42 protein-coding genes and 1 pseudogene (1 of these 43 only partly in view) are annotated in these 51,077 nt (G+C 71.2%); 32 read left to right on the forward strand and 11 right to left on the reverse strand.

What is annotated here, in order from left to right:
* Positions 1–285: the final stretch of a tripartite tricarboxylate transporter permease gene (locus JIG36_RS24005; RefSeq protein ID WP_203378609.1), read on the forward strand. Its footprint begins 1,266 nt before the window's first position; the window shows 285 of its 1,551 coding nt (coding positions 1,267–1,551); its start codon lies beyond the left edge, outside the window; the stop codon is at positions 283–285.
* Positions 286–386: 101 nt separating this feature from the next.
* Here JIG36_RS24005 and JIG36_RS24010 read toward each other — a convergent pair whose 3' ends face one another.
* Entirely contained in the window at positions 387–1,340 is a 954-nt protein-coding gene (locus JIG36_RS24010) for a Bug family tripartite tricarboxylate transporter substrate binding protein (RefSeq protein ID WP_307872888.1), read from the reverse strand.
* Between the two features lie 74 nt (positions 1,341–1,414).
* Here JIG36_RS24010 and JIG36_RS24015 point away from each other — a divergent pair, with 74 nt between their 5' ends.
* Together JIG36_RS24015 and JIG36_RS24020 are read left to right on the forward strand one after the other, a co-directional pair.
* Positions 1,415–2,959 (forward strand): sensor histidine kinase, encoded by a 1,545-nt coding sequence (locus JIG36_RS24015; protein WP_203378610.1) that lies wholly within the window; start codon positions 1,415–1,417, stop codon positions 2,957–2,959.
* Positions 2,956–3,624, forward strand: coding sequence for a response regulator (locus JIG36_RS24020; protein ID WP_203378611.1), 669 nt, complete (start codon positions 2,956–2,958; stop codon positions 3,622–3,624). The genes JIG36_RS24015 and JIG36_RS24020 overlap by 4 nt, the downstream gene beginning before the upstream one ends.
* Here JIG36_RS24020 and JIG36_RS24025 read toward each other — a convergent pair.
* The 3 genes from JIG36_RS24025 to JIG36_RS24035 all read right to left on the reverse strand — a co-directional run bounded on the left by JIG36_RS24025 (position 3,606) and on the right by JIG36_RS24035 (position 8,049).
* Entirely contained in the window at positions 3,606–5,693 is a 2,088-nt protein-coding gene (locus JIG36_RS24025) for a SpoIIE family protein phosphatase (protein WP_203378612.1), read from the reverse strand. The two genes, JIG36_RS24020 and JIG36_RS24025, sit on opposite strands and share 19 nt — an antisense overlap.
* A gap of 31 nt (positions 5,694–5,724) precedes the next feature.
* A complete protein-coding gene (locus JIG36_RS24030; RefSeq protein WP_203378613.1) occupies positions 5,725–6,096 on the reverse strand; it encodes an STAS domain-containing protein in 372 nt (123 codons plus the stop codon).
* Positions 6,097–6,510: 414 nt separating this feature from the next.
* Complete coding sequence (locus tag JIG36_RS24035) at positions 6,511–8,049, reverse strand: DNA polymerase IV (RefSeq protein WP_203378614.1); 1,539 nt, start codon at positions 8,047–8,049, stop codon at positions 6,511–6,513.
* Between the two features lie 272 nt (positions 8,050–8,321).
* Here JIG36_RS24035 and JIG36_RS24040 point away from each other — a divergent pair, with 272 nt between their 5' ends.
* The 13 genes from JIG36_RS24040 to JIG36_RS24100 all read left to right on the forward strand — a co-directional run bounded on the left by JIG36_RS24040 (position 8,322) and on the right by JIG36_RS24100 (position 24,257).
* Positions 8,322–9,953, forward strand: a complete 1,632-nt coding sequence (locus JIG36_RS24040) for an ABC transporter substrate-binding protein (protein ID WP_203378615.1) — start codon at positions 8,322–8,324, stop codon at positions 9,951–9,953.
* Positions 9,954–9,957: 4 nt separating this feature from the next.
* Positions 9,958–10,968 carry an ABC transporter permease gene (locus JIG36_RS24045; protein ID WP_203378616.1) on the forward strand — a complete coding sequence of 337 codons (1,011 nt, stop codon included), beginning with the start codon at positions 9,958–9,960 and terminating at the stop codon, positions 10,966–10,968.
* Positions 10,968–11,825 carry an ABC transporter permease gene (locus JIG36_RS24050; protein ID WP_203378617.1) on the forward strand — a complete coding sequence of 286 codons (858 nt, stop codon included), beginning with the start codon at positions 10,968–10,970 and terminating at the stop codon, positions 11,823–11,825. The genes JIG36_RS24045 and JIG36_RS24050 overlap by 1 nt, the downstream gene beginning before the upstream one ends.
* On the forward strand, positions 11,822–13,819 hold the full coding sequence (locus JIG36_RS24055) for an ABC transporter ATP-binding protein (protein WP_307872889.1): 1,998 nt from the start codon (positions 11,822–11,824) through the stop codon (positions 13,817–13,819). The genes JIG36_RS24050 and JIG36_RS24055 overlap by 4 nt, the downstream gene beginning before the upstream one ends.
* A 2-nt stretch (positions 13,820–13,821) precedes the next feature.
* Positions 13,822–15,858: a hydantoinase/oxoprolinase family protein gene (locus tag JIG36_RS24060; RefSeq protein WP_203378618.1), complete on the forward strand. Its 2,037-nt coding sequence runs from the start codon at positions 13,822–13,824 to the stop codon at positions 15,856–15,858.
* A complete protein-coding gene (locus tag JIG36_RS24065; RefSeq protein WP_203378619.1) occupies positions 15,855–17,519 on the forward strand; it encodes a hydantoinase B/oxoprolinase family protein in 1,665 nt (554 codons plus the stop codon). The genes JIG36_RS24060 and JIG36_RS24065 overlap by 4 nt, the downstream gene beginning before the upstream one ends.
* On the forward strand, positions 17,512–19,158 hold the full coding sequence (locus tag JIG36_RS24070) for a hydantoinase B/oxoprolinase family protein (RefSeq protein WP_203378620.1): 1,647 nt from the start codon (positions 17,512–17,514) through the stop codon (positions 19,156–19,158). Before JIG36_RS24065 ends, JIG36_RS24070 begins: the two co-directional genes overlap by 8 nt.
* Positions 19,155–20,366 carry an amidohydrolase family protein gene (locus JIG36_RS24075; RefSeq protein ID WP_203378621.1) on the forward strand — a complete coding sequence of 404 codons (1,212 nt, stop codon included), beginning with the start codon at positions 19,155–19,157 and terminating at the stop codon, positions 20,364–20,366. Before JIG36_RS24070 ends, JIG36_RS24075 begins: the two co-directional genes overlap by 4 nt.
* The gene (locus JIG36_RS24080) at positions 20,363–20,761 is read left to right on the forward strand and encodes a nuclear transport factor 2 family protein (RefSeq protein WP_203378622.1); all 399 of its coding nucleotides are present in this window, start codon (positions 20,363–20,365) and stop codon (positions 20,759–20,761) included. Before JIG36_RS24075 ends, JIG36_RS24080 begins: the two co-directional genes overlap by 4 nt.
* A complete protein-coding gene (locus JIG36_RS24085; protein WP_203378623.1) occupies positions 20,758–21,735 on the forward strand; it encodes a quinone oxidoreductase family protein in 978 nt (325 codons plus the stop codon). Before JIG36_RS24080 ends, JIG36_RS24085 begins: the two co-directional genes overlap by 4 nt.
* Positions 21,732–22,046, forward strand: a complete 315-nt coding sequence (locus JIG36_RS24090) for a TIGR04076 family protein (protein ID WP_203378624.1) — start codon at positions 21,732–21,734, stop codon at positions 22,044–22,046. Before JIG36_RS24085 ends, JIG36_RS24090 begins: the two co-directional genes overlap by 4 nt.
* Complete coding sequence (locus tag JIG36_RS24095) at positions 22,046–23,044, forward strand: LLM class flavin-dependent oxidoreductase (RefSeq protein WP_203378625.1); 999 nt, start codon at positions 22,046–22,048, stop codon at positions 23,042–23,044. Before JIG36_RS24090 ends, JIG36_RS24095 begins: the two co-directional genes overlap by 1 nt.
* A 178-nt stretch (positions 23,045–23,222) precedes the next feature.
* Positions 23,223–24,257, forward strand: coding sequence for an alpha/beta hydrolase family protein (locus JIG36_RS24100; RefSeq protein ID WP_203378626.1), 1,035 nt, complete (start codon positions 23,223–23,225; stop codon positions 24,255–24,257).
* 59 nt (positions 24,258–24,316) lie between these two features.
* Here JIG36_RS24100 and JIG36_RS24105 read toward each other — a convergent pair whose 3' ends face one another.
* Positions 24,317–24,925, reverse strand: a complete 609-nt coding sequence (locus JIG36_RS24105) for a helix-turn-helix domain-containing protein (RefSeq protein ID WP_307872890.1) — start codon at positions 24,923–24,925, stop codon at positions 24,317–24,319.
* Between the two features lie 13 nt (positions 24,926–24,938).
* Positions 24,939–25,382 carry an Lrp/AsnC family transcriptional regulator gene (locus tag JIG36_RS24110; protein WP_203378627.1) on the reverse strand — a complete coding sequence of 148 codons (444 nt, stop codon included), beginning with the start codon at positions 25,380–25,382 and terminating at the stop codon, positions 24,939–24,941.
* Positions 25,383–25,494: 112 nt separating this feature from the next.
* Here JIG36_RS24110 and JIG36_RS24115 point away from each other — a divergent pair, with 112 nt between their 5' ends.
* From JIG36_RS24115 to JIG36_RS24165, 11 genes are all read left to right on the forward strand, one after another.
* Positions 25,495–26,400 carry a tryptophan 2,3-dioxygenase gene (locus JIG36_RS24115; RefSeq protein WP_203378628.1) on the forward strand — a complete coding sequence of 302 codons (906 nt, stop codon included), beginning with the start codon at positions 25,495–25,497 and terminating at the stop codon, positions 26,398–26,400.
* Positions 26,400–27,638 (forward strand): kynureninase, encoded by a 1,239-nt coding sequence (gene kynU / locus JIG36_RS24120; RefSeq protein WP_203378629.1) that lies wholly within the window; start codon positions 26,400–26,402, stop codon positions 27,636–27,638. Before JIG36_RS24115 ends, kynU begins: the two co-directional genes overlap by 1 nt.
* A complete protein-coding gene (locus JIG36_RS24125; RefSeq protein ID WP_203378630.1) occupies positions 27,635–28,945 on the forward strand; it encodes an FAD-dependent oxidoreductase in 1,311 nt (436 codons plus the stop codon). Before kynU ends, JIG36_RS24125 begins: the two co-directional genes overlap by 4 nt.
* Positions 28,942–30,411, forward strand: coding sequence for a 2-hydroxymuconic semialdehyde dehydrogenase (locus tag JIG36_RS24130; RefSeq protein ID WP_203378631.1), 1,470 nt, complete (start codon positions 28,942–28,944; stop codon positions 30,409–30,411). The genes JIG36_RS24125 and JIG36_RS24130 overlap by 4 nt, the downstream gene beginning before the upstream one ends.
* Positions 30,393–31,106, forward strand: a complete 714-nt coding sequence (locus JIG36_RS24135) for a 2-keto-4-pentenoate hydratase (RefSeq protein WP_438870753.1) — start codon at positions 30,393–30,395, stop codon at positions 31,104–31,106. Before JIG36_RS24130 ends, JIG36_RS24135 begins: the two co-directional genes overlap by 19 nt.
* Positions 31,103–31,537 (forward strand): RidA family protein, encoded by a 435-nt coding sequence (locus tag JIG36_RS24140; RefSeq protein ID WP_203378633.1) that lies wholly within the window; start codon positions 31,103–31,105, stop codon positions 31,535–31,537. Before JIG36_RS24135 ends, JIG36_RS24140 begins: the two co-directional genes overlap by 4 nt.
* Positions 31,534–32,049 (forward strand): 3-hydroxyanthranilate 3,4-dioxygenase, encoded by a 516-nt coding sequence (locus tag JIG36_RS24145; protein ID WP_203378634.1) that lies wholly within the window; start codon positions 31,534–31,536, stop codon positions 32,047–32,049. The genes JIG36_RS24140 and JIG36_RS24145 overlap by 4 nt, the downstream gene beginning before the upstream one ends.
* A 3-nt stretch (positions 32,050–32,052) precedes the next feature.
* Positions 32,053–33,042 carry an amidohydrolase family protein gene (locus tag JIG36_RS24150; protein ID WP_203378635.1) on the forward strand — a complete coding sequence of 330 codons (990 nt, stop codon included), beginning with the start codon at positions 32,053–32,055 and terminating at the stop codon, positions 33,040–33,042.
* Positions 33,043–33,125: 83 nt separating this feature from the next.
* Complete coding sequence (locus JIG36_RS24155) at positions 33,126–33,635, forward strand: LytR C-terminal domain-containing protein (RefSeq protein ID WP_203378636.1); 510 nt, start codon at positions 33,126–33,128, stop codon at positions 33,633–33,635.
* 60 nt (positions 33,636–33,695) lie between these two features.
* Complete coding sequence (locus JIG36_RS24160; RefSeq protein ID WP_203378637.1) at positions 33,696–36,329, forward strand: putative bifunctional diguanylate cyclase/phosphodiesterase; 2,634 nt, start codon at positions 33,696–33,698, stop codon at positions 36,327–36,329.
* A gap of 29 nt (positions 36,330–36,358) precedes the next feature.
* Positions 36,359–37,582: a YibE/F family protein gene (locus JIG36_RS24165; RefSeq protein WP_203378638.1), complete on the forward strand. Its 1,224-nt coding sequence runs from the start codon at positions 36,359–36,361 to the stop codon at positions 37,580–37,582.
* Positions 37,583–37,613: 31 nt separating this feature from the next.
* Here the strand turns inward: JIG36_RS24165 and JIG36_RS24170 are convergent, their stop codons facing one another.
* A complete protein-coding gene (locus JIG36_RS24170) occupies positions 37,614–40,841 on the reverse strand; it encodes a tetratricopeptide repeat protein (RefSeq protein WP_203378639.1) in 3,228 nt (1,075 codons plus the stop codon).
* A gap of 130 nt (positions 40,842–40,971) precedes the next feature.
* On the opposite strand from JIG36_RS24170, the gene JIG36_RS24175 reads away from it, so the two are divergent.
* Complete coding sequence (locus JIG36_RS24175; RefSeq protein WP_203378640.1) at positions 40,972–42,153, forward strand: MFS transporter; 1,182 nt, start codon at positions 40,972–40,974, stop codon at positions 42,151–42,153.
* A gap of 105 nt (positions 42,154–42,258) precedes the next feature.
* A complete protein-coding gene (locus tag JIG36_RS24180; RefSeq protein ID WP_307872892.1) occupies positions 42,259–42,906 on the forward strand; it encodes a DUF2625 family protein in 648 nt (215 codons plus the stop codon).
* On the opposite strand, the gene JIG36_RS24185 is transcribed toward JIG36_RS24180, so the two are convergent.
* The gene (locus JIG36_RS24185) at positions 42,888–44,033 is read right to left on the reverse strand and encodes a GDSL-type esterase/lipase family protein (protein WP_203378641.1); all 1,146 of its coding nucleotides are present in this window, start codon (positions 44,031–44,033) and stop codon (positions 42,888–42,890) included. The genes JIG36_RS24180 and JIG36_RS24185 overlap by 19 nt on opposite strands.
* Positions 44,030–44,611, reverse strand: coding sequence for a TetR/AcrR family transcriptional regulator (locus JIG36_RS24190; protein WP_203378642.1), 582 nt, complete (start codon positions 44,609–44,611; stop codon positions 44,030–44,032). Before JIG36_RS24190 ends, JIG36_RS24185 begins: the two co-directional genes overlap by 4 nt.
* 84 nt (positions 44,612–44,695) lie before the next feature.
* On the opposite strand from JIG36_RS24190, the gene JIG36_RS24195 reads away from it, so the two are divergent.
* Entirely contained in the window at positions 44,696–45,673 is a 978-nt protein-coding gene (locus JIG36_RS24195; protein WP_203378643.1) for a hypothetical protein, read from the forward strand.
* Positions 45,674–45,893: 220 nt separating this feature from the next.
* Here JIG36_RS24195 and JIG36_RS24200 read toward each other — a convergent pair whose 3' ends face one another.
* Together JIG36_RS24200 and JIG36_RS24205 are read right to left on the reverse strand one after the other, a co-directional pair.
* The gene (locus JIG36_RS24200) at positions 45,894–48,845 is read right to left on the reverse strand and encodes a TIM-barrel domain-containing protein (RefSeq protein WP_203378644.1); all 2,952 of its coding nucleotides are present in this window, start codon (positions 48,843–48,845) and stop codon (positions 45,894–45,896) included.
* 125 nt (positions 48,846–48,970) lie between these two features.
* A complete protein-coding gene (locus JIG36_RS24205) occupies positions 48,971–49,720 on the reverse strand; it encodes an SDR family oxidoreductase (protein ID WP_203378645.1) in 750 nt (249 codons plus the stop codon).
* An 83-nt stretch (positions 49,721–49,803) separates the two neighbouring features.
* Between JIG36_RS24205 and JIG36_RS24210 the strand changes: the two genes are divergently transcribed.
* Both JIG36_RS24210 and JIG36_RS24215 read left to right on the forward strand, forming a co-directional pair.
* Complete coding sequence (locus JIG36_RS24210) at positions 49,804–50,397, forward strand: TetR/AcrR family transcriptional regulator (RefSeq protein ID WP_203378646.1); 594 nt, start codon at positions 49,804–49,806, stop codon at positions 50,395–50,397.
* Between the two features lie 55 nt (positions 50,398–50,452).
* Positions 50,453–50,845 (forward strand): annotated as a pseudogene (locus tag JIG36_RS24215) (cytidine deaminase); the annotation flags it as partial.
* Positions 50,846–51,077 lie beyond the last annotated feature (232 nt).

The following is a 51,077-nucleotide window of genomic DNA, read 5'->3' on the forward strand; positions in this document are numbered from 1 at the left end:
GCGTACGGGATCGGGGTGATCGGCTTCGGCATGCGGCACTTCGACTTCCCGATCGCGCCGGTGATCCTGGGTCTGATCCTCGGGCCGATGATGGAGCTGCAGTTCCGCCGGGCCCTCGTGCTGTCGAACGGTGACCTGACCGTCTTCGTCTCGCGGCCGCTCACCGCGATCCTGCTCGCGCTGGTCGTGGTGGCGTTGCTGGTGCCCTATCTGCCGCGTATCGTGGCGCGGCTCCGGGGCCGGCCCGCCGAGTCGAAGCGCCTGACGTTCGCGGAGGACGATTGAGCGGACGTCGATCGAGCGCCGACGGCAGCGCAAGCTCGCAGAGCGCATGTTCAAAGAGCGCAAGATCAAAGAGCACAGGACGATTGCGCCGTACGGGTGGATCAGGCGCGACCGGCGACGCCCAGCCGGCTGAGGACACGAGCGACCCGACGACTCTCGTCCTCGATGAACCGGCTGAAGTCCCCACCGGTCAGGAACGCCCCGGTCCACCCGAACCGGTCGCGGGCCCCGGCCCACTCGGCGGACGCATCCACCGCCGCGAACATCGACCGGATCCCCTCGGCGTCGGCCGCCGGCAACCCGGGCGGGGCGACCAGCCCGCGCCAGTTGTTGACGACCACGTCGAACCCGGCGGAGCGTACGGTCGGCACCGCCACCCGGCCGACCGTACGCTCGCTGGTCACGGCGAGGGCCCGCAGCTGACCCGACTCGATCTGGTCGGTGTATTCGCTCAGCCCCGACATCGCGAAGTCCACCTCACGGTTCAGGATCGCGGCCAGCAGGTCGCCGCCGCCGTCGTGCCGGGTGTAGGCGACCCGGACCGGTTCGAGGCCGACCGCCTCGGCGATCAGCATCGCGGCCAGATGGTCGGGGCCGCCGACCGCCGAGCCACCGCCGACCCGCAGCGTCTTGTCGGCCCGCCAGGCTTCCACGAGCGCGTGCAGATCCCCGTACGGGGAATCGCGTCTGACCACGACGATCGCCGGCTCCTGCACGAGGCGGCACACGGGTGTGGTTTTCGCCAGCACCGGCGGCTGACCCGTGGCCAGTTCGGCGCCGACCAGTCCCAGGCCCATCAGCATGGCCAGGTGGCTGTTGCCGCGCTCGTAGGTCAGCCGGCGCAGCCCGACCACGCCACTCGCGCCGGGCAGGTTGAACACCTCGACGCCGCGCGCCACCCCCGACGCGTCGAGCGCGCGGGCCAGCACCCGGGCCGTGATGTCATAGCCGCTGCCCGGCGGATTGGGGACCATGATGCGCAGGTCGTCGCCGGGTTGTGCGCACGCGCCGACGGTGGCCGCCAGGGCCAGTCCCAGCACCGTACGCCGTCGCACCCGGCACCCCCTTGCGTTCACCGCCCGGAAACACTTTGCTGTGGACTGTCCCACACCTGGCGAGGAGGAACCACGTGCGGCATCGACTGTCGTTCGCCGGCCAGTTGCTGCTCCTGCAACTGGCGATCGTCCTCCTGGTCGTGCTCGCGGTGGCCGCGGTGTCGATCGCCGAGGCCGACACGTCGTTCCGGCGCGTCGAGGGCGAACGCCTGCGCTCGGTCGGCGAGAACACCGCGATCAACCGGACCGTACGCCTGGGGCTGGACAACCCGCTCGGCCGCGAAGCCCTGGAGACGGTCGCCGAGAGCGCCCGGGCCGTGTCCGGAGCCTCGTACGTGATGGTGACCGACGCCGCCGGAACGATCGTGACCGGTCCCGACGCCGGCCGGGCGGCGCCGATGGGGGCCAGCACCGGCCTCACCGGACGGTCGTGGGTCGGCGTGATCAGCGAGGGCGGCAAGTCGCTGGCCGCGCACGTCCCGGTGCTCGACGAGGACGACGGTCGCTTCATCGGGCTGATCATCGTCGGGCGCACCTACCCGACCCTGGTCGACCAGCTCGGCACCGCGGTGACCGACCTGCTCACCTATCTCGTGCTCGGGATCGGGCTCGGGGTCGGCGGCTCGCTGCTGCTGGCCCGCCGGGTCAAACGGCAGACCCTGGGCCTGGAACCGCGCGAGATCGCCGGCCTGGTCGAGCACCGCGAGGCGATGCTGCACGGCATCAAGGAGGGCGTCATCGGCACCGACTCGGCGCACCGGGTCACGCTCGCCAACGACGAGGCGATCCGGCTGCTCGGCATGCCGCCCGACGTGGTCGGCCGCTCGCTGGAGGAGCAGCGCCTGGAACCGGCCCTGCTCGACGTGCTCACCGGCAGGTCGGTCGGCGTCGACCAGGTTGTGCTCAGCGACGACCGGGTGGTGGTGCTCAACCGGCAGCCGGTGGTGATGCGCGACCAGGCCGTCGGTTCGGTGACGACCCTGCGCGACCGCACCGAGCTGACCGCGCTGCGCCGCGAGCTCGACGTCAGCCGGCACACCACCGACACGCTGCGGGCGCAGGCCCACGAGTTCGTCAACCGGCTGCACACCATCGCCGGGCTGGTCGAGCTGGGCGAGCACGACGAGGTGGTCCGCTACATCACCCGCACCAGCGAGCTCCACGAGAGCCTGGACCGGCAGGTGACCGAGGTGGTCCGCGACACTGCGCTGGCCGCCCTGCTGATCGCCAAGGCCAGCCTGGCGAGCGAGCAGGGGGTCACGTTGTCGATCGGCGAGGGCACCGACCTGCCCCCGGTCGGCGACCGGCTCTCGGCCGACCTGGTCACGGTGGTCGGCAATCTCGTGGACAACGCCTTCGACGCGCTCCAGCCCGGGGGCGCGATCACGGTCACCGTACGGGCGGAGGAGGGCGACGTGGTCGTCACGGTCACCGACAGCGGCCCGGGCGTCGCCCCCGACCTGGCCGAGCGGGTCTTCCAGCAGGGTTACACCACCAAGAACGAGGCCCAGGGGCATCACGGCCTGGGCCTGGCGATGATCCGGCTGATCTGCGCCCACCGGGGCGGCCGGGTCGAGGTGTCCGGCTCGACGTTCACCGCCCGGCTGGGGCTGTCATGATCCGGGTGCTGGTGGTCGACGACGACTTCATGGTGGCCCGGATCCACCGCGGCTACGTCGACCGGGTTCCCGGCTATCGCACGGTCGGCACCGTCCACACCGGCGCCGACGCGCTGGCCCAGGTCGCCGAGCTGCGGCCCGACCTGGTCCTGCTCGACATCTATCTGCCCGACCTCAGCGGCCTGGAGGTGCTGAAACGCCTGCGCTCGGGCGGCGACGGCCCCGACGTGCTGGCCGTGACCGCGGCCCGCGACGTGCAGACGGTCCGCTCGGCCCTGCACGGGGGCGTCGTGCACTACCTCCTCAAGCCGTTCACGTTCGACGTGCTGCGCGACCGCCTCGAGCGTTACGCCGCCGCCTACGAGCGTCTGGCCGAGACGACCGACGTGGACCAGGCCGATGTCGACGACCTGTTCGTGGCCTTGCGCACCGCCGCCGCGCCGCTGCCCAAGGGTCTCACCGCCGACACGTCGTTGCTGATCGCGGAGGCCATGCGAGCCAGCGACGGCGACCTGTCGGCGGCCGAGTGCGCCGAGCGGATCGGCCTGTCGCGGGTCAGCACCCGCCGCTACCTGGAGCATTTCGTCACGGCCGGAAAGGCCGAGGTGCGGCTCCGGTACGGGTCGGCCGGTCGCCCCCAGCGCCGCTACCGCTGGATGGGGTAGTCCGGGTCTTCGGTGCGGTGAGCCAGGGCGACGAGCGTCAGCACCATGTCGGCGGTGCTGCCGGCCGGTGCGAAGAGGATCAGCTCGGTGGTGTTGCCGCGGTGCAGGGCGTCCAGCTGGTGCAGGGCGGCGACGCCCGCGCTGGCCAGGTGCGTGACGCCGGTCAGGTCGACCGTCAGCGGGCGGGCTCCGGTGGAACCGGCCGTGCGGATGCCCCGGTGGAACTCGGCCACGGTTGTCGCGTCGACCGGGCCCTCGACGCGGATCCGCGGGCCCGGAGCCGAGGGCTGGTCGAGAACCAGCAGCGGAAGATTCTGCCCGGTCGCCACCGGTGCGGGTTTCCAGGTCACGTCGCCGGCGGTGAACAGGCGGGCGGGCCGGTTCAGCCGTAGCGACACGGTAGTGGTGGTCCCCTGGTCGTCGTGGTCGATGTGCAGCGTGTCGACCAGCTCCGCGGTGATCTGCAGGCCGAGACCCCGATCGGGCGAGGGCGCCGGCGCCCGCCAGCGGCCCCGGTCGGAGACCTGGAGCCGGACCTCGCCCGAGCCGAGCAGGCACGCGGTCACCCGGCACAGGTGCGGGCCGGCGGAGTCGAGATAGGCGTGGTCCATGGAGTTGGTGACCAGCTCCACCACCGCGTGCACGAGCGCGTAGCTGTCGTGCCGGTTCACCCGGAAGCCGTTCAGCCACGTCTGGAGGCGTTTGCGGATCTCGGCCGGCCACTGCTGGTCGACGCTGAAGTCCACGCTCAGGTCGGCCGGCGGGGCGACCCGTTGCCCGGCCAGCAGGGTGATGTCGTCGCGGTAGCCCGAGATGCGGGTCAGGATCTCCAGTGTCTGGGTGCAGACCCGCTCGGCCGGGGAGGCGGTGTCGAGGCGCATGGCCCGGTCGCCGACGATGTCGCCCGCGGCCTGGGCCAGTTCGACGGTGCTCGCGGCCAGGTCGCGGTCCGGGCGTTCCAGGATGCCGTCGGTGTAGAGCAGGAGCAGATCCCCGTCGTCCAGCCGGTCGGCGCCGACGTGCTCGGCGGTGAACGTTCCGCCGACGCCCAGCGGGCCGGCGCCGCTGGGCGGCAGATAGCGGGCGGGCTCGCCGACCGGCACCAGCAGCGGTGGCGGGTGACCGGCGGTGCAGTACCGCAGGTCTCCGGTGACCGGGTCGAGGACGACCACGCAGACGGTGGCCGAGGCGGCGCCGGGTATGCGGGTGGCGGCGCGGTCGACGGCCCGCAACACGGCGCCGATGTCCGGGCCGGCGGTGAGTCGTTTGTCCGGCAGTTCGGCGTCGGTCTCCGGGTTGGCGGTGAGTCGTTTGCCCGGCAGGTCGGCGTCGGTCTCCGGGCCGGCGGTGAGTCGTTCGGCCAGCAGGACGCGGAGCTGCCCCATGGCCGCGGAGGCGGCGACGCCGTGCCCGACCACGTCGCCGACGATCAGCGCGCACCGGCCGCCGGGCAGCACCAGCGCGTCGAACCAGTCGCCCCCGGCCGCGGTGTCGCTGTCGGCCAGCAGATAACTCGCCGCTATCTGCAGGCCGGGCAGCACCGGCACGCCGGCCGGGAGCAGCTGCCGCTGCAGCGCGTTGATCATCTCGCGGGCGTGCTCGAAACGGCGTTCGGCCTCGTCCGTGCGCCGCTGCGCGGCCTGCCGCTGACGCACCCGCTCGGTCACGTCGACCATCACGGCGGTCACACCGACCACTTCGCCCCGCGACCCGAACCGGGGGGCGTAGTTGAGGTCGACGAAGAACTCGACCAGGCCGCCGGCGTGGGGCAGCACCATCTCGGCCCGGAAGTCGGGCAGGAACAGCGGCCGGCCGGAATCGTAGACCTTGTCGAAGGCCTGGAACGGCTGCTGCCCCAGGACCTCGGCGAACACGTCACGCATCCGGGCGCCGATCAGCCGCGGACGGTCGGTGTAGGTGCGGTAGGCGTCGGTCGCGGCCACGATCCGGTGATCGGGGCCCTCGGTCGCCACCACCATCATCGGCAGCTGATCGAACACCGCCGTGACCACCGGCGGCGCCCCAGCCGGCGACGACAGATCACTGTGCTGATCAGGGTGGTCGGACATCGGACCCACCCTACGTCCGGTGCCACCGGTGTCACAGCACCCCGGGCGTCCCTTTCAGGGTGGTTGCGGCGGTGAAATCGAACAGCTCCAGGACGCCGGCGATGGTCAGGATCTGGACGACGTTGTCGTGGGCCCGGCCGATCTCGAGCCGGTAGCCGTGCCGCTCGGCCGTGTCACGGCAGAACAGCAGCTCACGGATGCCGGCTGAGCCGATGAAGGTGAGGTCGCCGAGATCGAGAACCACCCGCTTCCCCGGTCGGACGGGGAGCAGTTCGACCACCCGGCGGCGCAGCTCGGCGCAGTTGTCGGCGTCGACCTCGCCGGCGATCATGATGACGACGAGATCACCCGTTCGGGGGCCGGGATGGATGTCGACGAGGGTGCGTTCAAAGGGGTCGCGCATGGGGGTCCTCCAGGCTCAGGATCGCTTCGATCTGACCCACCCACGGCCGCGGGCGGGTGCCGAGAAGACAGCCCAAGCGGACAGGACCGGGAACCCGACGTGGTTCGTTGGAGCGAAGGCTACTCTCCCGCGCCCTGCGGGTCACGCGATCGGGGGTGTCACCCTCGCCGACGACGGGTGGATCTCGCGCTCGTTCACGACGCCGACACCTGTCCCGCGGCTGCGGCGAGGTCCACTCACGAAACAGCCGCAACGACCCTTCAGTTTCGTGGCCACGGTGCGGCTGCGACGGGACCCACTCACGAAACGGGCGCAACGACCCTCCGGTTTCGCGGCCACGGCAGGGCTGCAGCGAGGCCCAACTACGAGACGGGCGCAACGACCCTCCAGTCTCGTGGCCTTGGCGGGACCTACCTACGAAACGGACGCTACGACCCGCCAGTCGGGGGGATCGGCGGGGCGCAGCGCGGGATCGTCAACCGCGAACGTGTGCACGGGACCGGGCGGGGTGGACGGGCCCTCGAACCGAACGGTGACCCGGCCGCGGCCGCTGCCCCACACCCAGCCGGCACCGTGGGCGTCGTGGTGGACGTCCTGCCCGGGGCGCCAGCCGCCGGACGCCGACTCGGGCCGGGACGGCTGAACCGGCTCGGGGGAGGGCTGGCCCGCGACGGCGTCACCCGGCCCGACCTCACTCGACCCCACTTCGCCTGGCCCGATCCCGCCTGACCGCGCCTCGCCCGGCTCGACTCCGCCTGATTGCGCCTCGCCCGGCCCGACCTCGCCTGACCGCGCCTCGCCCGGCCGGACACCGCCGGGTGCGCCGCCGCCCGGCCCGACCCCGGCGAGGATGTCACCGGCCGCCGGCTGGTCGTCGGTGGGGGTCTGGGTGCCGAACAGGTCGTCCTGCACGAAGTCGGCCAGGGTGGTGGCGCCGACCCCGAGCAGGCGGATGCCGGCCGACGTGTCGACCTCGGCCAGCAGGCGGCGGGCGAACTGGGCGACCAGCCGCGGGTCGTCGGTGGGCTGGGCCCGGGTGGCCGAGCGGGTGATCGTGGTGAAGTCGTGGTGGCGGACCTTGATGGTGATCGTGCGGGCGGACAGGCCACCCGACCGCAGGCGGCCCCCGACCCGCGTGGCCAGCAGGTCGATCTCGGCGTTGAGACGGGCGCGGTCGGTGAGGTCGACGTCGAACGTCTCTTCGGCCGAGACCGACTTGGCCTCACGCTCGCCGACCACCGGACGGGTGTCGTCGGCCCGGGCCAGCCGGAACAGGCCGGACCCGTGGGCCTGGCCGAACCAGTCGATCAGGTCGGCCAGGTCGACGCGGGCGAGGTCGCCGATGGTGTGCACGGTGGCGCGGCGCAACCGCTCGGCGGTGGCCGGGCCGACGCCGGGCAGCCTGGTCACCGGCAGGGGACGCAGCAGCGCCTGTTCCTCGCCGGGGGCGGCGACGGTCAGGCCGTCGGGCTTGTGGAGATCGGAGCCGATCTTGGCGACGAGCTTCGAGGAGCCGACGCCGATCGAGGCGGTCACCCCGCCGGTGGCCTCGGCGATGGCCGCCCTGATCTGCTCGGCCAGCGCGGTGACACCGGGGACGGACAGGTCGTGGTGGCCGGCGGCGGCCAGGTCGAGGTAGGCCTCGTCGATCGAGACCTGCTCGACCAGCGGGGACACCTCGGCCAGCAGGGCCATGACGACCTCGCTGGTCTTGCGGTAGGCCGCGAAGCGCGGCGACAGGAAGGCCGTGCCGGGTGGGCAGCGCCGCCGGGCCTCGGCGGTGGGCATGGCCGAACGGGCCCCGAAGCGGCGAGCCTCGTAGGAAGCGGTGGAGACGACCCCGCGCCCGGCCACCCCGCCGACGATGACCGGACGGCCGCGCAGCGACACCTTGTCGCGCTGCTCGACGGCGGCGAACATCGCGTCGAGGTCGACGTGGGCGATCCGGGTCATGCCACCAGTGTCGGCCCGGGGTATGACACTTTGCCGACCCGCCATGCCGGGGCCCGCTCACGATTTACCGTGAACAGGAGTTTGTATCGGCTGTGTGAACGCGTGTGAACTCTTTTCGCGCTGGTCATCGGCCGTTCGGACAGGCTGTGAGACGAATGGTTTCAGCTTGGCTGTGAACAACAGGCAGGCTCTTGTTCACTCTCACGTTATCCGGTAGAACTCCGTTCACGGCCCTTTGGGTCGCCAGCCGTTCGGCTCGAGGAGGACCACCCATGGCTCCGCCAAACATTTCCCGTCGCGGCCTGCTCCAGCTCGGTGGCAGCGTGGCGCTTCTGATGACGACCGGCGCCTGCGCCGCCGGCAGCAAGGACAACCCGGACTCCAGCGCGTCGGCCGGACCCGCCGCGACCACCCTGCGGATCGCCGTCTCCAGCTATCTCTCCAGCTGGGACCAGGACTTCGTGGGCTTCGACCTGACCGCGCTGATGCTGTTCAAGAACGTGTACCCCTACATGATCGACTACGGGGTCACCAAGGCCGGCGACAGCGAGATCCTGGACACCGCGAACATCACCCCCACGTTCGCCGAGTCGTTCGAGCCGGACAGCACCCAGAAGATCTGGACGCTGAAGCTGCGCAAGGGCGTCATGTTCCCCAGCGGCAACGAGATGAAGGCGGCCGACGTCAAGTGGTCGAAGGACCGCGCGTTCGCGGCCCAGGCCAACGTCGCCGGCATCTACCGCACCATCGGCCTGACCAAGCCCGAGCAGGTCATCGTCAAGGACGACTACACGGTCGAGTTCCACCAGGAGTTCCCGAGCGCCCTGACCAAGCAGATCCAGGCCATCTCGCTCTACGTCTTCGACTCGGTCGAGGCCAAGAAGCACGCCACCGACGCCGACCCGTGGGCCAAGGAGTGGTTCGCCAAGAACGCGCCGACCGGTGGCTACTTCAACGTCACCAAGGCCACCCAGGGCCAGGAGATCGAGCTCAGCGCGAACAAGGCCTACCCGGGCACCGACGGCGCCAAGACCCCGACCATCCGGCTCTCGGTCGTGCCGGCCGCGGCCAACCAGCGCCTTCAGCTGCAGGCGGGCGACATCGACATCGCGCTCGGCATCACCGGCCAGGACCTGCAGGACCTGAAGAAGGTCGAGGGCGTCAAGGTGCTCTCGGCGGCCAGCAACAACCAGGTCATGATGACGATGTCGGTCACCACGGCGCCGTTCGACGACGTCAACGTGCGCAAGGCCCTGGCCTTCGCGGTGCCCTACGAGCAGATCATCAAGAACGTGTACGGCGGTGACGCCCGACCCGTGAAGAGCTACGTGCCGCTGGACATGCCCGGCTACGCCGAGACCGGCTACCCGTTCACCTACGACATCGAGCAGGCCAAGGCGGCCCTGGCGGCCTCGGGCAAGACCGCGGTCAACTCGGAGCTGGTGTTCGAGGCCAACAACGACGAGCAGCAGAAGATCGCCGTGCAGGTGCAGGCCGAGGCGGCCAAGGCGGGCATCACGCTCAAGCTGACCCCGCTCGACCCGGCGACGCTGGGCGAGCGCCGCACCCAGAAGAGCATCCCGCTGCAGATCACCACGGGTCAGCTCTGGGTCAACGACGTCGAGTACATGCTGGCGACGTTCTATGTGAAGGGCGCGGCGCTCAACTACGCGAACCTGAACAACGCCGAGCTCGAGGAGATCTACACCAAGTCGCACACCACCGTCGAGGAGTCGGCCCGCCTGCAGCTCTGGTCGCAGGTGCAGTCGATCCTGGCGGCCGAGGTGCCGGCGGTGATGATCTGCCAGCCCAACTTCAACCTTCCCGTACGCGAGAAGGTGGCGGGCTGGGTGCAACCGATGGACGGCCTAGCGCGTCTCCGCTACCTGAGCGCATCGGCCTGATCCCGTGCGAATTCTGCGTTTCGTCGGTCGCCGGCTGCTCCAGCTGATCCCCGTTCTGCTCGGGGTGGTCGTGCTGACCTTCCTGCTGGTTCGCGTGCTGCCCGGTGACCCGATCCGCAGCATCCTCGGGCCCAACGCGACCGAGGCCGATGCGGACGCCGCGCGCGCCCGCTTCGGCCTCGACCAGCCCATGTGGAAGCAGTTCCTGGACTACCTGGGCGGCCTGTTCACGGGCGACTTCGGCACCTCGATCCAGAGTGGGGCGCCGGTCACCGGCGAGATGGCGCTGCGCCTGGGCCCCACCCTGGAGCTGGTGGTCATCGCGGTCACGATCGCCGTGCTGCTGGCCATCTGGCTGGGCATCTGGTCGGCACGGCGGGCCGACCGGTTCGGCGACCACACCGTGCGGATCTTCGCCCTGTTCGGCAACTCGATCCCGGAGTTCTGGCTGGGCCTGGTGCTGATCCTGGTCGGCTACGCCGCACTGGGCTGGTTCCCGGCCCCCAGCGGCCGCGTCGACCCCGACGCCGACCTCACCCCGCTGACCGGCGCCGACCTGGTCGACGCGCTGATCACGGGCAACGGGCCGGCCATCTCGTCGGCCGCCGCGCACCTCGTGCTGCCGGTGCTCACACTGGTCATCGGCGTGCTCGCGCCGCTGCTCCGGAGCGTACGGGCATCGGCCCTGGAAGTGCTCCGCAGCGAGGCGTACGCCGCCGCGGCCGCCCACGGGCTGCCCGAACGCACCCTGCTGCGCGGCTATCTGCGGCGGGCGACCCTCGTCCGTCTGCCGTCGCTGGCCGCGCTCGTGTTCGGCACCGCGCTCGGCTCGACCGTGCTGGTCGAGTACGTCTACTCGTGGCAGGGCTTCGGCCAGTGGGCGCTGCGTGGGCTGCTCTACCGCGACTACCCGGTCGTGCAGGCGTCCGTGCTGATCATCGCGTTCGCCTATGTCCTGGTCTTCCTCATCGCCGACGTCGTGCACGCCTGGCTCGACCCGAGAGTGAAAATCTGATGGCCGCGATCGAGATGGCACCGGTCGTCTCCAGCAACCGGGACGGCCGCTTCGCCAAGGTCCTCATCTACGTGGGCAGCGGCATCCTGGTCGTGGCCGCGCTGGCCGCCCTGCTGGCCCCGCTCCTGACCAGGTGGGGGCCGACCGAGATCGACCCGTCCGGCACCCTGGCCGCGCCCGGCGGGGAACACCTGCTCGGCACCGACGGCAACGGCATGGACGTGTGGAGCCGGGTGCTGCACGCCGCCCGCCTCGACCTGGGCATCGCCGTGCTGGCGGTCGCGCTGGCGGTGGTGGTCGGCACGCTGCTGGGCCTGCTCGCCGGCTATCTGGGCGGCTGGGTCGACGACGTGCTGATGCGCATCGTCGACATCTTCCAGGCGTTCCCCACGTTCATCCTGGCCCTGGCGGTCAGCGCACTGCTCGGCGGCGGGTTCTTCAACCTGGTCGTCACGATCGCCGCGGTCAACGCCCCGGCCTACGCCCGGCTGGTGCGGGCCGAGGTGCGCACGCTGCGCGAGATGCAGTACATCGACGCGGCCAAGACCTCGGGCGCGTCCACGATCGGGATCATGTGGCGGCATCTGCTGCCCAACAGCCTGACCCCCGTACGGGTCATCGCGCCCCTGAACTGCGGATGGGCCATGCTCACGCTGGCCGGCCTGTCGTTCCTCGGCCTGGGCGTCACGGTGCCCACCGCCGAGTGGGGCTCGATGATCAGCCTCGGCACGTCCGATGTCGTCGCCGGTCGCTGGTGGACCTCGGTGCCGCCCGGCCTGGCCCTGCTCGTCTGCGTCCTCGGCTTCAGCCTGCTCGGCGAGGGCCTGCAGGAACGCGCGGACGCGAAGAGGCGGTGACCGTGCCCTCCGAAACGATCACTCGCGAACAGGCGGTGACCATGCTCGACATCCAGGACCTCTCGGTGGTCATCCACCGGCCCGGCCGTCAGGTCGCGGCGCTCAGCAACGTCAGTTTCTCGGTCGCCCCCGGCGAAGTGGTCGGGCTGGTCGGCGAGAGCGGCGGCGGCAAGAGCATGGTCGCCCGGGCGATCGTCGGCATGCTGCCCTCGGGTTCGCACGCCACCGGGCGGGTCGGCTTCGACGGCGCCGACGTGCTCCGCATGGACGCGGCCGACCTGGCCCGGCACCGGGGGAGCGGAGCCGCGATCTGCTTCCAGAACCCCCGGGGAGCGCTCAGCCCCACCCGTACGGTGGGACGGCAGTTGATCGACCGCCTGGTCACGCACCAGGACATGAAGGGCGATCGCGCCGCCGAGACGGCCAAGGAACTGTTCGCGGCGGTCGGCATCCGCAACCCGGCGCGGCGGCTGGAGGCCTATCCGCACGAGCTGTCGGGTGGCATGGCCCAGCGCGTGATGATCTCGCTCGCCACCGGCTGCGCGCCCGGGCTGCTGATCGCCGACGAGCCGACCACCGGCCTCGACGTGACGCTGACCCGCGAGATCCTGCGCCAGTTCCGGCACGCGGCCGACACCGACGGCCGGGGCGTGCTGCTCATCTCGCACGACCTGGCCTCGATCGCCGAGGTGTGCGACCGGGTCGTGGTGCTCTATGCGGGCACGGTCGTCGAGAGCGGCCCGGCGGCCAAGGTGCTGCGCGAGCCGGCCCACCCCTACACCCGGGCGCTGCTGCGCTCGGTCCCCGACGTCGGCGGCGGTCGTGTGGTGGCCACGGCGGGCGGCATGCCGCTGATGACCGCGGCGCCGCACGACTGCCCGTTCGCGCCGCGTTGCGCCCACGCAACCGACGACTGCCGCAGCACGCGCCCCGAGACGACAATGCTCGACGGCGACTGGTCTCTGGCGTGCTTCCACCCCCAGGAGACGCCGCTGGCCGAGGCCATCGCCGCCGACCTGACGACGGCTGCCACGGAGCCGGGCGATGTGGTCCTGAAGATCGAGGACGCGCACGTCGTCTATCGCAGCCGGTTCGGGTCGGGTGGGCACCACGCGTTGCGTGGCGTCAGCCTGGAGCTGCGGGCCGGCGAGACGCTGGGCGTGGTCGGGGAGAGCGGCTGCGGCAAGAGCACCCTGGCCAAGCTCATCATGGGCCTGGTCGAGCCGTCCGAGGGCAGCGTCGAGGTGGCCGGCAAGGGCGTCCGCAAGCAGAGCCGCGCCGAACGGACCCGGGCCCAGATGGTGTTCCAGGACCCGATCGGCTCGCTGAGCCCCCGCCGTACGGTCGGGGACTCCATCGCCGAACCGTTGCGCGCGGCCAAGGTGCCCGCCAAGGAGCGTGCACAACGGGTCGAGGCGGCGCTGGGCCGTATGGAGCTCGACCCCTCGATCCTGACCCGGCTCCCGCACGAGCTCTCGGGCGGCCAGGCCCAGCGCATCGGCATCGCCCGGGCCCTGGTCGGCCGGCCCGACCTGATCGTCTTCGACGAGCCCACCAGCGCCCTCGACGTCACCGTGCAGGCCCAGATCCTCGACGTCATCGCCGACGTCGCCTCGGACGCCGGCCACGGCTCGGTGTTCATCTCGCACGACCTGGCCACCGTGCGCGGCTTCGCCGACCGGGTCGTCGTGCTCTACCTCGGCCGGGTGGTCGAGGAGGGGCCGGTCGACGAGGTCTTCGACCGCCCCAAGCACCCGTACACCCGTGCCCTGCTGGGCAGCGCACCGCGGCTGGGTGAGACCCGCACCGCGGACGTCCAGCTGGTCAAGGACCTCGACGAGGCCGACGCCGCCACCGGTTGCGCCCTCGCCGCCCGCTGCCCCTTCGTGACCGACACCTGCCGGTCGCAGGAGCAGACCCTCCAGCCGTACGGCGAAACCCGGGCCGCCTGCTGGCGTGTGCCCGAGCTGACCGCCCTGATCGAAAAGAGCTGAGCATGACCATCCGGCTGGCCGTGGACATCGGCGGCACCTTCGTCGACGCGATGGAGCTCGACACCCGTACCGGGAAGGTCCGGTTCCGCAAGGCCTCGACCACTCCGGCCAACCCGGCCGAGGGCGTGCTCAACGCGGTCGCCGCGCTCGGCACCGACCTGTCCCAGGTGGAGCTGTTCATCCACGGCACCACCCTCGGGCTCAACGCGGTGCTGGAGCGGCGGGGCGGCAACACCGGCATCATCACCAACGAGGGCTTCCGCGACATCTTCCTGATCGGCCGGGGCAACGTGCCGGCCGACCACATGTACGACTTCCGCTACCAGCGCCCGGAAAGCCTGGTGCAGCGCCGGTTCACCGCCGGCGTGACCGGTCGCTTGGACTACAAGGGCAACGTGGTCGACGAGCTCGATCCCGATTCCGTGCGGGCGGCCGCCCGGGAACTGGTCGAGAACCAGGGCGTCACGTCGATCGCGATCTGTTTCCTGCACTCGTTCCTCGACCCCGCCCACGAGCGGGAGACGGCCCGGATCATCCGCGAGGCCTACCCCGAGGTGAGCCTGTCGCTGTCGACCGACATCGTGCGCGAGTACCGCGAGTACGAGCGGACCAGCACCACCGTTCTCGAGGCGTACATCCGGCCCATCTTCGAGCGCTATGTGGACGAGCTGGAGAAGGGGCTGGCCGACCAGGGCTTCGCCGGGCGGTTCCTGATCATGCGCTCGGGCGGCGGTTCGATGACCGGCGCGGTGGCCAAGACGTCGCCCACCCACACCGTGCTCAGCGGCCCGGCCGGCGGCATCGTCGGCGCCGCCTACCTCGCCGACGAGCTGGGCCGCGACAACCTGCTGACGTTCGACATCGGCGGCACCTCGCTGGACGCCTGCGTGATCGAGAAGGGCAGCGCGGTCGCCGCGTACGAGGCTCAGCTCGAACACTTCCCGCTGCTGATTCCCACGTACGACATCCGCACGATCGGCGCCGGCGGCGGTTCGATCGCCTGGCTCGACCGTGGTCTGCTCAAGGTGGGCCCGCAGAGCGCCGGCGCCGCGCCCGGACCGGTCTGCTACGGCCGTGGCGGCACCCAGCCGACCGTCACCGATGCCGCCGTGGTGCTCGGATTCGTCGACCCCGAGCGCTTCCTGGCCGGCACCATGGGCCTGGCCGACGAGGCGGCCAAGGACGCGATCCGCGAGCAGCTGGCCGAGCCGCTCGGCCTGTCCGTGCCCGACGCCGCGGCCGGCATCTTCGACGTGCTGCTGGCCAAGACGGTGGGCGCGGTCCGGCAGATCACCGTCGAGCGCGGCCACGACCCGCGGGTGTTCTCACTGCTGGCCTTCGGCGGCGCCGGCCCTTTGCTGGCCCCGCTGCTGGCCCGCGAGATGGGCATCGGCGAGGTCCTGGTGCCGTTCGCGCCGTCCGGCTTCTCGGCCTGGGGCATGCTCTCGGCCGACATCGTCAACGACTTCTCCCGTACGGTGATGACCACGTTCGACTCCGATCTGGCTTTCCTGGAGCCGCTGTTCAAGGAGACCGAGGCCGAGGCGATCGCTTCGCTTTCCGCGCAAGGGGTTCCGGCCGGCGAGGGCGTGCTGGAGCGGCAGTTCGAGCTGCGCTACCTCGGGCAGGAACACAGCCTGATGGTGACCGTCGGCTCCACGTTGGACGCCGACGCCGTGCGCACCGCCTTCGAGGAGCTGCACCACGCGCGGTACGGCCACACGATGAGCAACCAGCTGCAGATCCTCAATTTGCGCGTACGGGGTATCGGCCGCACCGCACGCCCTTCGCTGCCCACGATTTCGTCGGGGGAGCCGGCTCAGCCCCGGACCCACCGCGACGCCTACGACTTCGGCACGCGGACGATTGTTCCGTTCGCCGTCTACGACCGCGATTCCCTGCACGCGGGGGACACCTTCCCCGGTCCCGCCCTGGTCGACGAGGGCACCTCCACCACCGTCGTGCCCAGCGGTCAGAACGTGACTGTCGACGAGCACGGCTACCTGCACGTCACGCTCGCTGAGGAGGCTGCCGAATGACCACTCTGGACGGCGCTCGCGTCGAAGTCGTGCGCAGCTATCTGCTGTCCGCGGCCGAGGAGATGCGGGCCACCCTCATCCGTACGTCGTTCAACCCGGTCATCTACGAGGTGCACGACTTCGGCCTCTCGCTCTACGACGCGCAGATGCGGCCGGTCGCCGAGGCCACCGGGCTCACCTCGTTCCTCGGCGCCAACGACTTCTCGCTGCGCAAGGGCGTCGAGTACGTAGGCGTGGAGAACCTGCACCCCGGAGACGTGGTGCTGCTCAACTACCCGTACTGGAACGCGGCCCACGCCTCCGACGCCACCCTGTTCGCCCCGGTCTTCGACGGCGCCGACCTGATCGGCTTCCTCTGCATCCGGGCCCACTGGATGGACCTGGGCGCCAAGGACCCGGGTTACGTGCTCGACTCCACCGACATGCACCAGGAAGGCCTGATCTTCCCGGGCACCAAGGTGGTCTCGAAGGGCGAACCGGTCCACGACATCCACGAGCTGCTGCGGTTCAACTCCCGCATGCCCGACGCGATCCTGGGTGACCTGCACGCCCAGATCTCGGCCATCCGGACGGGCGAGCGCCGGCTCCTGGAGATCTACGCCAAGTTCGGCCGCCCGACCGTGCTGGCCGCGATCGACCAGATCATCGCCGACGGCGAGGCCCGCACCCGGGCCGCGCTGGCCGCCCTGCCGCAGGGCAGCTGGAGCGCCGAGGACTACCTGGACGACGACGGCATCAGCGACGAGCCGGTCAAGATGCGGGTCACCGTCACCATTGCCGACGGCACGTTCCTGGTCGACTTCGCCGGATCGTCCCCGGCCGTCCGCGGCCCGATCAACATGCCGTTCGGCGCCACCGAGGCCATCTGCAAGGTCATCCTCAAGTCGCTCACCTCGCCGCACGAGCCGTCCAACGCGGGCACGGTGGCACCGCTCGAGGTACGGGCCGAGCCGGGCACGCTGTTCCACGCGGTCTATCCGCAGCCCACGTTCACGCTGTGGACCGGCATCGTCGCGTTCGAGCTGATCCTCAAGGCCCTCGCCCAGGGCATGCCGGAACTCCTGCCCGCCTCCAGCGGCGGTGACGTGCCCGGGTTCATGATGGTCGGGCTGCACCCCGACACCGGGGCGATGTTCGCGGTCAGCAACAACGACTTCGTGGGCTGGGGTGGCACCGCCGACCACGACGGCACCGACGCCGCCACCCACGTCAGCGGCAGCACCGGGCGCGGCACCCCGATCGAGGTGATGGAGGCCCGCACCGGCATGTTCATGGAGCGGGTCGAGATCCGTACCGACTCCGGCGGGGCCGGCAAGTTCCGGGGCGGCGCCGGCGTGCGACGCGAGATCAAGTTCGTGACGCCGGGCGAGTTCCTGATGGTCATCAAGAAGACCAAGACCCAGCCGTGGGCCCTCGACGGCGGCCTGCGCCCGGACGCCAACCAGATCGTGGCGTTCCCCGGCACCGACCGCGAGGAACGCATCAGCACCAAGCGCCTGACCGTGGTGCCGGGTGACCGGGTCACCCTGCTCACCGCGGGCGGCGGCGGTCACGGCCGTCCGGCCGATCGTGACCCCTTGTCGGTGAAGCGGGACGTCGCCGAGGGATACGTGTCGGCCGAGGCGGCCCGGGACATCTACGGGGTGAGCGTCGATGACTGACGGGGCCACCGTCGAGGTCATCCGCAACCACCTCGTGTCGGCGGCCGAGGAGATGCGGGCGGCACTCGTGCGGACGGCGTTCAACCCGGTCATCTACGAGGTGCACGACTTCGGCATCTCCATCTATGACCGGTCGCTGCGCCTGGTGGCCGAGTCGACCGGGCTGTCGCGGTTCCTCGGGGCCAACGACTACTCGATCCGCAAGGGCGTCGAGTATGTGGGGGCGTTGGAGAAGGGCGACATCTACGTCCTCAACTACCCGTACTGGAACGCCGCCCACTCCTACGACGCGACGATGTTCGCGCCGGTGTTCTCGGGCGACGAACTCGTGGCGTATCTCTGCATCCGCGCGCACTGGATGGATCTGGGGGCCAAGGACGCGGGCTACGTGCTGGACTCGACCGACATGCACCAGGAAGGCCTCATCTTTCCGGGTACGAAGGTGTATTCGGGCGGCGAACCGGTGCACGACATCATCGAGCTGATCCGCTTCAACTCCCGCATGCCCGACCTGGTGCTGGGCGACCTCAACGCCCAGATCGCCGCCCTGCGGACGGGGGAGCGACGGGTGGCCGAGCTGTTCGACCGCTACGGGGACGCAACGGTCAGCGCGGTCATCGACCGTTTTGTGGGCGCCGCCGAGGAGTCGGCGGCCGAAGCGGTGTCCCGGCTGCCACAGGGCAGCTGGACGGCCGAGGACTGGCTGGACGACGACGGCGTGACCGAGGACCCGATCCTCATGCGTTGCACGGTGACCATCCAGGACGGCACGTTCACCGTCGACTTCGCCGGCTCGTCGCCCGCGGTGCCGGGACCGGTCAACCTGCCGATCGGCTCGACCATCGCCACCTGCCGGGTCGCGTTCAAGGCCATCACCACCCCGGACGAGCAGACCAACGCCGGCCACTTCGCCCCGCTGCGGGTATCGGCCGAGCCGGGCACGCTCTTCAACGCCGTCTACCCGGCCGCGACCTTCACCCAGTGGACCGGCACCGTCGCGCTCGAGCTCATCTACAAGGCCCTGGCCCAGGGGATGCCCGACCGGCTGCCGGCCAGCAGCGGCGGTGACGTGCCCGGGTTCATGATGGTCGGCGTCCACCCCGACACCGGCTCGATGTTCGCGGTCAGCAACAACGACCCGGTCGGCTGGGGCGGCTCACCCGACCACGACGGCATCGGCCCGGCCAACCACCTCTGCCAGACCCAGGCCCGCAACACCCCGGTCGAGGTGCTCGAAGCGAAGACCGGCATGTTCTTCGAGCGGGTGGAGATCCGTACGGACTCGGGCGGAGCCGGCCGGTTCCGTGGGGGCTGCGGACTGCGGCGTGACATCCGGTTCGTCACCGACGGCGAGTTCCTGTCGGTCATCAAGAAGACCAGAAGCGCGCCGTGGGCGCTCGACGGCGGCCGGTCACCCGAACCGAACCAGGTCGTCGTCTTCCCCGGCACCGACCGCGAGAAGCGGGTCAGCACCAAACGCACTCCCGTCCGCGCCGGCGACCGGATCACCCTGCTCACCGCCGGTGGCGGCGGGCACGGCGACCCGGACCGGCGCGACCCGGCAGCGGTGCGGCAGGACGTTCAGGAGGGGTACGTCTCGCCCGAGGCGGCCCGGAAGGTGTACGGGGTGATCGCGTGAACCAGCTTCTCGGCAACTGCACCGTGGTGGATGCCCGGGCACTCCCGGTCAAGGACGCCGGTGTGTGGATCACCGGTGACCGCATCACGGCCGTGGGCCCGTACGGGGAAATCGCCTCTCGGGCCCGCGCGGCCGGACCGGTCGTCGAACGGGACATGGGCGGCGCGTTCGTGACCCCCGGACTGGCCAACATGCACACCCACTTCTCGTTGTCGCTGCCCGGCGGCGGTGGCAACGCGGTCAAGGACATGGGCCCGCACGACCTGGCCCTCTACATGGCCGACGGCGCCCGCCGCACCCTCGACTGCGGCGTGACAACCGTGCGCAACGTGGCCGAGAAGGACCACGCCGACTTCGCGCTGCGCCGGGCCATCAACGCCGGACGGGCGGTCGGGCCGCGCATGTACACGGCCGGCCGCGCGCTGGTCTGCACCGGCGGGCACGGCCACGAGAGCGGCGACACGATGGAGTGCGACGGGCCGGTCGGCTTCCGGCACGGGGTGCGCAGCCAGATCAAGGCCGGCGCCGACCTGATCAAAGTGATGATCTCGGGCGGGCTGGCCGGCGAGCACGAGGCGATCTCGACCCCGCAGCTGTTCGCCGACGAGATGGCGGCGGTGATCGAGACCGCGCACGCCTGGGGCCGCAAGGTCACCGCGCACGCCGGCCCGGCCGAGGTGATCGGGGCCGCGGTCGAGCTCGGGCTGGACTGCGTCGAGCACGGCTACCAGCTGACCCCGCAGGTCGCGGCGCGGATGGCCGAGAAGGGCACCGCGCTCGTACCGACGCTGCTCGTCACCCGGTGCAAGGAGTTCTTCGACGAGCTGGGCGTGCCGGAGTGGATGCAGTGCCGCTCGCTCGGCGCCGGCCCGCGGCACATCGAGAGCTTCCAGATGGCCCTCGAAGCCGGGGTGGAGATCCTGCTCGGCAGCGACATGCCGCCGTTCTGGTCGTTCGAGGGCACCAACGCCACCGTGCGCGAGCTGGAGAACCTGGCCGAGCACCTGGGCCCGGAGCGGGCGCTGCACGCCGGCACCCGCGGCCCGATCCGCTGGCTGGGACTCGAGAAGGACCTCGGCACGGTCGAGGAAGGCAAGTACGCAGATTTGATCGCCATGGACGCCGACCCGTTGGACGACACCTCGGCCTTCCGAGGGGTGCGGTTCGTGATGAAGGGCGGCGTCGTCAGCCGGGAGGACCAGCGATGAGTTTCGCCGAGATCGGGGCCGCGGCCATCGCGGCCGGCATCGACGACATGTACGCGTCGTTCCTCAAGGGCGACCGCCAGGGCTTCGACAGCCACCTGCACGACGACGTCACCACCTGGGAGACGCACCTGCCGGGGCCGCTGCGCACCCGGCGCGAGCTCGACTCGTTCCGGGACACCCGGGACGCGGCCGGGGAGCGGCCGGTGCTCGACGTGATGGCGGCCACCGAGAAGCGGATCGACGTCTGGGGCGACACCGGGGTGGCCCGGTATGTGCTCGTGACCCGGGACGCGGCCAGCGGTCTCGAACAGCACACCCGGGTCACCGACGTGCTGCGCTGCCTGGACGGCCGCTGGCGGATCGTGCACCACCACGCGGAGCTGGTCCGGCCGTGATCCGGCGGTTGATCGCGACGTCGACCGGGGAGCCGCAGGACGTGTTGCGGCTCGCCTCGGTCGACGACGACCCGCCGCCGGGGCCGGGGCAGGTCACGCTGGCGGTGCATGCGGTCGGCCTCAACTTCCTCGACGTGTCGCTGTGCCGGGGCGAGTATCCGGTGCGGCCTTCCCCGCCGATGACGCCCGGTGTGGAGGCTTCCGGGCGCGTGATCGCTGGTGACCCGGCTTGGATAGGCCGCGAGGTTGTGGCGTGCCCGGCGCTGCCTTTCGGGGCGCTCGGCGAGACCGTCACCATCGACGCCGACCTCGTTGTGGAACGGCCGCCTTCGGTGAACCCGGTGGTGGCCGCTGCGCTGCCCGTGACGTACCAGACCTCGTGGTTCGCTCTGGAACGGGCGCGGGTCAAGGCCGGGGACACCGTGTTGGTGCACGCCGGGGCGGGTGGGGTCGGCATCGCCACGATCCAGTTGGCGGTGGCCCGGGGCGCGCGGGTGATCGCCACCGCGAGCTCGGTGGAGAAGCGCGACAAATGCCGCGAAGAAGGCGCATCGATCGCGGTCGGGTATGAGGAGTTCGAGTCGGCCGCGGGCGAGGTCGATGTCGTCATCGACCCGGTCGGGGGCGATCTGCTCGGCCGCTCGCTCGACTGCCTGGCCTTCGAAGGCCGTCTGGTCAGCGTGGGGATGGCGGCCGGACCGCCACCGCCGGTCGACCCGGCGCGGCTGATCGCCCGCAACGTCGACCTCATCGGTCTTTCCTGGGGATCGCGTTACCCGTGGGCCCGGCCGGCCGAGGTGCGGGCCGCCTACGACGAGTTGTTCCGCCGCTGCGCCACGGGCGAGTTGCGGCCGTCGGTCAACCGGGTCGTCCCCCTCGACCAGGCGCCCGCCGCCCTGGCCGACCTGGCCGCCCGGCGTACGACCGGCAAGGTCATCGTGCAGGTCACCGGCTTCAACGAGGAGGCGTCATGAGCGAGATGGACATCTACGACCTGCGGGTCAGCGTCGACCGGATCGAGGGCCGGTCGGTCTGCGGCATGAACGTGGGCGACCACTTCGACCTGACCAACAGCGCGCACCTGACCATCCCCGAGGGCAGACACTTCTGCGTGTACGCCCTGGCCTCGGTGCTGCCGTTCCTCGCCGCCAAGCAGCGTGACCTGGCCGCGGGCGACTGGCTGGCCCAGGACTCGCACTTCATCTGCCCCGACCCCGAGGAGCGCCTGGTCATGAAGGTCGAGCGGACCTGCCGGCGCACCATGAACTCCGAGGACCTGACCTGATGCGTACGGAGATCGGGCTCGGTCTGCAGAGCGACAAACCGGCCGGCACGTACGCCCGGCTGGCGCGATCCGCCGAAGCGGCCGGTTTCGACGTGCTGACCGTGTTCGGCGACCTGATGTACCAGCCGCCGATCTTCCCGCTGCTGGAGATGGCCGGGGCGACCTCGCGCGTACGGCTGGGCCCGGCCTGTCTGAATCCGTTCTCGATGGCGCCGTACGAGATCGCCGGGCAGATCGCCTCCCTCGACCTCGCCTCGCACGGCCGGGCCTACCTGGGGCTGGCCCGCGGCACCTGGCTGGGCGCGGTCGGCCTGGACCAGCCGCGCCCGCTGACCGCCCTGGCCGAAACCGCCGAGGTGGTGGCCCGCCTGCTCCGCGGCGACCGCTCGTCGTACGAGGGCCGCGTGCACCGGTTGGCCGCCGACACCGTGCTCCGCTATGAGCGGCAGCGCCCCTCGGTCCCGTTGCTGATCGGCGCGTGGGGTGCTCAGGGCGCGGCGCTGGCCGGCCGGATCGCCGACGAGATCAAGGTCGGCGGCAGCGCCAACCCCGACATGGTCCCGGTGATCCGCGAGCGGCTGCGTGCGGGCGCCGACCGGGCCGGACGGCCGGTGGACGACATCGGCATCGTGCTGGGCGCGGTCACGGTGGTCGACACCGACGGCGAGGCGGCGCGGGCCAAAGCCCGTACGGAGGTGGCGATGTATCTGGCCGTGGTGGCCGACCTCGACCCGACCGTGGAACTGCCCGAGGGCTTGGTCGCCGAAGTGGCGGCGCTGGTCGACGCGGGCCGGGACGAGGAGGCGGGCAAGCTGATCCCGGACGACGTGCTCGACCGGTTCGCGTTCTCGGGCGCGCCGGAGCAGGTGGCGGCGCAGGCCCAGAAGCTGATCGACGCCGGGGTGCGGAGGGTCGAGTTCGGCACCCCGCACGGCCTCACCGATGATCGTGGGGTCGAGCTGCTCGGCGCGGAGGTCCTGCCCCTGCTGTCCCGTTAGCACATCCGGCCGCTCGGTGGGCGTTGTCCACAGCCGGGGGTTTGTCCACAGGCCCACCGACAAGATCGGCCGGCATTCGCCAGAATTAGTGGCGTGGCGGTGGCCCCCCTGGGAGGGCGGGTTTTTTTTAGTAGACACCACTGACAGCCCATGATCGTCTTGTGAGGAGCCCCGCCTGATGGACGTCCTGCTGGTGCTCGGCGCCGACCTGGTCGCCGACCGTGATCTGCTCACCAAAGTGGCCGGTGACGCGGCCTGGGACCTGGAAGTGGGTCTCCGGGTGGTCGACGCGGCCACGGCCGACGAGATCGCGGCGCACGACGGGCCGGTTGTGGTGGTGCCCGCCGACGCGGCCGCCCCCGAGAACGCCGTCCTCTACGACCTCACCGTGGCCGCCGAGCCGCTCGGGTCGCGGCACCTGCACGGGCGCGGGGTGTGGGGGCTGGCCTGGGCGATCAAGCATGCGGTGTACCGGCTCCGGCAACCGGCCGAGCGGATCGCCTACGGCGATCACGCGGAGCAATGGGCCGACGAGCGGACCCCGGGCGCGGCCACACCCACTGATCTCCCGACCGGCGCCACGGACGCCCCCTCTGTGGCGCCGGTCGGGGTTCTCATCCACGGCGGGTTCTGGCGGTCGATCTGGGCCGCCGATCTCATGGACGCGCTCGCCATCGACCTGACCGCCCGCGGCTGGATCAGCTGGAACCTGGAATACCGCCGGCCGGACCGCAACGGCTGGGCGGCCACCACCGAAGACATTGCCGACGGTGTGGCTGCGGCCCGCAAACGCCATCCGGGAGCCCCGATCGTGCTGTTCGGGCATTCGGCGGGCGGTCAGCTGGCGTTGCGCCTGGCCGCCGACGACCCGGACATCACGCTCGCCGTGTCGCTGGCGGGGGTGCTCGACCTGCAGGAGGGGCAGCGGCGGTTCCTGGGCGAGGGGGCGATCACGACCGCGCTCGGTGGCGCGCCGGCCGAGGTGCCCGAGGTCTATGCGGCTAGTGACCCGATGACCCGGCTGCCGCTGGCCTCGCCGGCGCTGCTGGTGCAGGGCAGCGGGGACAGCCTCGACCTGATCGACATCAACCGGCGGTTCGCCGCCGCCTCGGGGGTCACGCTGCTGGAGCAGCCGGGGGACCACTTCGACGTGATCGCGCCCACCTCGGCGATCTGGGCCGCGACGATGGACGCAGTCGCCAGGCGAGTTTAGGGCGGTTGGATGGCGTTATTTCACGTACGTGAACAATGATCTTCAGGATCGCCGCATGTTCAGAACAGGCGCGGGGTGACCACCGAGACCACGGTGGTCACCTCTTCGGTGTCGTTGTACATGGCGTGCGGCACCGAGGAACGCAGGTGCACGCTGTCGCCGGGGTGCAGCCGGTGCTCCACGCCGTCGACCTCGTAGAGCAGCTCACCCGAGATGACGTACGCGAATTCCTCACCGGCGTGCCCGTAAGCGTTCTCGCGCCGCCCGCCGGGAGCGATGTGCACCACCATGGGCTCGAGCACCAGCCCGGCCCCACGGTCGGACAGCATGCGGTAGGTCTGCTGGCCGGAGACGTATTGCACCGCGGCGTTCTCACCCCGGGTCAGCGTGAAATGCCGGGGCATCGGCACCACGACCGGGTCGCCGGCGCCGGGCGCGGCCGGGGCGTCGTCGAAGAAGTCGGCCACCGAATGCCCGAGCGCGCTCGCGACGCTGCCCAGCGCGGTCAGCCCGATCGACGAGATGCCCCGCTCGACCTGGGACAGGAACCCGATCGACAGACCGGCCCGGGAGGCCAGGCTGCGCAGCGTCAGGCCGCGCTGCTTGCGGAACTCGCGGATGCGCGGACCGACCTGCGCGGCCGAGGTGTCTTCCAGCGGTTCCGTCACGCGTTCGATGGTACTAAAAACGGGGCGGCGGCGCGATGGGCTGCCAGTCCAGCGGGGTGGCCAGGATCATCGTGCTGGACGGGGTGCCGTAGTTGCCGAGCCGGTCGGTGACCTCGGCGAACGCCACCATCGAGGCGGCCGCCACCTTGAGCACGCAGCACGTGTCGCCGGTGACCCGGTTGATCTCCAGCACCTCGGGCCAGGTGGCCACCTTGTCGTCGCGCAGCACGCAGGTCGGGCCGTAGCACGACATCCGGATCAGCCCGAGCACCGTACGCCCGGCCTTGGCCAGGTCGACGTGGGCGTGATAGCCGGTGATCACTCCGGTCTCCTCGAGCCGGCGCACCCGCTCGGCCACCGCCGGCGGCGAGAGATGCACCCGCCGGGAGAGCTCGCTGAACGACAGGCGTGCGTCGTCCTGCAACTCGCGCAGGAGGGCCCAGTCCATGGCGTCCATCCGGTGACCTTCCGTTCGTAAAGCGGTCCGGCAAATCTAGCCCTTGATCACGCGTTCAACGAGGTCAGCACCGTTAATTCGGCATTCCGATCGGGGCCCCGGCAACGAAATCATGGAGCGGTTCCCCGCCAGAGGAGAGATCGTGGATTCCGTGGATACAGTGCGGCCGAGCAACGCCGAGGAGCGCGACGCCCGGACGGCGCGCAACGGCGGGGCGCCCACGCTGGAGTTCGGCCGGCGGGTGCCCTACGACTCGTACGTGCACGCCAGCACCCTGCACACCCTGCAGCGCACCCTCAGCGGCGACCCGGGCGAGATGTCGTTCCTGGTCGTCAGCCAGATCATGGAGCTCTACTTCAAGCTCATCCGCCACGAGCTGGAACAGGCCCGCGACCACGTACGCGCCGATGAGGTCTGGCTCGCGGTGGCGCCGCTGAAGCGGGCCGCGCTGCACTTGGAGGGCCTGAACGCGGCCTGGCAGACGCTGCGCTGGATGACCCCGGCCGACTTCAACAAGTTCCGGGACATGCTCGGCGAGGGCTCCGGCTTCCAGTCGGCGATGTACCGTCAGGTGGAGTTCCTGCTCGGGCTGCGCACGCGCTCGCTGATGCGCCCGTTCAAGGGGACCGCGGCGTACGAGGAACTCACCGCCGCGCTGCATCAGCCGAGCCTGTGGGACGAGGTGATCGCGCTGCTCGCCCGTCACGGCTTCCCGGTGCAGTCCGAGCTGTTGAGCCGGGACGTCACCGACGAGCACGAGGCCGACCCGTCGGTGTCCGACGCGTGGGTGAAGGTCTACCGCGACACCGGCCCCGACAACCATCTGCGGCTGCTCGGCGAGGCGCTGACCGAGGTCGCCGACCGTTTCGGCGACTGGCGCTACCTTCACCTCAAGGCCGTGCAGCGCACCATGGGAGCCAAGAGCGGCACCGGTGGCTCCAACGGTCTGGCCTTCCTGCAGCGCAGCATGAGCCGCCCGGTGTTCCCGGAGCTGTGGACCTCGCGGACGGAGATGTAATGGCATTCGAAGGACTTCGCCACCTGTTCCACATCCCCCCGGCCGAGGGTGGTGACCATCCCGAGGTGGCCTACTTCGCCGGCAACTCGCTCGGGCTGCAGCCCAAGGCGACCCGGGTCGAGCTGAACGAGGACCTCGACGAGTGGGCCCGACTCGGCGTCGAGGGGCACCTGGACGCGGCCCGGCCCTGGCTGCCCTACCACGAGCTGCTGACCCAGCCCGCGGCCCGGCTCGTCGGCGCGCGGCCGTCCGAGGTCGTGGTGATGAACTCGCTGACGGTCGACCTGCACCTGCTGATGGTGTCGTTCTACCGCCCGTCCGGCGAGCGCACCCGCATCGTCATCGAGGACGCGGCGTTCCCCTCCGACAGCTACGCGGTGCGCAGTCAGGCCCGGTTCCACGGCCTCGACCCCGACACCGCTGTCGTCCGGCTCCGACCCCGGGCGGGCGAGGACACCCTGCGTACGGAAGACGTCCTGGAGTTCCTCGCGACCGAGGGCCACACGGTGGCGCTGCTGATGCTGGGCGGCGTCAACTACCTCACCGGCGAGGTCATGGACATGGCCACGATCACGACCGCCGGACGGGAAGCGGGCGCGGTCGTCGGCTGGGACCTCGCCCACGCGGCCGGCAACATCCCGCTCGCCCTGCACGAGTGGGGCGCCGACTTCGCGGCCTGGTGCTCGTACAAATACCTGAACTCGGGCCCGGGCGCGCTGGCCGGCGTGTTCGTCCACGAGCGGCACCACGGCACCGACCGGCCCCGGTTCGAGGGCTGGTGGAGCACGGAACCCGGCACCCGCTTCGAGATGACGCCGGAATCGCGGCCGCCCCGCAGCGCCGACGCCTGGCAGGTCTCCAACCCGCCGATCTTCGCGATGGGGCCGGTCCGCACGTCGCTGCGCATCTTCGACGAGGTCGGCATGCCCGCCCTCCGCGAGCGCAGCCTGCACCTGACCACCTATCTGCGCGGGCTGCTGGACGAGGTCACGGCGACCCGCCCGCTCGAAGTGATCACGCCCCGCGAGCCGGAACGGCACGGCTGCCAGCTCTCGGTGCGGCTGCTCGACGGCAACGCGGGCGCGCTCACCAAGCGGCTGCGCTTCGAGCACGGGGTCATCGCCGACGCGCGCCAGCCCGACATCGTGCGGTTCGCGCCGGTGCCGCTCTACTCGACCGAAGAGGACTGCCGGCGGGCCGCCGAGGCCCTGGCCGCGTGTGTTGAGGAGACCAAGTGAAGCATGTCGCTGTGGTCGGCGCCGGGCTGTGCGGCAGCCTGCTCGCCTGCTACCTGGGCCGCCGGGGCTACACGGTCGACCTCTACGAGCGCCGGCCCGACCCGCGGGTCACCGGCGCCGAGCGCGGCCGCTCGATCAACCTGGCGCTGTCCGAGCGGGGCATCGACGCGCTGCGGCGCATCGGCCTCGACGAGCAGGTGCTCAAGGACGCGCTGCCGATGCGGGGCCGCATGGTGCACCCGCTGCAGGGCGAGACGAACTTCCAGCCGTACAGCCTCTCGGGCGACCGGGCCATCAACTCGATCGGCCGGGGCGCCCTCAACGACGCGCTGCTCGACGCGGCCCAGGCGACCGAGGGCGTGACCATCCACTTCGACCGTCCGCTGACCGCGCTCGACCCCTCGGTGGGGACCCTCGGTTTTGCCGATGGTTCGCAGGCGAAGGCCGACATCGTGCTGGGGGCGGACGGCGCCGGATCGGCGACCCGGGGACTCCTCATGGCGTACGCGGGGGAAGGTTTCACCGAGACGGTCAGCTTCCTCGACTACGGCTACAAGGAGCTGACGATCCCGGCCCGCGACGGCGAGTTCGCGCTCGACCCGGGCGCGCTGCACATCTGGCCCCGCGGCACCTCGATGATGATCGCGCTGCCCAACCCGGACCGCTCGTTCACCGGAACCCTGTTCTGGCCCAACGCCGGCACCGGCAGCTTCGCCTCGCTGGGCAGCCCGGCCGCGGTCGAGCGCCACTTCCGGCAGAACTACCCCGACCTGCTCGAGCTGATCCCGAACCTGGTCGATGACTACCGGCACAACCCGGTCGGCCTGCTCGGCACCGTGAAGTGCGCGCCCTGGCAGATGCTGGGCCGGGTCGGGTTGATCGGGGACGCCGCGCACGCCATCGTCCCGTTCTACGGCCAGGGCGCCAACGCCTCGTTCGAGGACGTGGTCGAGCTCGACCGCTGCCTCGACGCCACCGGCGACAACTGGGCCGAAGCGCTTCCCCTGTACGAACGTGGCCGCCGCGAGAACTCCGAGGCGATCGCCGAGATGGCCCTGGCCAACTTCGTCGAGATGCGTGACAAGGTGGCCGACCCGTTCTTCAAGGCGGGCAAGAGCGTCGAGCACACCCTGGAACGGCTGCTGCCCGGCAAGTACGTGTCGCGCTATGAGCTGGTCTCGTTCTCCACCACCCCGTACGCGGATGTCCGGCGCCGGGTCAAGAAGCAGCACCAGGTGCTCGGGGCCGTCGCGGGAACCCTGGTCGGTCTCGCGGCCGCCGCGCTGATCCGGAGGTTCACCCGATGACCGTGGACCCGCCCCTGCTGCGCAACTTCATCGCCGGCGAGTTCCGCCCGGCCACCACCACCTTCGCCAAGGCGTCCCCGGTCACCGGCGAGACGGTCTTCTCGGTCACCGAGTCGGAACGGTCCGACGTGGACGACGCCGTGGCCGCCGCCCGGGCCGCCGTGCGCGGGCCGTGGGGCCGCACCACCGAGCAGGAACGCGCCGCGGTCATGCGCCGCATCGCCGACGAACTCGAGCGCCGCTTCGAAGACCTGGTCACGGCCGAGGTCACCGACACCGGAAAGACCTACACCCAGGCCCGTACGCTCGACATCCCGCGCGGCGCGGCCAACTTCCGGGCGTTCGCCGACGTGGTGGCCGCGACCGGCACCGAATCGTTCACCACGGCCACCGCCGGCGGCGGGCGCGCGCTCAACTACGCGGTCCGCAAGCCGATGGGCGTCGTCGCGATCATCGTGCCCTGGAACCTGCCCCTGCTGCTGCTCACCTGGAAGGTCGCCCCCGCCCTGGCCTGCGGCAACGCCGTCGTGGTCAAGCCCAGCGAGGAGACCCCGGCCTCGGCCACCGTGCTGGCCGAGGTGATGGCCGCGGCCGGCGTGCCCGAGGGCGTGTTCAACCTGGTGCACGGGCACGGCCCGCAGGCGGCCGGGGAATGGCTGACCACCCACCCCGACGTCGACGCGATCACCTTCACCGGCGAGTCCGCGACCGGCTCGGCCATCATGCGGGCGGCCGCCCCGGGCGTGAAGCCGGTGTCGTTCGAGCTCGGCGGCAAGAACGCGGGACTGATCTTCGCCGACGCCGACCTCGACGCGGCGGTGGCCGGCAGCGTGCGGTCCAGCTTCACCAACGGCGGGCAGGTCTGCCTGTGCACCGAACGCCTGTACGTGCAGCGGCCGGTGTTCGACGAGTTCGCCGAGCGGCTCGCGGCGCGGGCCAAGGAGCTGACCTACGGCTGGCCGTCCGACGAGACCACCGGAACCATGCCGCTGATCTCCAAGGCGCACCGCGACAAGGTGCTCGGCTACTACGACCTGGCCAAGGCCGAGGGCGCGACCGTGCTGGCCGGCGGGGGACTGCCGCACTTCGGCGACGCGCGCGACGGCGGCTCCTACATCGAGCCCACCGTGATCACCGGGCTCGGTCAGGACGCCCGTACGGTCCGGGAGGAGATCTTCGGCCCGATCTGCCACATCGCGCCGTTCGACGACGAGGACGAGGCCTTCGCGCTGGCCAACGACAGCGCGTACGGGCTGGCCGGAACCGTCTGGACCCGCGACGTGGGCCGGGCCCTGCGGGCCGGCGCGCAACTCGACGTGGGGCTGGTCTGGGTCAACACGTGGTTCCTGCGCGACCTGCGCACCCCGTTCGGCGGCATGCGCGCCTCGGGCGTGGGCCGCGAGGGTGGCCGGCACTCGCTCGACTTCTACTCCGAATACACCAACGTCTGCTTGGACATGTCATGACTTCACTGGCCGTTCTTTTGGACAATGCGTTGACCACCGCCACCGAACTGCCCGGCGGCGGACGCGACATTCCGGACCCGTACGCGGTGCAGCGCGAGCTGGTCGACCTGCGGCTGGCCCGCGGCGAGACGGTCGTGGGGGTCAAGCTGGGCCTGACCAGCAAGGCCAAGATGCGGCAGATGGGCGTCGACTCGGTCATCTGGGGCTGGCTCACCGACGCGATGGCGATCGAGGACGGCGGGGTGCTCGACCTCGGCCCGCGCATCCATCCCAAAGTGGAGCCGGAAGTCGCTTTCCTCGTACGCGGTGGGGCGATCGCCGCCGTGGCCCCGGCCCTCGAGGTGATCGACTCGCGGTGGCTCGACTTCAAGTTCACGCTCGACGAGGTGATCGCCGACAACACCTCGGCCGCCGGATTCGTGGTCGGTGCGTGGCAGCCCCTCCCCGGCAATGTGGACAGCCTGGGCGTGCAGCTGATCCTGGACGGCGAGGTGGCCGAGACCGGCTCCACCGCGGCGATCCTGGGCGATCCACGGGAGGCGTTCGCGGAGGCGCTGCGGCTCGCGGGCACGCTCGAGGACGACTGGATCGTGCTCGCCGGTGCGGCCACCGCGGCCGTGCGGGTGGGGCCCGGTCAGACCGTACGGGTGGAAGTCGAGGGTCTGGGAAACGCCTCGCTCAAGGCCTCGTCATGAGCGGGCGGCTCGTGGAGGGCAAGGCGGCCCCGCGTGGCAAGTTCCCGCATGTGAAGGTGGCCAACGGGTTCGCCTTCGTGAGCGGGACCAGCAGCCGGCGGCCGGACAACACGATCGCCGGGGCCGAGGCCGACTCACTGGGGACCGCGACGCTCGACATCGCCGTGCAGACGCGCGAGGTCATCAAGAACATCGCCGACATCCTGGCGTCGGTCGGGGCGTCGCTCGACGACGTCGTCCAGATCACCACCTACCTGGTCAACATGAACGACTTCGGTGGCTACAACAAGGTCTACGCCGAGTTCTTCGACTTCGACGGGCCTTCCCGTACGACCGTGGCCGTGCACCAGCTGCCCCACCCCCATCTTCTGATCGAGATTCAAGCAGTGGCCGCTCTGCCCGTTCCGTCGTCGTCCAAGGAGGCGTCATGACCGATCCGATCAACTTCCCCGGCTGGATCGAGGACAACAAGCACCTGCTCAAGCCGCCGGTCGGCAACAAGCAGATGTTCCCGACCGGCGACGACTTCATCGTCATGGTGGTCGGCGGCCCCAACGCCCGGACGGACTTCCACGTCGACCCCTACGAGGAGTTCTTCTATCAGGTCAAGGGCAACATGCACGTCAAGACGATGACCCCGGACGGCCCGAAGGACGTGCACATCCGCGAGGGCGAGATGTGGGTGCTGCCGGGCAACACCCCGCACTCGCCGCAGCGCCCCGAGGCCGGCTCGATCGGCCTGGTCGTCGAGCGGGTCCGCGAGGAGGGCACCCTGGAGAAGTTCCAGTGGTACTGCTTCGAGTGCAACCACCTCGTGCACGAGGTCGAGCTCCAGGTGCGCGACATCGTCGAGGACCTGCCGCCCGTCTTCACCGCTTTCTACGAGGACGAGAAGGCCCGCACCTGCGGCAACTGCGGCGCGCTGCACCCGGGGAAGGGCTGAGGCTTGACTATCGACGTGCACACCCACGTCGTGCCGAAGGGCTGGCCGGACCTCGAAGCCGCGTGCGGCGGCACCGGCTGGCCCTGGCTCAAAGTGGAGTCGGAGCGGGAAGCGATCATCATGATCCGCGACACCGAGTTCCGGCGGATCGACTCGTCGTGCTGGGATCCGTCCGTCCGCCTGGCCGACATGGACCTGGACGGCATCGAGCGGCAGGTCGTCTCGCCGACACCGGTGTTCTTCGGCTACGACCGCACTCCGGCCCAGGCCGTGGCGTTGTCGCGGATCTTCAACGACCTCACGTTGGAGGTCACCGCGGGCAATGACCGGTTCGTGCCGTTCTGTCAGGTGCCGTTGCAGGACCCGGCGGCCGCCTGCGCCGAACTCGACCGGTCGATGGCCAACGGGCACGTCGGGGTCGAGATCGGCAACCACGTCGGCGACCAGGACCTCGACTCGGCCGGCATCGTGGAGTTCCTGCAGCACTGCGCGGCCGTGGGCGCCCCGGTGTTCGTGCACCCGTGGGACATGCCGGAGGGGCCGCGGCTCGACCGCTGGATGGCGCGCTGGCTCACCGGCATGCCGGCCGAGACCCACCTGTCGGCGCTCGCGCTGATCCTGGGCGGAGTGCTCGACCAGGTGCCCGAGACGCTGCGGCTGTGCTTCGCCCACGGCGGCGGCAGCTTCCCGTACTGGCTGGGTCGGGCGGACAACGCCTGGCAGCAGCGGGGGGATGTCGTACGGGGAAGGTCGACCCGCCCGCCGAGCGCCTACACCGACCGCGTCTACGTCGACTCGGTGGTCTTCAGCGAGCCCGCGCTGCGACTGCTGGTCGACACGATGGGCGAGGAGCGGGTGGTGGTCGGCAGCGACTACCCGTACCCGCTGGGTGAGCGGCCCGCCGGCAACGTCGTACGGACGGCGTCGTTCCTCACCTCGCCGCAGCGGGACAAGATCCTCTCGGCCAACGCGAGGCGCTTTCTGTTCGGCTGAAGTGTGGCGTACGTCATTATTTGTTGCCGGGTGTCAACCAAAATGGGCTCAGCTGCGTCTGGGGTGGCGTGAGCTTTACTCGGGTGCGCGCCTTGTTCGTCGTCGGCTTTCTCGTTGTGGCCGCGATCGTGGTCACGGTCGTCGCGGTGGTCCGCGACACCCAGGCCAATGCAGCGGTCGGTCAGGAGTGCCCAGCGGGCGCGCCCAGGGTGAGCCTCACCCTGCCCGACGAGGCGGCCCAGGTGAAGCTGCGGGTGCTCAACGGCACCCGCACGCCGGGCGTGGCCGAGAAGGTCACCGAGGAGTTCAAGAACCGCGGCTTCGTCATGCAGAAGCCCGGCGACAACAGGAACAAGCTGGCCGGCATCGCGGTGGTGCGCTACGGGCCCAAGACGGTCGGCGCCGCCCAGTGGATCCGGGCCTACTTCCTGGGCGAGGCTGAGCCGCAGTACAGCTCCTCGCGCACCAGCGACGTCATCGACATCGTGATCGGCAACAGTTACCGGCAGCTGGCCACCTACACCGAGGTCAACCAGTCGCTGGCCCAGCTCAGCGAGCCCACGCTGCCCCCGGGCACGTGCGAGGCGCCCTGACGCTCAGCTGCCTCAGCGGCGTGCCGAACGGACTGGAGAGTATTCGCTCCGGGGTGGCTTTTGTCCGTTCATCAGCGTCACGTCACGCGTGACCGGGGGCCGGCGCCCGACCTGGCCGGGTTCCGCGAGGTCGAGCAGGCCGCGCGGCTCCTCGGCAGCGGCCGGCAACGCGGCGTCCACCGGCGGACGCTGCTGCTCTACGCGGTCTGGTCGGCCGGGCTCTTCGTCGCCTATCTGGTGGCGCCGCAACTCGGGCTGATCGTCTACGGCCCGGTCATCGTCTCCACGATCATCGCCATGATCGTCGGCATCGTGCGCAACCGGCCCCGCCGCCGCCTGCCCTGGGCGCTGCTCACCGGCGCCTACGCGGCGTTCGCGGCCGGCTCGCTGGTCGCCTACGCCAACATCGGCGCCTTCCCGTCCTCGGCCGACGTGGTCTTCATCGTCGTCTACCTGCCCCTGCTGATCACGGCCCTGATCACGCTGACCCGCTCGGGCGCCACCGTCCTCGACCGGGCGAGCGCCCTCGACGCCGTGATCCTCACCATCGGCGCCGGATACATGGCCTGGACGTTCCTCATCCAGCCGTTCCTGACCCGCCCCGACCTGCCCGTGCTGACCAAGCTGGTCTCGATCACCTATCCGTTGACCGACGTGCTGTTGCTGGCGCTGCTGGCCCGGATCGGTCTCGGGGCGGTGCGCACCGCCAGCGCCCGCCTGCTGATCTGTTCGGGCCTGGGGATGCTGACGGCCGACACGATGTACGGCCTGATGCGGCTCAACAGCGGCTTCTCCCTCGGCGGCCCGACCGACCTCGGCTGGCTGCTCTTCTATCTCTGCGGCGGGCTCGCCGTCCTGCACCCGTCGATGGTGCGCCTCACCGAACCCCAAGTTCTTTCCCGTACGCAGGTGTCGCTGCGCCGTGGTGTGCTGACCGTGGCCTCGCTGCTCGCCCCGGCCGTGCTGCTGATCCAGGCCCTGCGCGGCCCGGTGGTCGACGGGGTGCTGATCGCCGTCGTCTCGGCCGGGCTGATCCTGCTCGCGCTGGCCCGCACGGCCACGGTCGCGACCAGCCTGCGACAGACCCTGGGCCGGGAGCGCGAACTGCGCCAGGCCTGCGAGTCGCTGCTGGCCTGCTCGGACACCGCCGCCGTGACCGCCGTCCTGCAGAACGCGGTCGGCCGGCTGCTGCCCGACGACACCCGCCATCAGGTCTCGCTGCTGCCCTCCTCGGACGGGCCCTTCCCGGCGCCGATGGAGCTGACCCCGGACGGGCTGGACGGCTTCGACCTGACCCTGCGCTGCCCGCTCGGCGTGGGCGGGACCCGCATCGGTGAGCTGCTGGTCGGCGGCGACGAGGCCGGCCTGGTCGAACTGCAGGAGTCGCTGCCCGTGCTGGCCGGGCAGGCGGCCACGATGATCGACCGGATCCGGCTCAGTGACGAGAACGAGCGGCGGTCCCGCGCCTACGTCGATCCGCTCACCGGGCTCGGCACCCGGCTGCGCTTCACCGACGACGTGGCCGACGTGGTGACCGGCGGCCGGTTCGGGGCGGTGCTGCTGGTCAACGTCGACGACTTCCGCGCGGTCAACGACACCCGGGGCCACCAGGCCGGCGACGACCTGCTGATCGCGCTGGCGGGCCGGCTGACCGAGCTGATCGGCGACCGGGGCCGGGTGTCCCGGCTCGGCGCCGACGAGTTCGGGGTGGTGGTGCCCGACGCCGGGGACCCGGCCGCCCTCGACGAGCTGGCCGGGCGGCTGGTGGGCATCCGGGTCGGTGCCCGTCTGCGGGCCGGGGTGGCGACGACCCTCGACGACGGCACCGCTACCGAGCTGATCAGCCGGGCCGACGTCGCCCTGGGCAGCGCCCGCGAGGCCGGCGAACCCCGGTGGCGGCGCTACGACGCCTCCCTGCACGCCCAGGTGCTCGACCGCAGACAGCTGCTGGCCGAGCTCACACAGGCGGTGGCCGACGGCGGGCTGCGGATGGACTACCAGCCGATCGTCGAGCTGGGCTCCGGCCGTACGGTGGGCTTCGAAGCTCTTGCCCGATGGCCGCACCCGGCCCGGGGCATGGTGTCGCCGGTCGAGTTCATCCCGGTGGCCGAGGAGTCCGGGCTGATCATCGAGCTCGGCGCGTGGGTGCTGCACACCTCGGTGCGCGAGGCGGCGTCGTGGGACAGCGGCCACTACGTGAGTGTGAACGTGTCGGTCCGCCAGTTCCACGCGCCCGGCTTCGTCGAGCGCGTGCACCGCGAGCTGGCGAGCAGCGGCCTGCCCGCCGGACGGCTCACGCTGGAGATCACCGAGAGCCTGCTGCTGGGCGACCAGGACCAGATCCACGCGGACCTGGCCCGGTTGCGGGCGGCCGGCATCCGGGTGTCGATCGACGACTTCGGCACCGGGTACTCGTCGCTGAGCTACCTGCACCGGGTTCCGGTCGACACGTTGAAGCTCGACAAGTCGTTCGTCGACACCATCACCACCTCGCCCCAGCAGCACGACCTGGTGCGCGGGATCCTGCGGATGGCCGACACGTTGTCGCTGGCGGTGGTCGCCGAAGGGATCGAGACCGAGGAGGAGCATCGCCTGCTCCGCGAGGCCGGATGCGCGTACGGGCAGGGGTTTCTCTTCGCCCGCCCGCTCACCGGGGCCGACGCCCGGGCCCGGATGCGGTCCGAGGCAGGATAGTCGTCCGGCCCCCAGCCAGCGGAGGACTGATGACACACGACGACGACGCCCCGCCGGCGATGACGCCCCGCACGCGGCGCATCGTGCTGTGGTTGCTGATTCCCGCCGTGGTGCTGACCGCGCTGGGGATGGCGTTGCTGTGGCCGTCCGGCGACGACCGCCCGGCCGACGGCGGCGGGGTGATCGAGGTGGCCGGGCGGGTCGAGGCGGTCACACCGGCCGACTGTCCCGAGGGCGAGCTGCCGGAAGGCGCCGCATGCGGGACTGTCACGGTGCTCCTGACCGACGAGGACCGCAGGGTCGAGACCGACATCCCGTCCGGCCCCGGAGCGGTCACGGTCGCGCCCGGCGACGACGTCGTGCTGCTGCACCTGACCGAGAGCTTCACCGGCCGCGAGTACACGATCAGCGACCACCAGCGCGGCACCGAGTTATGGCTGCTCGGCGCGGCGGTGGCGCTGGCCGTGATCGCCTTCGGGCGGTGGCGGGGCCTGCGCGCGCTGGCCGGCCTCGCGGTCACCTTCGCCGTCCTGCTGATCTTCGTCGTCCCCGCGATCCTCGACGGCCGCCCGCCGCTGCTGGTCGCGGTCGTCGGAGCGGCCGCCATCATGCTGACGGTGCTCTACCTGACGCACGGCATCACGCTGGCCACCACGGTGGCGGTGGCCGGCACACTGATCGCCCTGACCATCACGGCGCTGCTGTCCGCGCTGGCCACGAGGGTCGTGCACCTCAACGGCGTGGCCGACGAGGCGACCAGCTTCCTGTCCATCGCGCAGAGCGACGTCAACATGCAGGGCCTGCTGCTGGCCGGCATCGTGATCGGCGCGCTCGGGGTGCTCGACGACGTCACGGTGACGCAGGCCGAGACCGTACGGGAGCTCGCCGTGGCCAACCCCGGTTACGGTTTCCGCCAGCTCTATGGCGCCGCCACCCGCGTCGGCCGGGCGCACATCGCCTCGGTGGTCAACACGATCGTCCTCGCGTACGCCGGTGCCTCGCTCCCGCTGATGCTGTTGTTCGCGGTCGGTGACACCCCCGTGTCCCGCCTGCTGACCGGTCAGCCGATCGCCGAGGAGCTGGTCCGCAGCGGCGTGGGCACACTGGGCCTGATCGCCGCGGTCCCGATCACCACCGCCTTGGCCGCGTTCCTGACCAGAAGGTCAACCCCGGTTTCCCGTACGGAGGAGGCCCGCCCCGCCCCACCCGGGGACGACCAGCCGTGGATGGCCTTCATCGACGACCCCCGCTGATCCGACCCGCCGGCCGGGCGACCCGGGAAACTCAGACGACCGCCAGCCCGAGCAGGACGGCCGCGCCCAGCAGGCCGGCTCCGGCCAGCACGCCGTTCCGATTGATCTCGGCACCGTCCAGTGGGGCCACGGGCACCAGGACCGAGGCCACCATCACGATGGCGGTGGTGGCCAGCCCACGGGCGATCGGAGCCGGGAAGGCGGCCGCCTCGACGAAGAGGACCAAGCCGATCAGGGCCAGGGTGACCGGGGCCGCGGCGTGCACCCTCGCAACGGTCGACGCCGGGCGGGTAACCGGGAGCGGCGCCCACGGGGCCAGCGCAGCCGTCACCACTCCGAAGGCGATGCCCGGAGTCCAGCTGGTCTGGACGATGGCCGCACCGGAGCGGCGGGCGGCGTACCGGCGTGACCGCAGAGCCACCGCCGAGAGCAGCAGCACACCGGCGGTCAGCCCGAGGATCTCGGCGAGCGGGCTACGGTTGCGCACGGCCCCGAACGCGAAGATCAGCGCGGTGGTGGCGACGGCCCAGGCGGGGTGGGGGAGGCGGCGGTCGGCCCGGGCTCCCAACGACTCCAGCCACTGCTGCGCGTGGCCCGGGGCACCGGCGGTGCGCGCCAGCATCAGGGCCAGCACCAGGACGGCCAGCAACCCGGCGGCGGGAGCGGGGGACAGGGCGGGCAGACCGGCCAGGCTCCACCGGGGCGGCAGCGGCTTCGAGAGATCCAGGCTGGTGGTGTAGGTGGCGGTGTCGGTGGCCGGCCGGCGTGGGGCGTCCCGCAGCTTCTCGTCCAGCGCGAAGGCCCGGGCCAGCGCGCCCTGCGACTGCAGGAAGTGCGCCGGGCCCATCTGCCCGTGGACGACGCCCAGGTTGAACCAGCCCAGGGCGTATCCGGGCCGGGCACCGACCGCGCGCCGCAGAGCCGTGACCGCCTCGTCGCGCCGGCCCAGGTGGGTCAGCGCCACGCCGAGGTCGTTCGCGGCCGGGTACGCCCCGGGGTCGCTCGCCAGCGCGGCGGTGTCAAAGCGGGCCGCCGCCTCGTAGCGACCGGCCCGATCGGCGGCGAAACCGGCGTTCATCAGGAAGGCCGGGTTCGCCGGGTCGGCCTGCAACGCCCGGGCCGCGGACTGGGCGGCGGCGTCGAGCCGGCCGAGCCCGATCTCGGCGAGCGACTGGTTGGCGTCGATCCGTTCGCGGAGCAGCACCGAGGGGTCGCCCAGATCGATGTGCGGGAGCAGCTCGCGGGCCGCCGAGTAGTGGTCGAGTGCGGCCCACAACTGCCCGGCCCGGCGCTCGGCGTCGGCGAGCTGGCCGCGCGCGTGATAGGCCACCACGGCGAACTCGAGCGACGCCTGCCGGTCGGCGCCGGTGGCGCCCCGGAGCTGCCGGCGGTAGACGGATCCGTACTCGGCGCTTCCCGCCACCGTACGAAGAAGTGCGAGCCCCTCGGCCGATCGCGACGTGCGCAGCAGGGCCGCGCCCGCGCAGAGCTGCATGCGCCAGGTGCCCAGGTCGTCGTCGCCGTGGGTGGCCCGGTTGCGGCGGGCCGCGGCGTTGAACGCGGTGACCGCCTCGTCGAACCGGGCCTGCAGGAACAGCACCTCGCCGAGCCGGCGCCACGGCAGGGCCTGACCGGCGTCCGCGTCGACGATCCACGACCGGACGGCCTGTTCGGCCCGGGGCAGATCGCCGGACCAGCGGAACAGGTTCTGCCGCGAGTCGGCGACCCACTCCAGCCGGGCGGGATCGATCGGCTGTCCCGTCTCGAGCCGGCCGATGTCACGGATGTCGGGGCCGCGCAGGTCGCAGTGGCGACCCAGGTTCTCGAGGGCGACCTGGTCGGTCGGGAGGCCGGCCAGCGCCGCCGGGGCGTGCCGGGCCAGCAGGGCGTTGCGGCGCCACGACAGCCCGGCGCATCCCGGGTTGTGTCCCACGAGCGGGCCCGGACGGTACGCCGGGATGAAGGCCAGATCGTCGACGTCGCCGCCGGCCCCGCCCGGTATGGACTGAAGCTCGATCGTGAAGGGGAGGTGACTGCTGGTCCCCGTCGACTGTGGACCGTGCGGCGGCTGGTCCGTGCCCTCGTCCTGGTGCCCGGGAACCGGGAAGAGCAGGGGGCCCGCGGGATAGGCGCCCTGGCCGCGATCGGCCAGGGTCCGGGCCGCCGACTCGGCCCGGTCGAAATGGTGCGCCGACTCGTTGGCCACGGTGAGGATTTCGAGCAGTGGTCCCGGCGTCGGCGTCCGCGGAGTCCAGGCTCGCACCGTTTCGGCCGCCCGATCCGGCTCCCCCAGGGCGATCAGGGCCCGGGCGAGACCGGCTGACGCGTTTTCGGCGTCGAAGGGGAGGGCGGTGAGATAGCCCTCGGCGGCGGCCCGCAGGCGTTGCCGGGCCGCGAAGGGTTGAGCGGTGGTCGCCCGCACTCCCGCCCGGAGGTCGTTGTCGGCGGTCGCGAGGATCGCCACCGCGGAACCCGGATAGCCCGCCGACAGCCGCGCGGCAGCGGCGTCGGCCCGTCGCTGGGCGTCGAAGCGGATCGCGTCGCCCATGTCGAAGAGGAGGGCGGCCCGGGTGGCCCGCTGGGACAGGTATTGGGCGAGCAACCACAGCGGCGCCGGGTCGTGCGGGCAGGCGACCACGGCCCGCTCGGCTTCGAGCTCCACCGGTCGGTCGCGCGGCTGCCCGTCGGCGGTGAGCAGCAGGAGCAGGTCGGTCTGGGCGGTGCAGCCGCCGTCGGCCCGGGCCCGGTCGAGAACGGCGAACGCCGCGGCGGCCGCGGAGACCCGTGCGCCGAATTCATCCGGGTTGCGGCCCGCGAACAGCATCAGGGCCGCGCCGAGCCGGCCCGCGGCCTCGGTGCGACCCCGTCGCGGGGCCGAGTCGAGCAGGCGTGTCATCGCCGGGTAGCGATAGGGATAGACGACATCGTCGTCCTCGCGGACGGCGGTCTCCTGCAGCGACTGGTCGGCGGAGAGCAGCCGTTCGAGAGCGCCGGCGCCGTCGACCCCGAGTGCTGATATCGCGGCCGGCCGCAGGGCGGCGAGGCCGTCGGGCCGGAGGCCGGCGGGCAGCCCACCGGGCAGCGGTCGCAACGTCGCCGTCGAACGGTCCCCGGGCAGGGCGCGGGCGGTCAGCTCGGTGTCCGGAGGAATCGGCTGAGCGGCGGCGACCAGGGCCGCCAGGGGAGTCACGAGCACGAGGAGCAGCACGCCGACCAGGACAGCGAGGTCGGCGACGGCGGCGCGGCGTTTGCCGGACACCGGCCCCATTGTCCGGACGGGCCCGGACGCCACCAGGGTCCCGTCGGGTTGACGACCCAACCCCATTGACGCAACCAAACAGTTGCCATAAGTTTGGTAGCAATCAAATGGTTGCTATAGGGGAGGTGTCGTGCGACCCAACCTGGTGCTGGCGACGCTGTTCGTCGGCATGATCGCGATGGGCAGCACCGAACTGCTCGCGGTCGGTGTGCTCGACCTGATGGCGGGCGACCTGCGCGTCACGATCCAGGCGGCCGGCACGTTGGTCACCGCGTACGCGCTGGGAATCGCCCTGGGCGGCCCGCTGCTGACCGCGCTCACCATCCGGCTCGACCGCCGCCCCCTGCTGATCGGCTCGCTCGCCCTCTTCGCCGTCGTCACCCTGCTGGCGGTCACGACGTCGAGCTACGCGCTCGTGCTGGTGGCGCGCACCCTGACCGGCGCCCTTCAGGGCGTGTTCATCGCGGCCGCCTTCACCGCCGGGGCCGCGGTCGTCCCGCCCGAGCGCACCGGCCGGGCCATCGCGGTGGTCATCTCGGGCAGCACGGTGTCGGGCGCCTTGGGCATGCCGCTGGGCACCTTGGCCGGCCAGGCGCTGGGCTGGCGGGCGTCGTTCACCGCGGCCGTCGTGCTGGCACTGGTCGCGCTGACCGCCACGGTCGCGCTCGTGCCCGCCGTGCCCAACACCGGCGGCGGCGCGGCCGGTCAGATCCGCTCGGCCCTGGCGCCCCGGGTGCTGGCCGTCGTCGCCCTGATCGTCCTGGCCTTCGCCTCGGTCTACGCCGCCCTCACCTACATAGTCCCGTTCCTGGCCGACGTCACCGGGGTCACCGGCGGCTGGGTCAGTGCTTTCCTGCTGGCGTACGGTGTGGCCACCGCGGTCGGTTCGTTCAGCGGCGGCCGTTTCGCCGACTCCAACGCCGCTCGCGCCCTGGTGGTCGGCTGCGCAGGGCTGGCGGTCTCGCTGCTCACGCTCTCCCTCTTCGGCGCGGCGGCGATCCTGGTGGCGGTGGCCGTGCTCGGCTCGGGGCTGTTCGCCATGGGCATGGCGCCGTCGATGCAGTACCGGGTGGTCACCCTGGCCGGCCCGGGCGGCGCGCTGGCCCAGTCGCTGCCGGCTTCCGCGGCCAACCTGGGCATCGCGCTCGGCTCCCTGGCCGGAGGCGCGGCGATCGGCGCGTATGGCATCCGGGCGGCCGCTTTCGCGGGTTTGGCGCTGGCCGCCGTGGCCATTCCGGTCGCCGCCGCCACCAGCCTGCTGAGGCCTCCGGCCGAGTCCCCGCGCGCGGAGCCGGAGCCGGCCCAGGTGTGAGGCGACGAGAGCCGTTTCCGCTCCGGCACGTCGTGTCGCCGGCTCTTCGGGGCTTCGTGATCGCCTGCTCCCGTCGGCCGTGAACGCGCGGCCTACCCTGGCGTGGTGGAACAGACCGGGGCGACCGGGGGCGGGATGAGTGCGTCGCGGTGGGGTGAGGTCGCGGAGAGAATCGCGGCGGCTCCTTATCCGGTTGAGGTGTTGCCGGTCGAGGCGGAGCGGGCCGCGGCATGCCTGGCGGGGCTGGAAATCACGACGGGGTCGTGGCTGGGTGCCGTCATCGTCGAAAGCGGAGGGTTGCTGGTGGACCACGGGTGGCTCCGCGTGCTGGGCGGCGGGCACGGCGGCCTGCCCAACGTGGTGAGCGCGTCGGATCTGGCCGCCGGGCGTGTGACCGTGGCTCTGGACGTGATGGGTGGGCAGTTCGTCTGGATGCGAGGGAGGACGGGGACGGCGCCGACAGTGCACTACTTCGGGCCGGAAGACCTGACCTGGGACGATCTCGAGCTCGGCTACGGCGACTGGCTCGACGCCATGCTCTCGGGTGGGGCAACCGGGTTCTATGAACCGCTGCGCTGGCCGGGGTGGGAGGCCGAAGTGGCGGAGGCCGGCCTCGATCAGGGGATCCACACCCTGCCGCCGCCCTGGACGGCCGAGGGGAAAGACCTGTCGGCGGTGTCCCGCCGGGCGATCGGGCTGCGGGAACTCGTCGACCTCCACGAGGACACGGCGCGTCAGCTCGGCTTTCTCTGAAGGAACTCGCCGAAGCGCTCTCCGATCAGCTGGTGGGTGGGGGCGTCGGGGTGCAGCTGGTCGGGCAGGGGGTGCTCGGCGAAGTCGGCCTCGCCGTACAGGTCGAGACCGTCCACGTAGGTCAGGTTCGGGTCGGACTTGGCCCGTTCGGCGACGATGCGGGACAGCTCGTCGCGGATGACGGTCAGCGTGAGCTTGCCCGCCGCCTTCTCGGCCGGGTCGCCGGTGGCCACGAAACTGACCCGGCCCTCCCGCAGGGCGGCCATGTCGAAGGCGCCGGGGCCGGGGGTGTCCTCGTGGATCGGGCAGTAGAACGCGGAGACGACGATCAGCGGCGTGTCGGGGTGGCCGTCGCGGATGGTGTCGAGGAAACCGTGCACGGCGGGGCCGAACGCGCGCAACCGCATCAGGTCGGCGTTGACGATGTTGATGCCGAGTTCAAGGCTGATCAGGTCGGCCGGCTGGTCGCGCATCGTGCGGGCGGTGAACGGGTCGAGCAGGGCGCTGCCGCCGAAACCGAGGTTGGTCAGCGCGACACCGGCCCGGGAGGCGGCGACGGCCGGCCAGATGGTGCTGGGGCTGGCCGCGTTGGAACCCTGGCTGATCGAGCTGCCGTGATGCAGCCAGCGGGGGCGCTCGTCGGCGGGGGCGGGCTCGACCGGTTCGTCGGTGCGCAGCTCGACCAGCTCGGTGCGCTCGTAGTGCGGCAGCCAGATCTCGACGGTCTTCAAGCCGCGGGGCAGACCGGAGAAGCTCGCGCGGCCGGGCTCGCCGAGCTCGGTGTCGGTGGCGCCAGTGGTGAGGTCGACCGTGACGGTGACGCCACCGGTGACAGACTGCTGCCCGGCGAGGATGCCGTCGGTGTACAGGTCGTAGACGCCCGGCGGGCGGGGCGGCGCGCCGCGGTGGACCACCCTCGTGGGCACGGTGACGAGCTCGACGTGGGTCGCCCGGGTGCGGAAGACGACTCGTACGCCGGAAGGTTGTGCCTCCACCATGGACAGCTGCGGGTCAGGGCTTTGGGCGCGCGCCCACGCGGGCAGACGGTGCGGTAGCAGGCCGTGAGCCGTGGGCTCCAGCTCGATGGCGCCGCGGACCAGGGCGGCCGTGACGGGTGTGGTGATCATGATGTTTCTCCTGAATCGGGCCAGTGGCGCAGCAGGGCGTCGAGCGCGTCGAGGATGCGCTCCCACGACTGCTGCGGGCCGGGTTGGCTGTGGTCGAACCCGCCGCCCAGCTCCTGCGCGATGAAGCCGTGAAAAGCGCTGCCGATCAGCCGTACGGCATGGGTCTGGTCGGGCTCGGTCAAGTGGTAGCCACGCAGGATCGCGCGGATCATGGCGGAGTGGCGGGGGCCGGCGCTGCCGAGGGCGGTCTCGTGGTCGAGCCGGAGCTGGGCCGCCGCGTAACGGCCGGGGTGCTCGCGGGCGTAGTCGCGGTAGGTGTCACCGAGCGCGATCAGCGCAGCCTTGCCCGCGCGCCCGGCCAGCGCCTCGGCACCCCGGTCGGCCATCTCGGCCAGCGCCCGCAGGGCGATGCGGGTGCGCAGGTCGTCGGCGTTGCGGACGTGCGCGTAGAGGCTGGCCACCTGGATCCCGACGTGCCGGGCCAGCGCCGACGGCGTCACCTGGTCGAAGCCGACCTGGTCGGCCAGCTCGGCGCCCGCTTGCACCACCCGTTCCGCGGTCAGTCCTTTGCGTGCCATCCGCACCCCTTCCTAAGGGCTCAAGGTTACCACCTAAAACTATTAGGCAAGACGTGGGCGGCCCTGCTCTGATTGACTGCGCGGATGCTCGAGATCAACGAGGTCGATGTTCACGACGACGCGGCGCTGCGGGCCTGGCACGACGCCGTCCGCGAGGGGGAGAGCGCGGGCCGGGCGGCGCCGATGGTCTTCACGTACGCCTCGATGGCCGCCTCCTTCCGCAATCCCGGCCCCAACACGCGCCGTCTGCCGGTGGCCGCGGTCGAGGCCGGCGCCACGGTGGGCGCTCTCCTGATCGACATGCCGCTGCGCGAGGATCTCACCACCGCCGTCGTGGAGATCAACGTTCCGCCCGCGCATCGCGAGCGCGGTGTCGGGGAAGCGCTGTGGCAGTGGGCCGACGCCCGTACGGCCGTCGAGGGCCGCCCGGTGCTCAGCGTCGAGATCAACGTGCCGGCCGGGCAGACACCGGTGACATGGCCCGGTTCCCGGTTCGCCGAGCGTCACGGGTTCCGCTGCGTGCACGCCGAGGACCACTTCGTCCGTACGCTGCCCGCACCGGTCCCGGATGTTCCCCTCCCGGCCGGCTACGAGCTGTTCACGTGGGCCGGGCGGTGTCCCGACGATCGGGTCGAGGACTTCGCGGCCATGCGGACGACGATGTCGCAGGACGTTCCGGCCGGGGAGCGCACGCATGACACCGTGGTCTGGGACGCCGAGCGGATCCGGGTCGGCGACGAGCGTGTCGCCGCCGGCTATCTCTCGGTGGTCAGCCTGCTGCGTACGCCCGAGGGGGATCCGGCCGGCTACACGCAGATCCTGGTGCCGCACGAGGACCCGGAGAACGCGTTGCAGGAGGACACGTTTGTCGCCCGCGCGCACCGGGGGCGCCGTCTCGCGGGTGTGCTCAAGTCGGCCAATCTGATCCAGTTGGAGGAGCATCGCGGGCAGCGGCGCTTCCTGCACACGTGGACGGCCGGCGACAATCCCGCGATGCAGAGGGTCAACGAGGCGTACGGCTTCCGGGTCGTCGAGCAGACTTTCACGTACGAGCGTTCCTAGCCCCGGTCGGACGGCTTCCCTTCGCGTACGGGCGTTCTCTGGCGCGTGTGGGCGGCTTTCCTTCGCGTGCGAACGTTTCTGGCCCCTTTCGGACGGCTCTCCTCGGCGTCCGGGCGTTTCGTGGCCCTCGGCGGGCGGCTTTCTTTCGCGTACGGGCGGTTTCTGGCCCCTGCGGACGGCCTTTCCTCGCGGGCGAGCGTTCCTGGCCCCTGGGCCGCGCTTAAGCGGGAGTGACGGACAGGCTGTCGAGGTTGCCGCCGCTCGCGCCGGTGGCGGTGGCTCGGATCCGGACCGCGGCGCCGGCCGGCAGGGACAAGCGCGCCGTGGCTGTCCGCCATGTCTTCCAGTCGCCGGTCGGGGGGAAGGCGACCGTCGCTACCGCCGTGCCGTTGACCGCGATCTGCAGTGGGCGGTCGGCGGTGCCGCCGTTGGCATAACGGAAACCGAGTGAGTAGGCGCCCGAGGCGGCCACGGGGACGGTCCACTCGACGTAGTCGCCGCCGTTGTTGGCGTAGTCGACGTAGCCGTTGCCGGTGTACCCGGCGTGCTGTGACGAGAGCACGGCCCCGCCCCGGGCGGCCGCTTCGGCCTCGTACACGGCAATCGGCGACGCCGGCGGGAAAGCGTCCCCGCTCGGCTCGACCGTGGCGGCCACCCCGCCGCCGGTCACGACGCTTGTCACGGGTGTCACGACCGACAGGATCCGCTTGGCGGCGTTCCAGACCTGGCCGCTGCCGTTCAGGATCGCGGCCGACTCGCTGGTGAAGGCGGGCAGGGCGGTGACTCCGGTGACACGCATGCCGACCGGCGCCGAAAGGCCGTGGAAGCGCACGACATACCGGCGGGCGGTGGGTGCGCCGCGATAGGTGCCACGGGGATGGGTGATCGTCACGCGTAGCGCGGCGTTGGTGAACCTGAGATCGGTGGTGCTGCTGGCCGAGCCGGAGCGGTGGTCCTCGGTGACACCGTCGTCCTCGTACAGCGCGAACGTGCCGTCCCGGCCGGTGTAGACCTCCATCTCGAGCTGGGACTTGTCGAGGAAGGCGGTGCTCTGCGCGTACTTGTACTCGGGCAGGATGCTGCCCGCCCGCACGTACATGATGATTTCGCCGGTGCTGGTGACGTAGCTCTTCTCGGCGGTGTCGGAGCCGACGTTCTTGGCGTCGGACCAGAAGTTGTACCAGGTGTCGCCGGCGGGCAGCCAGACGTTCTGCACCGTGCCACCGGTGTCAGTGGTCACCGGCATCACGATGATCGACGGACCCCACATGTACTGCAGGTCGTGGCTGTAGGCCATGCCGCGGTCCTGGTAGTCGACCACCATGGCCCGCGCCATCGGCACGCCGGTCGCGTGGGCCAGGTGGGCGACGGTGTAGATGTACGGAATCAACGTGTACCGCACGCGGCTGTACTTGAGGAAGTCGGCCTGTTCGGCTGGGCCCTGGTCGATGGGCCAGCGCGAAGCCGTCGGTCCCTGGACACCGGTGTCACCGTTGGAGTGCGGCCGCCACACCGGTGACACGCTCGACCAGGCCGCCACCCAGTTGCGGTACATGCCGCTCGACAGCACCGCGCCGAAGAACCCGCCACCGTCGATGTTGGCGAACGGGAAGCCGCCCAGCCCGGCGTTCTGCATGCCCCGGATCTGTTCCTGCATTTCCCCGTACGTGGATTCGATGTCCCCGGTCCACAGATGCCCGTAGCGCTGCTGCCCGGCCGTGGCCCCGCGCGTGAAGATCCAGGGCCGCTGGCTCCGGCCGCGGTCCCAGCCCTCCTGCCCGGCCGCCTTCTGGCAGTAGAGGAAGAACGCGTTGCGCAGCTCGGCCCAGCGCTGCCCGTTGCCGGCCAGTGCCCCGTACGGGATCGGGCCCATCTCGTCCGGTTCGTCGATCCAGAGCGCGTCGCCCGGGTAGCCCAGCGCCGGGTCGAGCGCCTTGGTCCAGAAGACGTTCCACAGCCATGTCCGCGTCGCCGGATTGCTCCAGTCCGGCACGGCGTCGTTGTCGCTGACACCGGTGACATCGGCCGGGGCGAAGGCGTACGAGGGCATCCAGCCGGCCATCTCGTTGGAGTTGTTGCGGTTGTAGTCGAGCGTGGTCAGCACGCCCTGCTCGTCGGCCCAGCGCTTGAACGTGGCCGGATCGGGCCAGCGCTGCGGGCTGAACTCGAACCACGACCCACCCCAGGCGCCGGTGCCGGCCCGCCAGCGGTTGTCGTTGACCTGCACGTCGAACGGATAGCCGGCGTTGCGCAGCGCGGTGATCCGGGTCGTCCACCAGTTCTGGTCGCTGACGGCGGGGAAGTTCTTGTCGGACAACTGCAGCCCGAACACCCCCAGCCGGGGGAAGCGGGGGCGGCCGGTCAGCTGCGTGTAGCGGTCGAGCAACTGCGCGAACCGGGGACCCTGGATGACGAAGTAGTCCAGCTGCGGCCGTACGCCGGGGGCGTCGTGACCGTCGGCCCAGAACTCGTACGTGCCGCCGTTGCCGAAGTTGAACGTGGTGTCGAACGTCGTGTTGAAGAAGACCGCGTACCCGCGCGACGACAGGTAGAGCGGGACGATCGCGGGCGCCTGATCGAGGTGCTGCGACCGCAACGGGTAGTTGTGCGCGACGATCTCGCCCGTGCGTTCGATCCTCGGCGCCCGGCCGAAGAGCCCGTGGCCGGCCTTGATGAAACGCTCCCCGGCGGCGGCCGCGGTGAAGGTCTGCCGGACGACGCTGCCGGCCCAGCTCATGCCGTGGGTCGCGTCCTCGCGGGCGAGCAGGGAGTCGTCGATGCGGCTGAAAAACTCCAGGCGCAGCGGATCCTTGCGCAGCACCACCTTCACGCCATCGGTGGCGCCTGTCGTGAGGGTGAGGCGGTCGCCGTCGTCGGTCACCGACAGGGTGCCGCCCATCCCGGCGTGGGCGGCCGGGTTGACCATCTCGTAGCGGTTGTCGGCGAAGAACGTCTCGCCACTGCGCACCGCTCGCACGCGGACGATGTGGTTCCCGTACGCGGTGACCCGCAGCTGCTGCCCGGTCGCGCTGGTGACCGTGAGGCTGCGGCCGTCGGTGATGTGGCTGCGGTAGGCGGCCAGTGTCTCGTCGGCCTGGAGGTCGATCCGTGGAACGGCCCCGAGCGCGACGCCCATCCCGGCCATCTTGAGAACATCCCGGCGAGTCGACATCGGCCACCCCTTGTTTCGACGATCAGTTCTCCATATCTATGTCGATCGATGGCCGGGGTCAATGCGAACTGCCCCTTCGGGCGGCACTCTTGCTCGGTGGGGCGGCCGACCGGGCGTGGTGGGCTTCAGGACTGCACGGTGGGGCGGACGGTGAGGCTGCCGATCTCGACGTCGGCCGGCTGTTCGATCGCGAAGCAGATCGCGCGGGCGACCGCGACCGGGTCCAGGCCGAAGTCGCGCATGCCGGCCTGGATGCGCTCGCGGGCGGACGGGTCCATGCCGTCGGCCAGCTCGGTGCGGACGAAGCCGGGGGAGATCTCGGTGGTGCGGATGACGCCGTCGGTTGACTCCGTACGCAGGCCCTCCATGATGGTGCGGGCCGCGTTCTTGGTCGCCGCGTAGACGGCCATCGTGGGCGGTGTGGTCAGGCCGGCGGTCGAGACCGTGGTGACGACGTGCCCGTGGCCCTGGCGCCGGAAAACCGGCAGGGCGGCGGCCAGACTGTTCAGCAGTCCGCGCAGGTTGACGTCGATCATTGCCGACCAGTCGTCCATGTTCAGCTGGTCGAGGCGGCCGAGCCGGGCAACACCGGCGTTGCTGACCAGCACGTCCAGGCCGCCGAACTCGTCCATCGCCCGCTGGACGAGCCGCTGCATGTCACCGAAGTCGGTCACGTCGGCCGGCACAGCGATCGCCCGGCCGCCGCCGGCACGGATCTCGGCGGCGATGGAGTCGATGCGTTCGTGGCGGCGCGCGGCGAGAACGACCGGCGCCCCGCGCCCGGCCAGCATGGTGGCGGTCTCCTGCCCGATGCCGCTGCTGGCGCCGGTGACGATGACGGTCTGTCCGGTGATGGGGTCGATGGCGGTCGGCATGGTGGCTCCCTGTCAGGTAAGTTGACACGTGTCCGGATAAGCGTATGCGGACACGTGTCCACTTGACAGGGGGGTTTCGTCACATGGCCGAGCGCCGGCTGCGCGCGGACGCCCTGAGCAACCGGGCGCGCATCGTCCAGGTGGCCCGTGACCTGCTGAGTTCGACGTCCGAGCTGCCGATGAACGCGGTCGCCAAGGCGGCCGGTGTCGGGCAGGGAACGCTCTACCGAAACTTCCCGACCCGCGAGGCGCTGCTGGCCGAGGTCTACCGCGCGGACGTCGATCAGCTGGTCGCCTCCGCCGGTACGCTGCTGGGGGAGCACGACGCGGCCACCGCGTTCCGCCGCTGGCTCGACAACGTCGCCGACTACGCCCGGGTGAAACGCGGGGTGCTGGCGGCGCTCGAACCCGGGTCTGGCCACGAACTGGCGGCCAGCCACACCGGCCCGATCGGCGAGGCCATCGACCGCCTGCTGGCCGCGGGGCGCGAGGAGGGGACGATCCGTGCCGACGTCACGTCGCGCGATGTGCTGATCCTGCTCGGCTTCCTGTCGCGCCTCGACGAGGCTTCGGCCGCCGAGAGCGCGCACCACATTCTGGACCTGATTTTCCACGGCCTGCGGACCCGAGGCGGGGAACGCCCGCGCGCCGAAGGGGCGGCGGAGACGGGCGGCTGACGGCTGACGGCAAGAACGGCTCGCGGGCGCGGGCCGGCAAGGGGAGAGGACTGACATGACCACGATTGACGACAAGACCTGGAACGACCTGCGCGAGCATGCCCGCGCGGCGATGGGCAAGGCGTACGCGCCCTACTCGCAGTTCCCGGTCGGGGCGGCCGCGCTGGTCGACGACGGGCGCATCGTCACCGGTGCCAACGTCGAGAACGCCTCGTACGGGGTCGGGCTCTGCGCCGAATGCACCCTGGTCTCCGCGCTGATCATGACCGGGGGCGGTTCGCTGGTCGCGTTCACGTGTGTCGACGGGGACGGCGAGACCCTGATGCCGTGCGGCCGTTGCCGGCAGTTGCTCTACGAGCACTCGGCCGACGGCATGCTGCTCGAGACCCTCAGCGGAATCAAGACGATCGACGAGGTTCTGCCCGACGCCTTCGGCCCGCGGACTCTCCGCCGCTACCAGGAATCCCATTAGCCTCTGTTTCGCGGCCGGGGCGGGAGCGAGGCGCGCCCGGCCGGGGGTTCCGGCGAGGCGGGTTGAACCGCGGAACGGGCACTAGCCTCCGTCTTTCATTAAGCAGCGAGGGTTTGTTGCCGCGGTGAGCTGGCGGCGAGGTTAGTGGCCAGGGCAGGTGGTATCGCCCGGCCGGAGGCCGGGTTGCTCCCTGGGTCCTGGTTGTTGG

Origin of the sequence: Paractinoplanes ovalisporus (assembly GCF_016834655.1) — a bacterium.
Taxonomy (GTDB): Bacteria; Actinomycetota; Actinomycetes; order Mycobacteriales; family Micromonosporaceae; genus Actinoplanes; species Actinoplanes ovalisporus.

What these genes read in the sequence shown, in the direction of transcription:
- JIG36_RS24050 (WP_203378617.1), top strand. Translation starts at nt 10,968, where the DNA reads ATGGCCGCGATCGAGATGGCACCGGTCGTCTCCAGCAACCGGGACGGC.
- JIG36_RS24115 (WP_203378628.1), top strand. Translation starts at nt 25,495, where the DNA reads ATGGAGCGGTTCCCCGCCAGAGGAGAGATCGTGGATTCCGTGGATACA.
- JIG36_RS24195 (WP_203378643.1), top strand. Translation starts at nt 44,696, where the DNA reads ATGCTCGAGATCAACGAGGTCGATGTTCACGACGACGCGGCGCTGCGG.
- JIG36_RS24140 (WP_203378633.1), top strand. Translation starts at nt 31,103, where the DNA reads ATGAGCGGGCGGCTCGTGGAGGGCAAGGCGGCCCCGCGTGGCAAGTTC.
- JIG36_RS24210 (WP_203378646.1), top strand. Translation starts at nt 49,804, where the DNA reads ATGGCCGAGCGCCGGCTGCGCGCGGACGCCCTGAGCAACCGGGCGCGC.
- JIG36_RS24080 (WP_203378622.1), top strand. Translation starts at nt 20,363, where the DNA reads ATGAGTTTCGCCGAGATCGGGGCCGCGGCCATCGCGGCCGGCATCGAC.
- JIG36_RS24060 (WP_203378618.1), top strand. Translation starts at nt 13,822, where the DNA reads ATGACCATCCGGCTGGCCGTGGACATCGGCGGCACCTTCGTCGACGCG.
- JIG36_RS24165 (WP_203378638.1), top strand. Translation starts at nt 36,359, where the DNA reads ATGACACACGACGACGACGCCCCGCCGGCGATGACGCCCCGCACGCGG.
- JIG36_RS24145 (WP_203378634.1), top strand. Translation starts at nt 31,534, where the DNA reads ATGACCGATCCGATCAACTTCCCCGGCTGGATCGAGGACAACAAGCAC.
- JIG36_RS24095 (WP_203378625.1), top strand. Translation starts at nt 22,046, where the DNA reads ATGCGTACGGAGATCGGGCTCGGTCTGCAGAGCGACAAACCGGCCGGC.
- JIG36_RS24025 (WP_203378612.1), bottom strand. Translation starts at nt 5,693, where the DNA reads ATGTCCGACCACCCTGATCAGCACAGTGATCTGTCGTCGCCGGCTGGG.
- JIG36_RS24205 (WP_203378645.1), bottom strand. Translation starts at nt 49,720, where the DNA reads ATGCCGACCGCCATCGACCCCATCACCGGACAGACCGTCATCGTCACC.
- JIG36_RS24065 (WP_203378619.1), top strand. Translation starts at nt 15,855, where the DNA reads ATGACCACTCTGGACGGCGCTCGCGTCGAAGTCGTGCGCAGCTATCTG.
- JIG36_RS24070 (WP_203378620.1), top strand. Translation starts at nt 17,512, where the DNA reads ATGACTGACGGGGCCACCGTCGAGGTCATCCGCAACCACCTCGTGTCG.
- JIG36_RS24200 (WP_203378644.1), bottom strand. Translation starts at nt 48,845, where the DNA reads ATGTCGACTCGCCGGGATGTTCTCAAGATGGCCGGGATGGGCGTCGCG.
- JIG36_RS24090 (WP_203378624.1), top strand. Translation starts at nt 21,732, where the DNA reads ATGAGCGAGATGGACATCTACGACCTGCGGGTCAGCGTCGACCGGATC.
- JIG36_RS24110 (WP_203378627.1), bottom strand. Translation starts at nt 25,382, where the DNA reads ATGGACGCCATGGACTGGGCCCTCCTGCGCGAGTTGCAGGACGACGCA.
- JIG36_RS24130 (WP_203378631.1), top strand. Translation starts at nt 28,942, where the DNA reads ATGACCGTGGACCCGCCCCTGCTGCGCAACTTCATCGCCGGCGAGTTC.
- JIG36_RS24100 (WP_203378626.1), top strand. Translation starts at nt 23,223, where the DNA reads ATGGACGTCCTGCTGGTGCTCGGCGCCGACCTGGTCGCCGACCGTGAT.
- JIG36_RS24040 (WP_203378615.1), top strand. Translation starts at nt 8,322, where the DNA reads ATGGCTCCGCCAAACATTTCCCGTCGCGGCCTGCTCCAGCTCGGTGGC.
- JIG36_RS24030 (WP_203378613.1), bottom strand. Translation starts at nt 6,096, where the DNA reads ATGCGCGACCCCTTTGAACGCACCCTCGTCGACATCCATCCCGGCCCC.
- JIG36_RS24035 (WP_203378614.1), bottom strand. Translation starts at nt 8,049, where the DNA reads ATGACCCGGATCGCCCACGTCGACCTCGACGCGATGTTCGCCGCCGTC.
- JIG36_RS24185 (WP_203378641.1), bottom strand. Translation starts at nt 44,033, where the DNA reads ATGATCACCACACCCGTCACGGCCGCCCTGGTCCGCGGCGCCATCGAG.
- JIG36_RS24190 (WP_203378642.1), bottom strand. Translation starts at nt 44,611, where the DNA reads ATGGCACGCAAAGGACTGACCGCGGAACGGGTGGTGCAAGCGGGCGCC.
- JIG36_RS24020 (WP_203378611.1), top strand. Translation starts at nt 2,956, where the DNA reads ATGATCCGGGTGCTGGTGGTCGACGACGACTTCATGGTGGCCCGGATC.
- kynU (WP_203378629.1), top strand. Translation starts at nt 26,400, where the DNA reads ATGGCATTCGAAGGACTTCGCCACCTGTTCCACATCCCCCCGGCCGAG.